This window comes from Leifsonia sp. LS1 (assembly GCF_020521355.1).
In the GTDB taxonomy this organism is placed as follows: domain Bacteria; phylum Actinomycetota; class Actinomycetes; order Actinomycetales; family Microbacteriaceae; genus Leifsonia.
This window is the reverse complement of the sequence record NZ_BPER01000008.1, coordinates 1-57,088: the sequence shown is the minus strand read 5'-3', so window position 1 is coordinate 57,088 and position 57,088 is coordinate 1. Positions and strand designations below refer to the sequence as shown.

Annotated in this window: 50 protein-coding genes and 1 pseudogene (1 of these 51 cut by a window edge); 30 read left to right on the top strand and 21 right to left on the bottom strand. The window is 72.0% G+C overall.

The window, feature by feature from the left end; genetic code table 11:
* The 7 genes from LLS1_RS14705 to LLS1_RS14675 form a co-directional block, all read left to right on the top strand.
* On the top strand, positions 1–938 hold the 3' portion of the coding sequence (locus tag LLS1_RS14705) for an ABC transporter substrate-binding protein (protein ID WP_226656657.1). The gene continues 706 nt to the left of window position 1, outside the view; only the last 938 of its 1,644 coding nucleotides appear in the window; its start codon lies off the left edge, out of view; the stop codon is at positions 936–938.
* Positions 938–2,440, top strand: coding sequence for a M17 family metallopeptidase (locus LLS1_RS14700; RefSeq protein ID WP_226656655.1), 1,503 nt, complete (start codon positions 938–940; stop codon positions 2,438–2,440). Before LLS1_RS14705 ends, LLS1_RS14700 begins: the two co-directional genes overlap by 1 nt.
* 77 nt (positions 2,441–2,517) lie before the next feature.
* A complete protein-coding gene (locus LLS1_RS14695; protein ID WP_226656653.1) occupies positions 2,518–3,864 on the top strand; it encodes an aspartate aminotransferase family protein in 1,347 nt (448 codons plus the stop codon).
* A 37-nt stretch (positions 3,865–3,901) separates the two neighbouring features.
* Positions 3,902–5,365 (top strand): FGGY-family carbohydrate kinase, encoded by a 1,464-nt coding sequence (locus LLS1_RS14690; protein WP_226656651.1) that lies wholly within the window; start codon positions 3,902–3,904, stop codon positions 5,363–5,365.
* 16 nt (positions 5,366–5,381) lie between these two features.
* Positions 5,382–6,665, top strand: a complete 1,284-nt coding sequence (lysA, locus tag LLS1_RS14685; protein ID WP_226656649.1) for a diaminopimelate decarboxylase — start codon at positions 5,382–5,384, stop codon at positions 6,663–6,665.
* The gene (locus tag LLS1_RS14680) at positions 6,662–8,404 is read left to right on the top strand and encodes a serine hydrolase (protein ID WP_226656648.1); all 1,743 of its coding nucleotides are present in this window, start codon (positions 6,662–6,664) and stop codon (positions 8,402–8,404) included. Before lysA ends, LLS1_RS14680 begins: the two co-directional genes overlap by 4 nt.
* 293 nt (positions 8,405–8,697) lie before the next feature.
* Complete coding sequence (locus LLS1_RS14675) at positions 8,698–12,189, top strand: fibronectin type III domain-containing protein (protein ID WP_226656647.1); 3,492 nt, start codon at positions 8,698–8,700, stop codon at positions 12,187–12,189.
* A gap of 77 nt (positions 12,190–12,266) precedes the next feature.
* On the opposite strand, the gene LLS1_RS14670 is transcribed toward LLS1_RS14675, so the two are convergent.
* Positions 12,267–12,845 (bottom strand): GNAT family N-acetyltransferase, encoded by a 579-nt coding sequence (locus tag LLS1_RS14670; protein ID WP_226656646.1) that lies wholly within the window; start codon positions 12,843–12,845, stop codon positions 12,267–12,269.
* A 60-nt stretch (positions 12,846–12,905) separates the two neighbouring features.
* Here LLS1_RS14670 and LLS1_RS14665 point away from each other — a divergent pair, with 60 nt between their 5' ends.
* On the top strand, positions 12,906–13,598 hold the full coding sequence (locus LLS1_RS14665) for a VIT1/CCC1 transporter family protein (RefSeq protein ID WP_226656645.1): 693 nt from the start codon (positions 12,906–12,908) through the stop codon (positions 13,596–13,598).
* Here LLS1_RS14665 and LLS1_RS14660 read toward each other — a convergent pair.
* Complete coding sequence (locus tag LLS1_RS14660) at positions 13,567–14,919, bottom strand: MFS transporter (protein ID WP_226656644.1); 1,353 nt, start codon at positions 14,917–14,919, stop codon at positions 13,567–13,569. The two genes, LLS1_RS14665 and LLS1_RS14660, sit on opposite strands and share 32 nt — an antisense overlap.
* Positions 14,920–14,994: 75 nt before the next feature.
* Positions 14,995–16,020, bottom strand: a complete 1,026-nt coding sequence (locus LLS1_RS14655) for an aldo/keto reductase (RefSeq protein ID WP_223359093.1) — start codon at positions 16,018–16,020, stop codon at positions 14,995–14,997.
* A gap of 171 nt (positions 16,021–16,191) precedes the next feature.
* Here LLS1_RS14655 and LLS1_RS14650 point away from each other — a divergent pair, with 171 nt between their 5' ends.
* A complete protein-coding gene (locus tag LLS1_RS14650; RefSeq protein WP_226656643.1) occupies positions 16,192–16,794 on the top strand; it encodes a TetR/AcrR family transcriptional regulator in 603 nt (200 codons plus the stop codon).
* 18 nt (positions 16,795–16,812) lie between these two features.
* On the opposite strand, the gene LLS1_RS14645 is transcribed toward LLS1_RS14650, so the two are convergent.
* Positions 16,813–17,454 carry a TetR/AcrR family transcriptional regulator gene (locus LLS1_RS14645; protein WP_226656642.1) on the bottom strand — a complete coding sequence of 214 codons (642 nt, stop codon included), beginning with the start codon at positions 17,452–17,454 and terminating at the stop codon, positions 16,813–16,815.
* A gap of 82 nt (positions 17,455–17,536) precedes the next feature.
* Between LLS1_RS14645 and LLS1_RS14640 the strand changes: the two genes are divergently transcribed.
* Complete coding sequence (locus LLS1_RS14640) at positions 17,537–18,967, top strand: cytosine permease (protein WP_226656641.1); 1,431 nt, start codon at positions 17,537–17,539, stop codon at positions 18,965–18,967.
* The gene (locus LLS1_RS14635) at positions 18,964–20,613 is read left to right on the top strand and encodes an amidohydrolase (RefSeq protein WP_226656640.1); all 1,650 of its coding nucleotides are present in this window, start codon (positions 18,964–18,966) and stop codon (positions 20,611–20,613) included. Before LLS1_RS14640 ends, LLS1_RS14635 begins: the two co-directional genes overlap by 4 nt.
* 33 nt (positions 20,614–20,646) lie before the next feature.
* Here the strand turns inward: LLS1_RS14635 and LLS1_RS14630 are convergent, their stop codons facing one another.
* Together LLS1_RS14630 and LLS1_RS19555 are read right to left on the bottom strand one after the other, a co-directional pair.
* A complete protein-coding gene (locus LLS1_RS14630) occupies positions 20,647–21,780 on the bottom strand; it encodes a DUF1524 domain-containing protein (protein ID WP_226656894.1) in 1,134 nt (377 codons plus the stop codon).
* 138 nt (positions 21,781–21,918) lie between these two features.
* A pseudogene (locus LLS1_RS19555) lies at positions 21,919–22,035 on the bottom strand (DUF2510 domain-containing protein); the annotation flags it as partial.
* Between the two features lie 152 nt (positions 22,036–22,187).
* Here LLS1_RS19555 and LLS1_RS14620 point away from each other — a divergent pair.
* Positions 22,188–22,628 carry a MerR family transcriptional regulator gene (locus LLS1_RS14620; RefSeq protein ID WP_223359098.1) on the top strand — a complete coding sequence of 147 codons (441 nt, stop codon included), beginning with the start codon at positions 22,188–22,190 and terminating at the stop codon, positions 22,626–22,628.
* On the top strand, positions 22,625–23,605 hold the full coding sequence (locus LLS1_RS14615; protein ID WP_226656639.1) for an NAD-dependent epimerase/dehydratase family protein: 981 nt from the start codon (positions 22,625–22,627) through the stop codon (positions 23,603–23,605). The genes LLS1_RS14620 and LLS1_RS14615 overlap by 4 nt, the downstream gene beginning before the upstream one ends.
* Positions 23,606–23,756: 151 nt before the next feature.
* On the opposite strand, the gene LLS1_RS14610 is transcribed toward LLS1_RS14615, so the two are convergent.
* Both LLS1_RS14610 and LLS1_RS14605 read right to left on the bottom strand, forming a co-directional pair.
* Complete coding sequence (locus LLS1_RS14610) at positions 23,757–25,136, bottom strand: hypothetical protein (RefSeq protein ID WP_226656638.1); 1,380 nt, start codon at positions 25,134–25,136, stop codon at positions 23,757–23,759.
* A gap of 65 nt (positions 25,137–25,201) precedes the next feature.
* Positions 25,202–25,789, bottom strand: a complete 588-nt coding sequence (locus LLS1_RS14605; protein ID WP_308443818.1) for an RNA polymerase sigma factor — start codon at positions 25,787–25,789, stop codon at positions 25,202–25,204.
* A gap of 134 nt (positions 25,790–25,923) precedes the next feature.
* On the opposite strand from LLS1_RS14605, the gene LLS1_RS14600 reads away from it, so the two are divergent.
* The 3 genes from LLS1_RS14600 to LLS1_RS14590 all read left to right on the top strand — a co-directional run bounded on the left by LLS1_RS14600 (position 25,924) and on the right by LLS1_RS14590 (position 27,967).
* Entirely contained in the window at positions 25,924–26,358 is a 435-nt protein-coding gene (locus tag LLS1_RS14600) for a VOC family protein (protein WP_226656637.1), read from the top strand.
* 5 nt (positions 26,359–26,363) lie between these two features.
* Positions 26,364–27,005, top strand: a complete 642-nt coding sequence (locus LLS1_RS14595; protein ID WP_226656635.1) for a helix-turn-helix domain-containing protein — start codon at positions 26,364–26,366, stop codon at positions 27,003–27,005.
* 68 nt (positions 27,006–27,073) lie between these two features.
* Complete coding sequence (locus LLS1_RS14590) at positions 27,074–27,967, top strand: DUF5996 family protein (protein WP_226656633.1); 894 nt, start codon at positions 27,074–27,076, stop codon at positions 27,965–27,967.
* On the opposite strand, the gene LLS1_RS14585 is transcribed toward LLS1_RS14590, so the two are convergent.
* The 4 genes from LLS1_RS14585 to LLS1_RS14570 all read right to left on the bottom strand — a co-directional run bounded on the left by LLS1_RS14585 (position 27,911) and on the right by LLS1_RS14570 (position 34,125).
* Positions 27,911–28,876 carry an acetylxylan esterase gene (locus LLS1_RS14585; protein ID WP_226656631.1) on the bottom strand — a complete coding sequence of 322 codons (966 nt, stop codon included), beginning with the start codon at positions 28,874–28,876 and terminating at the stop codon, positions 27,911–27,913. The two genes, LLS1_RS14590 and LLS1_RS14585, sit on opposite strands and share 57 nt — an antisense overlap.
* Positions 28,873–29,127 (bottom strand): hypothetical protein, encoded by a 255-nt coding sequence (locus LLS1_RS14580; protein WP_226656629.1) that lies wholly within the window; start codon positions 29,125–29,127, stop codon positions 28,873–28,875. Before LLS1_RS14580 ends, LLS1_RS14585 begins: the two co-directional genes overlap by 4 nt.
* Before the next feature lie 25 nt (positions 29,128–29,152).
* Complete coding sequence (locus LLS1_RS14575; RefSeq protein ID WP_226656627.1) at positions 29,153–31,795, bottom strand: X2-like carbohydrate binding domain-containing protein; 2,643 nt, start codon at positions 31,793–31,795, stop codon at positions 29,153–29,155.
* A gap of 101 nt (positions 31,796–31,896) precedes the next feature.
* Positions 31,897–34,125, bottom strand: a complete 2,229-nt coding sequence (locus tag LLS1_RS14570; RefSeq protein ID WP_226656625.1) for an alpha-galactosidase — start codon at positions 34,123–34,125, stop codon at positions 31,897–31,899.
* Positions 34,126–34,210: 85 nt separating this feature from the next.
* On the opposite strand from LLS1_RS14570, the gene LLS1_RS14565 reads away from it, so the two are divergent.
* From LLS1_RS14565 to LLS1_RS14545, 5 genes are all read left to right on the top strand, one after another.
* Positions 34,211–35,176, top strand: a complete 966-nt coding sequence (locus LLS1_RS14565; protein ID WP_226656624.1) for a carbohydrate ABC transporter permease — start codon at positions 34,211–34,213, stop codon at positions 35,174–35,176.
* Positions 35,176–36,129 carry a carbohydrate ABC transporter permease gene (locus LLS1_RS14560; protein ID WP_226656622.1) on the top strand — a complete coding sequence of 318 codons (954 nt, stop codon included), beginning with the start codon at positions 35,176–35,178 and terminating at the stop codon, positions 36,127–36,129. Before LLS1_RS14565 ends, LLS1_RS14560 begins: the two co-directional genes overlap by 1 nt.
* On the top strand, positions 36,126–38,567 hold the full coding sequence (locus LLS1_RS14555) for a glycoside hydrolase N-terminal domain-containing protein (RefSeq protein WP_226656620.1): 2,442 nt from the start codon (positions 36,126–36,128) through the stop codon (positions 38,565–38,567). The genes LLS1_RS14560 and LLS1_RS14555 overlap by 4 nt, the downstream gene beginning before the upstream one ends.
* Positions 38,564–39,907, top strand: a complete 1,344-nt coding sequence (locus LLS1_RS14550; RefSeq protein ID WP_226656618.1) for a sugar ABC transporter substrate-binding protein — start codon at positions 38,564–38,566, stop codon at positions 39,905–39,907. The genes LLS1_RS14555 and LLS1_RS14550 overlap by 4 nt, the downstream gene beginning before the upstream one ends.
* An 82-nt stretch (positions 39,908–39,989) precedes the next feature.
* The gene (locus tag LLS1_RS14545) at positions 39,990–41,156 is read left to right on the top strand and encodes an ROK family protein (protein WP_226656616.1); all 1,167 of its coding nucleotides are present in this window, start codon (positions 39,990–39,992) and stop codon (positions 41,154–41,156) included.
* 46 nt (positions 41,157–41,202) lie between these two features.
* Here the strand turns inward: LLS1_RS14545 and LLS1_RS14540 are convergent, their stop codons facing one another.
* From LLS1_RS14540 to LLS1_RS14515, 6 genes are all read right to left on the bottom strand, one after another.
* Positions 41,203–42,045 (bottom strand): alpha/beta hydrolase, encoded by an 843-nt coding sequence (locus LLS1_RS14540; RefSeq protein ID WP_226656614.1) that lies wholly within the window; start codon positions 42,043–42,045, stop codon positions 41,203–41,205.
* Positions 42,046–42,430: 385 nt separating this feature from the next.
* On the bottom strand, positions 42,431–43,234 hold the full coding sequence (locus tag LLS1_RS14535) for a tyrosine-protein phosphatase (protein WP_226656612.1): 804 nt from the start codon (positions 43,232–43,234) through the stop codon (positions 42,431–42,433).
* 284 nt (positions 43,235–43,518) lie between these two features.
* Positions 43,519–44,127 carry a response regulator transcription factor gene (locus LLS1_RS14530; protein WP_223359121.1) on the bottom strand — a complete coding sequence of 203 codons (609 nt, stop codon included), beginning with the start codon at positions 44,125–44,127 and terminating at the stop codon, positions 43,519–43,521.
* Entirely contained in the window at positions 44,124–45,158 is a 1,035-nt protein-coding gene (locus LLS1_RS14525) for a sensor histidine kinase (RefSeq protein ID WP_223359122.1), read from the bottom strand. Before LLS1_RS14525 ends, LLS1_RS14530 begins: the two co-directional genes overlap by 4 nt.
* A 5-nt stretch (positions 45,159–45,163) precedes the next feature.
* Entirely contained in the window at positions 45,164–46,060 is an 897-nt protein-coding gene (locus tag LLS1_RS14520) for a UbiA family prenyltransferase (protein WP_223359123.1), read from the bottom strand.
* Between the two features lie 97 nt (positions 46,061–46,157).
* Positions 46,158–46,937: a methyltransferase domain-containing protein gene (locus LLS1_RS14515; protein WP_226656610.1), complete on the bottom strand. Its 780-nt coding sequence runs from the start codon at positions 46,935–46,937 to the stop codon at positions 46,158–46,160.
* Between the two features lie 356 nt (positions 46,938–47,293).
* Here LLS1_RS14515 and LLS1_RS14510 point away from each other — a divergent pair, with 356 nt between their 5' ends.
* The 6 genes from LLS1_RS14510 (at position 47,294) to LLS1_RS14485 (ending at position 52,800) form a co-directional block, all read left to right on the top strand.
* Positions 47,294–48,004 (top strand): triacylglycerol lipase, encoded by a 711-nt coding sequence (locus tag LLS1_RS14510; RefSeq protein WP_226656608.1) that lies wholly within the window; start codon positions 47,294–47,296, stop codon positions 48,002–48,004.
* 127 nt (positions 48,005–48,131) lie between these two features.
* Positions 48,132–48,947 (top strand): C40 family peptidase, encoded by an 816-nt coding sequence (locus LLS1_RS14505; protein WP_226656601.1) that lies wholly within the window; start codon positions 48,132–48,134, stop codon positions 48,945–48,947.
* A 50-nt stretch (positions 48,948–48,997) separates the two neighbouring features.
* Positions 48,998–49,276: a hypothetical protein gene (locus LLS1_RS14500; RefSeq protein ID WP_226656600.1), complete on the top strand. Its 279-nt coding sequence runs from the start codon at positions 48,998–49,000 to the stop codon at positions 49,274–49,276.
* 129 nt (positions 49,277–49,405) lie between these two features.
* Entirely contained in the window at positions 49,406–50,554 is a 1,149-nt protein-coding gene (locus LLS1_RS14495) for an AI-2E family transporter (RefSeq protein ID WP_226656598.1), read from the top strand.
* 156 nt (positions 50,555–50,710) lie between these two features.
* On the top strand, positions 50,711–51,472 hold the full coding sequence (locus tag LLS1_RS14490; protein ID WP_226656596.1) for a FadR/GntR family transcriptional regulator: 762 nt from the start codon (positions 50,711–50,713) through the stop codon (positions 51,470–51,472).
* Positions 51,469–52,800: an MFS transporter gene (locus LLS1_RS14485; RefSeq protein WP_226656594.1), complete on the top strand. Its 1,332-nt coding sequence runs from the start codon at positions 51,469–51,471 to the stop codon at positions 52,798–52,800. The genes LLS1_RS14490 and LLS1_RS14485 overlap by 4 nt, the downstream gene beginning before the upstream one ends.
* Positions 52,801–52,808: 8 nt before the next feature.
* Here LLS1_RS14485 and LLS1_RS14480 read toward each other — a convergent pair whose 3' ends face one another.
* Both LLS1_RS14480 and LLS1_RS14475 read right to left on the bottom strand, forming a co-directional pair.
* The gene (locus LLS1_RS14480; protein ID WP_226656592.1) at positions 52,809–53,324 is read right to left on the bottom strand and encodes an SRPBCC domain-containing protein; all 516 of its coding nucleotides are present in this window, start codon (positions 53,322–53,324) and stop codon (positions 52,809–52,811) included.
* Positions 53,314–53,658: a helix-turn-helix transcriptional regulator gene (locus LLS1_RS14475; protein ID WP_223359133.1), complete on the bottom strand. Its 345-nt coding sequence runs from the start codon at positions 53,656–53,658 to the stop codon at positions 53,314–53,316. Before LLS1_RS14475 ends, LLS1_RS14480 begins: the two co-directional genes overlap by 11 nt.
* Positions 53,659–53,776: 118 nt before the next feature.
* On the opposite strand from LLS1_RS14475, the gene LLS1_RS14470 reads away from it, so the two are divergent.
* Both LLS1_RS14470 and LLS1_RS14465 read left to right on the top strand, forming a co-directional pair.
* Positions 53,777–54,139, top strand: coding sequence for a hypothetical protein (locus LLS1_RS14470; RefSeq protein ID WP_226656590.1), 363 nt, complete (start codon positions 53,777–53,779; stop codon positions 54,137–54,139).
* Complete coding sequence (locus LLS1_RS14465; RefSeq protein ID WP_226656589.1) at positions 54,136–55,011, top strand: AraC family transcriptional regulator; 876 nt, start codon at positions 54,136–54,138, stop codon at positions 55,009–55,011. Before LLS1_RS14470 ends, LLS1_RS14465 begins: the two co-directional genes overlap by 4 nt.
* Positions 55,012–55,074: 63 nt before the next feature.
* Here the strand turns inward: LLS1_RS14465 and LLS1_RS14460 are convergent, their stop codons facing one another.
* On the bottom strand, positions 55,075–55,965 hold the full coding sequence (locus LLS1_RS14460) for an NAD(P)-dependent oxidoreductase (RefSeq protein ID WP_226656587.1): 891 nt from the start codon (positions 55,963–55,965) through the stop codon (positions 55,075–55,077).
* 115 nt (positions 55,966–56,080) lie between these two features.
* On the opposite strand from LLS1_RS14460, the gene LLS1_RS14455 reads away from it, so the two are divergent.
* Positions 56,081–56,974, top strand: coding sequence for a LysR family transcriptional regulator (locus tag LLS1_RS14455; RefSeq protein ID WP_226656585.1), 894 nt, complete (start codon positions 56,081–56,083; stop codon positions 56,972–56,974).
* Positions 56,975–57,088 lie beyond the last annotated feature (114 nt).

Here is a 57,088-nt window from a genome sequence, read left to right as displayed (position 1 = left end):
TCGCCAACGACGACGCCATGGTCACCGCCCTCAAGACGGGGCAGGTCGACATGATCGGGGAGTCCACGCCGGCGACGGCGGTCGCGTCGCTGAAGAAGGCCGGCATGGTCGTCGACACGGCGCCGTCGGTCGGGTTCTACGACTTCATCATCAACACGAACCCGAAGAAGAAGAACCACCCCGAGCTGCTCGACCCGAAGGTGCGGGAGGCGTTCGAGTACGCGATGGACCGGGAGTCGATGGTCAAGACCGCCTGGCTCGGCCTGGCCACACCGGGGTCGACGATCGTCTCGCCGGCCAGCGGCTGGCACGACGACTCCATCCACGGGCTTCCGTTCGACCTCACCAAGGCCAACGCCATCCTCGACTCGCTCGGCTACACCAAGGGATCGGACGGGATCCGCGTCGCCGACGGCCACCCGATGGCCTACGACGTCATCTTCCCGACCGAGATCAACGGGGCGGGGGACCGCATGTTCCAGATCATCCAGAACGACCTCCAGCAGGCCGGGGTCAAGCTGACCATGCGCAAGATGGACACCGATGCGGCCACCACCGCGATCAACGGTCCCGGCAACACCTACGACGAGTTCGACCTCGCGATGTGGGACTGGATCCCGCCGGTCGACCCCGACTTCCAGCTGAGCGTGCTGACGTGCGCGCAATGGGGGAACAACAACGACAGCGGCTACTGCAACCCCGCCTACGACGCCCTCTACGCCCAGCAGGCGGTCGCCCCCGACCGGGAGGCCCGGCAGGCGATCATCGACCAGATGCAGAAGATCGCGTTCGACGACCGGCCCTACATCGCGCTCGTCAATCAGAACGTCGTCGAGGCGCACTCCCCGAAGTGGACGGGCTTCCTGCTCTCGCCGCTGGTCGGCTCCGTCAACAACCTGTCGACGCAGACGCTCCTCGGCGTCCACCGGGTCAAGTGATGGCGACGACGATCGCAGCGATCGACGTCGATGGCATCGCCGCGACGCTCGCCGCCCGGCCGGAGGCTGCTCTCGCGGTCGCGGTGCGCCGCTCGGAAGGGGGGCTCGCGGGAGGGGCGGGTGCGGCGGCCGCCGCGCGCCTGCTCGGCGTCGACGTGGTCGCGCTCGCCGGGGCGGCGCTTCCGCGGGAGCATTCGACCTTCACGACGGGCGTGGTCGCCGTGCCGTCGGCGGGCGCCGTGCGCCGGGTCGTGGTCGTCGACATCGGCGAGCTCCCGCCCGGGCGGGTCCTGTCCGGCGACGCCCTGTTCGGGGCGGCGCTCGCCGCGTCCCGCGCGGCCGACGGCGCGATCGTCTCGCTGCTCGGCCTCGAGGTGCCGGACGCCGCCGGCCTCCGGCTCGTCGCCGAGGGGCACGCTGCGGGGGCCTGGCGCTATCGGCGGGAGGGCGCGCCCCTCGTCGCGCGTGCTGAGGCGGAGTGCGTGATCGCGACCACGGGGATCGCCGACGCCGCACGCATCCTCCACCGGGCACGGATCGCGGCCGACGCCGTCGCCTGGGTGCGCACGGTGGTGGAGACGCCGCCCAACCTCCTGGGGCCCCGGGCGTTCGCCGACGCCGTCGCGTCCTTCGCGGCCGACTGCGCGGGGGACGCGGTCTCGATCTCCGTGTGGGACGAGGCGACGCTCGCCGAGCGCGGGTTCGGCGGGACCCTGGGTGTGGGGAGCGGGAGCGTGGAACCGCCGCTCGTGATCGAGCTGCGCGTTGACGGCTCCGGCCTCGTCACCGCTCTCGCCGGCAAGGGGATCACGTTCGATTCCGGCGGTCTCAACCTGAAGCGCGATCTCGGCGAGATCTCGTGGATGAAGACCGACATGGCCGCCGCTGCCGCGGTCGCCGCCGCGGTCATCGCCGCAGCCGCGCTCGGCGGATCCGGCCCTCTGCACGCCGTGCTCCCGGTGGCGGAGAACATGCCGGGCGGCCGGGCGCAGCGCCCGGGAGACGTCGTGCGGCACCCGGACGGGCGCACGACCGAGGTGGTCGACACCGACTGCGAGGGGCGGCTGGTGCTCGCCGACGCTCTGGCCTGGCTCGTCGCCGCACGGCCCGCGCGCGTGATCGATGTCGGGACGCTGACCGACTCGGGGGCGGTCGGCACGGCCTTCTGGGGGTGCTGGGGGACGTCGGCGGTCCTCGCGGAGGAGGTGCTCGCTGCGGGGAGGGCGGCCGCCGACCCCGGTTGGTCGCTTCCGCTCCACGAGTCGTATGCCGAGCTGCTGACATCCCGGGTGGCGGACATCGCCAACACGTCGGTCGAGGGGCCGGACACGGGTCAGCTGGCCGCGACCTACCTGCGCGCATTCGTCGGGGACGTGCCGTGGGTGCACATCGACAACGGCTCCTCCGCGTGGCTCGAGCGGGACGCCGCGCCGTGGCCGGCCGGCCCGACGGCGACTCCCGTGCGTGCCTTGATCGAGCTGCTCGTCTCCCAGGGGGAGTGACCCCGAGGCGGGTGGCTATTCTCCGAGGCATGTCTATATACTCTGTATAACAAGTAGCTTCCAGAGGAAGGTCGGAGATGACGTTCACCACTGCGTTCGCCGAGCGCACCACCGCGACGAAGGCGCTCTTCGAGCGGGCCAAGGTCACCATCCCGGGAGGCGCGGGCAGCACCGCCCGCCTCCCGCGCAACGGCTGGAAGCCGTACCCGCTCTTCATGGCGGAGGGGCAGGGGTCGCGCCTGCGCGATGTCGACGGCAACGAGTACATCGACTACCTGCTCGGCCTCGGCCCGATGATCCTCGGCCACCGCCACCCGCAGGTCACCCAGGCGGTGACCGACGCGATCGCCGAGCTCGGAACGTGCTTCGGCCTGCCGTACGAGCTCGAGATCGAAGCGGCGGAGAAGGTCGTCGCCGCCGTTCCGGGGATCGACCAGGTGCGCTTCACCAACTCCGGCTCGGAGGCGGTGGGGACGGCGGTGCGCCTGGCCCGCGCCACCACCGGTCGGCGGCTCATCGTCCGTTTCGAGGGCCACTACCACGGCTGGCAGGACACGGTGTACTGGTCCAACCACGTCGACCCCGCGCTCGCCGGCCCGATCGACCACCCCCGCCCGGTCGCGATGGGCGGCGGCGTGCCCGCCGAACTGCAGGACACGCTCGTCGTGCTCAGCTGGAACGACCCGGAGAGCTTCATCGCCCTGATGGAGACCCGCGGGCACGAAGTCGCCGCCGTGCTCACGGAGCCCGCCGTCTTCAACACCGGCTGCATCCTCCCGGAGCCGGGCTACCTCGAACTCCTGCGCGAGCAGACGAAGAAGCACGGCGCATTGCTCATCTTCGACGAGGTCATCACCGGATTCCGGTTCGCCCGAGGCGGCGCCCAGGAGTGGTTCGGCGTCAACGCCGACCTGGTCACCTTCGCCAAAGGCATCGGCGGCGGGTTCCCGGTCGCGGCGATCGGGGGGACCACCGAGGCGATGCGCCTCATCGCCGACGGCACCTACTCGCACTCCGGAACCTACAACGCCAACGTCGTCCAGTGCGCCGCCGTCTCGGCGACGATGGACGTGCTCTCCGAGCCGGGCCTCTATGAGCGCCAGCGCGCCCTCGGCAACCGCCTGGCCCGGGGGCTGGAGACCATCGCCACGGCGAAGGGCGTTGACGCCTACGTCGAGGGAATCGGGACCGTCTTCCAGCTCTGGTTCGCCGATCGGCCCATCCGCAACTGGCGTGACGCGGCAGCGCACGCGCGCGAAGACATCTTCACCCGCTGGTACGAGGAGATGGTGGTGCGAGGCGTGCTGTTCCACCCGCTCCAGTTCGAGAACCTGTTCGTCTCGCTGGTGCACACGGACGAGGACATCGACGCGACGCTGAACGCCGCGGAGGACGCCCTGAGCGTGGTCGCGCGCGAGTTCTAGAGTGGGCGCACCGGGAGACGACGGCGAAAGGACACGAGTGACGGACCAGGGCGAGCTGTCCATCGGACTCGACTTCGGCACGAGCGGCGCCAAAGCGCTGGCCGTCTCCCGCGATGGCGGAGTGGTCGCCCGCTCCGCCATGCCCTACCCGACCCGCCGCCCCGAGCCGGACGCCGCCGAGCAGGATCCCGGCGACTGGATCCGCGCCCGCGACGGCGTGCTGGCGGACCTCGCGGCACAGACCGACCCGACCCGGTGGGGGGCACTCGCCCTCTCGGCGATGCTCCCCACCCTGGTCGAGCTCGACCCGGCGGGCCGGCCGATCGCCCCCGCCATCACCTGGGAGGACGGCCGGGCCGATCCGGACGGTCGACGCATCGCGGCGGCAGCGGGGGAGGCCGCCGTCTACCGGACGACGGGACAGCGTCTCGACGGCCGGTACCTGCTGCCGATGCACGCCCGACTCGCGCGCGGGGGCGTTCACGAGGACACGACGATCGCGGGGGCCAAGGACTTCCTGTTCTCGTCACTCACCGGGCGCCTCCTCACCGATCCCAGCACCGCGGCGGGTACGGGCGGCTGGGCGCTCCGCGGTGGCTGGAACGCCGCCGTGCTCGCTGCCGCCGGCGTCGCCGCCGATCGGCTCCCAGAGGTCGCCGCGGCGATCAGCGCGGTGCCGCTTCGACCCGAGCTCGCCGCGCTCTGGGGCTGCCGGCCCGGACTCCCGGTCGTGCTGGGAGCCGCCGACTCGGTCCTCGGCGCCTACGGGCTCGGCGTGCGCTCGCCGGGGACCGTCGCCTACATCGCCGGGACGAGCACGGTGATCCTGGGCTGGTCGGCCTCCGCCGATCCCGACCCCGAGGGGCGGTATCTCGTCACGCCGATGGCCGACGACGGCTACGGTCTCGAGATGGATCTGATGGCCACGGGCTCCGCGTTGTCCTGGCTGGCGGGGCTGCTCGGGGTCAGCGGCGGCGCACCCGCCGTCATGGCCCTCGCCGACGAGGGTTCCCTGCTCGACGCGCCGCTGGTGCTCCCGTACCTGTCGCCCGGAGAGCAGGGCGCCCTCTGGGATCCCACGCTGTTCGGCGCCGTGGAGGGCCTCACCCTGCGGACCACCGGCGCCGATATCGCCCGCGGCCTGATCGCCGGGATCGTCGCCGAGTCCCGGCGCTGTCTGGCGGCCCTCGCCGAGACGGAGGGCGCCGGCGCCGGGCCCGTCGTCGTCAGCGGACGGGGCGGCTCCTCCCGCGCGTTTCGCCAGGCGCTCGCCGACGCGAGCGGCCGCACGGTGCTCCACGACCCCGGAGAGCAGGACCACTCCGCACTCGGGGCGGCTCTGCTGGCCGGGCGCTCCGCGCTCGGCTGGACGGACGAATCCGCCGTGCGCCGTGACGCCTTCGTCGCCGTGCGCCCGGAGCCGTCCGGCGTGGCCGCCTGGACCGAACGCTACGAACGCCACGAACGCGCGCGACTCGCCCAGCGCGCCCGCCTCGCCTGACTCTGCGGAGGAGACCATGAACGACACCCTCACCCCGGCCGACATCGACCTGACCCTGTACCCGGAGGGCACCCGACTCGACGACGACGGGCGGCTCCTCATCGGCGGGTGCGCCGTCGCGGATCTCGCGGACCGGTACGGCACACCCGCCTACCTCATCGACGAAGGCGCATTGCGGCGGCGTGCCCGAGCGTACGTGCAGGCGTTCCGTGACCGGCACCCCGCATCCCTGGTGCTGTTCGCCTCGAAGAGCTTCCCCTCCGCCTCGGTCATCGGGGTCGTCGCCGAAGAAGGCTGCGGCACCGACACCGCGGCCGCCGGGGAGCTGCGGCTCGCGCTCGCCGCCGGCGCCGACCCGGCTCTCGCGGTCTTCCACGGCAACGCCAAGACCGACGACGACATCCGCACGGCCGTGGACGCCCGCGTGCGCTACATCGTGATCGACAACCTGGACGACGTGGAGCGCATCGCGCGCATCGCCACCGAGCCGGTGCCGGTCCTGCTGCGGGTCAGCCCGTCGCTGGAGGCGCACACCCATGCGGCGATGATGACCGGGCACGACACATCCAAATTCGGGGTTCCGCCGGCGCAGGTCGCCGACACGATCGCCGCGATCCGTCGCGAGCCGATGCTCGATCTGCGCGGCCTGCACGCCCACGTGGGCTCCCAGCTGCTCGACCTCGACCAGTTCGAGGCCGAGGTGCAGGCACTGGCCGCGTTCGAACGGTTCGGCGTGTACGACCTCGGCGGCGGGCTCGGCGTGCGTTACGTGTCGGACGACGTCGCGCCGTCGGTGGAGGAGTACGCCGACCGTGTGGTGGCAGCGGTGCACCGGCACCTGGGCCGGGACGTCGAGCTGCTCGTCGAGCCCGGCCGGTCGATGGTGGCCCGCAGCGGGGTGACGGCGTATCGCATCGTCACGGTCAAGCACGGTGGACGGGTGCACGCCGCCGTCGACGGCGGGATGGGCGACAACCTCGAGGTCTCGCTCTACGGCCAGGCGTTCACCCCCTCCGTCATCGACCGCTCCGGACCCGCCGAGACGGTGGATGTCGTCGGACGGCACTGCGAGTCGGGCGACTATCTCGCCAACGGCGTCCGCGTGGTGAGCCCCCGGGTCGGCGACCTCCTCACCGTCCCGGTCACGGGGGCGTACTGCTACACGATGTCCAACAACTACAACGCCGCGCTGCGACCGCCGGTCGTGTTCTGCGACGACGGACGATCGCGGCTGGCGGTCCGCCGCGAGACGTTCGACGACCTGCTGCGGCGCGAGCAACTGCTCGGGGCCGGCGAGTGACCGGGCGGCGCGGAGGCCGGCCGGCTCCCGCAGCTGCGGCAGCCGGCGCCGTCGTCGAGCGCATCGCGCGCGAGTGGGCGGTTCCCGGGGTGGCCATCGCCGTCACGGACCGCAAGCGCGTCGTGTGGCAGCACGTCACCGGCTACGCCGACCTCGCGCGCGGCGTCCCGCTGCGGAGCGACCATCTGCTCGAGATCGGGTCGATCAGCAAGATCGCGACCGCCATGGTCGTGCTCCAGACCATCGCCGCGGGAGGACTCCGGCTCGAGCAGCCGATCGGGGAGGCGCTGCCCTGGGTGCCTGCGCCGCTGCGCGACCCGGCGATCACGCTGCGCACCCTGCTCACTCATACGGCCGGCCTGGTGGGCAGCGTCGACGCGCTGCCCGACGAGCGCGCACAGATCGCGGCATACGCGGAGGCGTCCCCGGTGCCGCCGGGCGCTCCCGGTTCGCGCTTCCACTATTCGAACGTCGGCTATCTCCTCCTCGGCCTGGCGGCGTCCTCCGCGGCCGGCCGCCCGTTGCCCGAGCTGGTGCGGGAGCAGGTCTTCCGGCCGGCGGGGATGGTCGACGCTGTTCCGGTCATCACCTCCGCCGATGCCGGCCGGCTCGCCTCCGGTCACCAGCCGCTCGCCGAGGACCTGCCGTGGCGTCCGGGCGATCCGCTGGTGGCCGCACCCCTGATCGAGACCGCGGGAAGCGACGGCAGCATCGCCGCCACGGTCGCGGATCTCGCGGCGCTGGCCCGCGTCCTCCTCCGCGAGGGCGCGGGCGACGCGGGCGTCGTCCTCGAGCGGTCGTCGTTCGCCGCCATGACCGGCACGCTCGCTCCCGAGGGCGAGGAGGTGCTCGTCCTCCCTGGAACGGCTGCTCCGGAGTGGAGCCGCTACGGTCTCGGGATCAATGTCGAGCAGACGCCCCGCGGTCCCGTGCTCAGCCACGGCGGAGGGATGGTGGGCTTCGCGTCGTTCCTGCTCGCCGACCCCGCCGCGGGCAGGGCCGTCGTCGTCCTGACCAACGCCGACGGGGACAGCCCGGTCGCGGAGGCCCTCGCGCGCTCGGTCGACGCGGTGTTCGAGCGCGGTGGCCCGGGAGCGGAGCAGCAGGGGCTCTCAGGAGTGCGGTGGGCGCGTCCGTCGAGCGCCCGCGGTCCCGGCCCCCACGTGACCGTGCGGCCGCCCGCTCTCCCCGCCGCGGCCCTCGGGGTGTTCCACGGCACCGACGGGCGGCGGCTCGAGGTCCTGGCGGCCGGCGACGGCCACGACGTCGTCCTCGACGGCCGTTCGGCAGCGCTGCGGTGGACGTGGGGCGCCCGGTGTCTCACGACCCTGCCGGAGCTGCGACGCTTCGCGCTGGTGTTCGACGGCACGGCGTGGACCTGGGGTGCGGAGGAGTTCCGGCCGGAGCACGGGGCCGGGGGCGCACCCGACCCCGCGGCTGGTCCGGCGCTCCCCAGCGGGCATGACATCGCAGCGGTGCCCGGTCACTACCGCTCGTACACCCCCTGGTACCCCCACCTGAGGATCGTGCGGCGCCGATCCGGGCTCGTCCTCATCGCTCCGAGAGGCGTGGAGGCTCCCGCGGAGGACCACGCGCTCGTCCCGCTGGGCGGCGGGGCGTTCCGCATCGGCGAAGACCCGGCCGCACCCGAGATCCTGCGTGTCGGACCGGTGATCGACGGCGGCTGCGCCTGGGTCGACCGCGACGGATGCCGGTACTCCCGGTCGTTCACCGCCTGAGAGATCTCTCAGGTCCCCCGAACCGGGGCCACTCCAACTGGGGCATACTCCGCGCACCGCCGGTATCGATAACGTCGGAGCAGGGAATCGCACACACCGTCACGTCCGGCGCATCTCGCGCGTCGTGGTGACCCGCGCATTCCCTCCTGCCCGCACCCGACACGGCTGAGATCGAGATGACACCAGACATTTCCGTACCCGAACCTGCCCGAATCCCCACCCGTTCGTCCTCCCGCCCGAGACACGCCCGCATCGGCCGGCGCCTGCTCGCGGGTCTCGGCGCGGCAGCGCTGATGGCGTCCGCATGGCCGCTCGCCGCCGCGGCCGCCCCGGTCGTGGGCGGCTCCGGCACGCCCATCTCCTACACCGAGCAGGGGGCACCCGTCCCGATCGGCCAGAACGTGACGATCACGAGCGACTCGGGAAGCCCCTCCACATACGGCGGCGGATACATCGACTTCCAGATCAACGGCGACCCGGCGTCGGCGCTCCTCTCGCTGCAGAGCGATGCGTCGCCCAGCACGGTGGACGGCGCGATCTCGATCGTGGACGGCATCGCCTATCGGGGCAACGGCACCACCGCCGACATCATCGGCTCGGTCGACGAGAAGCTCGATGGGACGAACGGTCACCTCCGGGTGAACTTCACGAGCCCGTTCTCCAACTCGAGCTTCGAGGACGGCATCACCGGCTGGACGCCCGTCACTCAGCAGGTCGACCTCGGCGTCACCCCGATCGCGGGCTATCCGTCGCTCGAGACGGGCACCTACCCGTCCGGCAGCGTCGCCGCACCGCAGGGGCCGCCGACGAACCAGGACAACAACGTGCCGTCCCGGCTCGGCACGCTCACGGTGAAGCGCGACACCACCCAGTTCACCGATGGGAAGTCGAGCCTCTCGCTGTCGTCGGTGGGAATGACGACCCTGGCCGGCTGCGACGTCGTGCACGGGCCGGCGGTCTACAGCGACCCGTTCCCCGCCTCGAAGGGCGACCAGATCTACTTCGACTGGCGCGCGTTCCACGGCGACGACGCCTATGACGTCCTGGGCTACATCCTGAACTCCGACACCGGCGCCACGACGCCGGTGCTCGACGCGACCGGTGTCGGCACCGGCGACACCGCGTGGGCGACCGTGAACGCCTCCATCCCTGCGGACGGCGACTACCGTTTCGTGTTCGTCGCGGGCACCTTCGACTTCACGTGCGGCAAGGCCGCCGGCGCGTCGCTGTTCATCGACAACGTGCGGGTCTACGGCAAGAAGGCGACCGATGCCGCCGCTCAGGAGATCGCGCACCGGTTGCTCTACAAGAACACGTCCACGAACCCGCCGACGACTCCGCAGACCCTCACGGTGACGGTCAAGGACACCACCGGGACCACCGCGACCGACACGCAGCCCGGCGTCCAGATCCAGCCGGTCGACGATCCGCCGACGCTCGCCTCCCCGACCGCCGTCGCCTACACCAACACCGCAGCTGCGCCGGAGACCTTCGCGGTGCAGAACGGAACCCTCACCGGCACCGACCCCGACAGCACCGGCCTCGTCTACGGCATCGCCGGCGGCGTGGCGAACTCCGCCGTGGCGGGCTTCGACACCGCACGCGCCGGTGCCTTCGGCACGCTGTACCTGAACTCGGCCACCGGCGCTTACCGCTTCGTCCCGGACGCGACCGCGATCGACTCGACGATGGTGAGCGCGGCCGACGCGTTCACCCTGACGGTGACCGCGGACGGCAAGTCCGACACGAAGCAGCTCGCCGTCGACATCACCGTCCCGGTGTCCGGTGTCGCTCACGCGCCCACCGGGCTGCAGGCGGAGCCGGGCGCCGCATCCGCCGTCCTCACCTGGACCGCACCTGACTGGACGGGCGGGACCGCCCTCACCGGCTACCGGATCGAGTGGTCGCTCGACGGCGGCCTCACCTGGACGAGCGCGGACACCGGGTCGACAGACACCGCCTATACAGTGACCGGCCTGGCCAACGGCGTGGACACCCGCTTCCGGGTCAGCGCGATCACCGGCGCCGGTGCCGGAGCGGCGAGCTCGCCGTCGTCCGCGACCCCGCGCACCGCGCCCGGGGCGCCGACCGGTCTCGCCGCCCAGCCGGGTGACACTCAGGTGGCGCTGTCGTGGCAGGCTCCCGCCGACGACGGCGGTGCACCGGTCACGGGGTACCGCATCGAGATGCTTGCGACCGGCGGATGGACGACCCTCGTCGCCGACACCGCATCGACCGCGACGACCTACACGGCCACCGGGCTCACGAACGGCACGCGCTCCTCGTTCCGGGTCACCGCGATCAATGTCGGCGGCGCCAGCGTGGCGAGCGATGTCGCCGTCGCGACGCCGCGGACCGTCCCGGGGGCGCCGACCGGCCTCGCCGTCCAGCCCGGCGACGGGCAGGCGGTGCTCTCCTGGACCGCCCCGTCGGACGACGGCGGTGCACCGGTCACCGGCTACGGCATCGAGATGTCGTCGGACGGCACGACGTGGACCGGTGTCGTCGCCGACACCGGCAGCACCGCCACCACCTTCACGGTCGGCTCGCTCGTCAACGGCACCACGACGCGGTTCCGCGTGAGCGCGGTCAACGTGGCAGGCGCGGGTGCGCCGGGTGCGGTCGTCTCCACCACGCCGCGGACCGTACCCGGTCTCCCCACCGGCCTGACCGCGGCGCCCGGCGACCACCAGGTCGTCCTGGCGTGGACCGCGCCCGCCGCCGACGGCGGGGCGCCGATCAGCGGATACCGCATCGAGAAGTCCACGGACGGCGGAAAGACCTGGACGGTCCAGGTCGCCGACACGGGCTCGACCGCGACCGGTTACATCGCCGACGACGTGGTGAACGGCACGGAGACGGCGTTCCGCGTGAGCGCGATCAACGCGGCCGGCGCCGGAGCTCCCGGCGACCCGGCGTCCACGACGCCGCGGACCACGGCCACGGGGCTCGCCATCACCTCGATCACGCCGGGCAACCACACCCTCACCGTCGCGTTCACTCCTCCGTCGGACGACGGCGGCGCCCCGGTGACCGGCTACGAGTACTCGCTGGACGGCGGCACGACGTGGGTGCCGTTCGATGCGAGCGTGAGCCCGCTGGTGATCGGCGGTCTCGACAACGGCGTGGACTATGCCTTCACGATGCGGGCGGTGAACGCGGCCGGGCCCGGGCCGTCCACCGCTGTCCGATCGGTGCGCGCCGAGGTCTCCCCGGTGGCGGTCCCCGGGGGCACGGGAACGGCCCTCCCCGAGCTGAACCCGGGCGAGACCCGGATGTACATCGACGGGAAGGAGGTCACCGTGACCGTCACACGCGCCGACGGCGTCCTGACCTTCCAGGGCGACGGCTACACCATCCGGATCAGCGCGGACGACAAGGGCGCCGTGCAGCTCGACGCCCAGGGCCGCATCGTGATCACCCACGGCGGCACCGTCCACGTCTCCGGCACCGGCTTCAAGCCGGGCTCGACCGCCGATGTGTGGCTCTTCAGCGCACCGGTCCTCCTCGGCCAGCCGGTCGTCGACGGCACGGGCGACTTCGCGGCCTCGTACCAGATCCCGGCGAGCACCCCCGCCGGGGTGCACACCCTCCAGATCAACGGCCTCTCGGCGGACGGGAAGCTCCGCACCGCCGTCACCGGTGTGATCCTGGAGGCGGAGACGGGTCTGGCGTCCACGGGATCGAGTGCGGGCGGCGCGATGGTCGCGGGAGGCTTCGCGGTCGCCCTCGTCCTCGCCGGCGCCCTGCTCGGAGCCCGCAACCGCCGCCGTCGGACGGCCTGATCGGCGTCGGCCCGGATGCGCTCCGCACTCGCGAGCGCATCCGGGCCCGCTCGATCCCCTGATCGATCGCCCGTCGGCTACGCGGCCGGCGTTCCTGCTCCCCGCGCCTGCCGGTCGCACTCCGCGCGGAGCAGCGCCCACCTGTCGACGCTCGTCCACTCATCCTTGAACCAGTCGGCCTCCACCGCGCGTCCCTCGTGGCGGAATCCGAGCCGGGTGAACAGGCGGGCGGCCGCTGTGTTGCGTGCGTCTGTCGTCGCGCACACGCGGTGCGCGCCGAGCGCGCCGAAGAGGGCTGCGATGAGGCCGCGGAGCGCTTCTGCGGCCGCTCCCGTCCCCTGCATCGCGGGGGCGATGGTGACGCCCAGCTCGTACGAGTCCGGCTGGTCGGGCAGGGCGTGCACCGCGACGTCGCCGACGAGCGCACCCGTCGAGCGGTCGCGGACCGCCACCTGGAGCCAGAGACCCGACTGCGGGACGATCGCATCGGGCTGGGAGGCGAGCAGTTCGTCGGCGTCGTCGGTCGAATAGGTCGGCGTCCACGACTGCCACCGGGCCACATCCGGCACCCGGCGGTAGTCGACGAAGGCGTCGCGATCCTGCTGCGCCAGCGGGCTCAGCGCGAACCGCTCCGTCGTGATCGGGAACATCGGCATGAGGATCACGCTAGCCGAGCGTCCACGTGGCAGGCATCCGTGCCCATGCCACAATGTCCCATGCCCACCGTCCTCGCCCGCCTCCGCTCCGCGGTCACCGACGCGGCCTCTCTGCGCTCCTGGACCGTCGACGCGAACGACGGGATCATCGCGACCGCGGGTGTGCTGGAGGGTTTCGCGGGTGCCGGAGCGAGCGATGCGACCCTGCTGACGGCTGCGGTGGTCGCGACCATCGCGGGTGGCCTCAGCCTGGGCGGGGCGAAGTGGTCGGAGGAGGCTGCGGAGCGGGAGGCGCAGCTGCGGGTGGCGCGGGAGGAGGCTGCGCAGCTGGAGCTGAGCCCGGAGGAGGAGGTCGTCGAGCTGGCCGGGTACTACGAGCGCAAGGGAGTGAGCGCCGCGGTGGCGCGGCAGGTGGCCGAGGAGCTGACGGCGGCGGACGCGCTGGGCGCGCAGCTCGAGGCGGAGCACGGGATCCGGGAGGTCATGGCGCGCACGGCGCCGGTCTGGGCCGGGGTGAGCGCGAGCGCCGCGTTCGTGCTGGGGGCGCTCGTCCCGCTGCTGATCACCGTCCTCGTGCCGGGCAAGCTGGAGGCGTGGGCGGTGCTGGTCGCGGTGATCGCATCGCTGGTGCTGACGTCCGTCGTCAGCGCGCGCAGCGGGCGCACCGGTGTGCTGCGGACGATGACGCGGTCTCTCACGGTGGGCGTGGGGACGCTGGGGATCAGCTTCCTCGCGGGGCTGCTGATCTTCTGAGGGACCGTCCGGGCGCGGCCGGCCGGCGCACCTCCTCGCCCAGCCGGTCGAGCGGCACGAACGCGTTCAGCGTCACCAGAGCGATGCCGCCGGCCGCGGCGATCGCCCCCGGGATCCAGAACAGGTGGGGCAGGCCCAGCCAGGCCGTCCCGATGCTGCCGACGAATCCTCCGACGGCCGCGTTGATCGCGTACGAGCTGAGGAAGACGCTGGAGGCCATCCCGACCCGCGCGGGCTGGAACCGCTGCGCGACCGTGACGCCGAGCACGCCGAACGTCGCGATCACGCCGGCCATCAGCACCTGTCCGGCGATGAGGGGCAGCAGGTGGGGCTCGATCGCGTCGGCGGACGCGTAGCAGGCGTGCGCGCCGACGGCCATCACCGCACCAGCGAGGAGCACGCGGGCGATGCCCACCCGGTCGGCGATCAGCGCCGCGAGCGGCATGAGCGCGACCTCGACGAGCGGCTGGAAGCCGATGATCGCACCGCGCACGGCCGCACTGACATGCAGGTCGCCGTCCATGTAGAGGGGGAGGTAGGCGAGCTTCACGGTCTCGCCGCACATGATGAGCACGTAGATGCCGGTGAAGAGCAGCAGCGGGACCATCGAGTGGGTCCGTGGCGCGCCGGTCGGAATGGGCGCGGTGCGCGTGAGCGCCGGGGCGGGAGGCAGACCGGCATCGGGCTCCGGCTCGGCCGCCGCCACCAGGGCGGCGCCCGGGACCGGCGCCGCCCGGCCCGCGCCGATCAGCGGGACGATCGACAGGAGGAGGCTGACGCCGGTCGCGAGCAGCAGCGGCCGCAGTCCGAGCACGGCGCCGAGCGTCGCGCCGATCACCGGCCCGATGATCCACCCGAAGGCCATCGCCATGCGCGTCAGCGCGACGACCTGGTTGTCGACCGGGGTGGGATGCCGGTCCAGCTCGTCGCGTACGGCCGCCTGGAGCTGCGCCGCACCCGCGCCCGCCACGCTGAGCAGCAGGATGTTGATGGCGAACGGCATCCACGTCTGGGTGGCGAACGCCATCAGCACCCAGCCCGCGAAGCCGGCGAGAGCCGACAACCGGAACACCAGCAGCCGCGACCCCGCCCGGTCGGACAGCGAGCCCACCACGTAGCCGGCGATCGGCGCGGCGAGGTTGGTCAGGTAGTACAGGCCGGCCAGGGCATCCGTGAGGTGCAGCTCCCGCACCAGGAACAGTGTCATCTGCGGCGCGGTGACCGAGATGCCGATGCCCGAGATGACAAGGCTGATGAACGCGCCGCGGAGGAGGCGCGAGCGGAGGATGTAGCGCGCGGCTGCGGCGCGGGTGGGCGGCACCGACCGATGGTATCAGAGTGGTCGCATAGTGGACTGCTTGGTCGTCGTCGTCGTCGCCGGCTTCCGCATCGCCCGCTACTGCGCCGACCGCTCCGCAGCCGGTCGCCGACGCAGGGTCGCGTCGCCGACCTCCGGCCCGCGGTAGACCATGTCCATCGCGCCGATGCTCTCGCCGGGCGGCACGATCGCGTCGATCCGGTCGAGGATCTCGTCCGAGAGGGCGACGTCGACGCCGGCCAGTGTGTCCTCGAGCTGCTCCATCGTGCGTGGGCCGGCGATGGCGGAGGTGACACCCGGATGGGCGATGACGAAGGCCATCGCGAGGTGGGTCAGTTTCACGCCGGCGTCTTCGGAGAGCGCGACGAGCTCCTCCACCGCCGCGAGACGGCGCTCGTCGCGGAAGTGGCGCATGCCGGTGCGGGCGGAGCGGAAATTGTCGTTCTCCTGGCCCGCGCGATAGCGGCCGGTGAGGGTGCCGCCGGCGAGCGGGCTGTAGACGAGGGTGCCCATCCCGTACCGCTGCGCGACCGGAAGGATCTCGCGCTCGATCTCCCGGTCGAGGAGGGAGTAGTTCGGCTGCTCGGTGCGGAAGCGCTCGAAGCCGCGCCGCTCCGACATCCACTGCGCCTCGACGATCTCGGAGCCGCGCATCGACGAGCTGCCGATCGCGCGCACCTTGCCCTGACGCACGAGGTCGGTGAGCGCGGAGAGCGTCTCGTCGATGTCCGTCGCCGGATCGGGGCGGTGCAGCTGGTAGAGGTCGATGTGGTCGGTCTGCAGGCGGCGCAGCGAGCGCTCGACGGCCTGCACGATCCACCGACGGGAGGCACCGCGGTGGTTGACGTCGTCGTCGACCGGGCCCCAGAACTTGGTGGCGAGCACGACGTCGTCGCGGCGGCCTTTGAGCGCCTCGCCCACCACCTCCTCCGAGTCGCCGTAGCGGTCGGCCGTGTCGACGAAGTTGATGCCGGCGTCGAGCGCGCGATGGATGATGCGGACGCCTTCCGCGCGGTCGGGGTTGCCCAGTGACCCGAGCATCATCGCGCCGAGCGCGTACGGGGTGACCTGGATGCCGGTGCGGCCGAGGGTTCGATACTGCATGCTGTCCTGCTCCTGACGGTTCGAGATCGCGGCACCGGGCGAGGCCGGGGTGTCGTAGGATCGGAGAATCGGAACGGCGCTCCGGTTGAGCTCACGCTCTAACCGGAACAATGTTCCGCTTACATGACGACTGTACACGGGCTGCGTCCCGTCCGCCAGAGGGAGCCCGCCATGACCGACTCGGCCGTCCGCCCGCAGCGGTCCGACGCGCGCCAGAACGTCGCGTCCCTGGTGGAGGCGGCGAAGTCCGTGTTCGCCGAGTCGGGGGTGGATGCGCCCGTCCGCACGATCGCGGCGAAGGCCGGCGTGGGCGTGGGGACGCTCTACCGCCACTTCCCGTCGCGCTCCGATCTGATCTCCGCCGTCTTCCGGCACGAGATCGATGCGTGCGTGGACGCCGCCCCCGCGATCGAGGCCGCCTACGCTCCCGGCGAGGCGCTGGATCGCTGGATCATGCGCTACACGCAGTTCGTCGCCGCCAAGCGCGGGCTGGCCGCCGCCCTCCACTCCGGCGACCCGGCCTACGAACCGCTCGCTGACTACTTCGCCACCCACCTCGCCCCGACGCTCGAGCGGCTCCTCGCCGCCGCAGCCGCATCGGGTGACGTGGTGCAGGCGGTCGATGCCGGTGAATTCCTCGGCGCGGTGGCGAACCTCTGCCACGGCGGGGAGGCCGGAGGGCCGGGCGGGCCGAACGGCGCCGGCACGTCACCGCGTGCTGAGCGGATGGTGCGCTTGCTGCTGGCGGGATTGCGGGCGCCCGGTCCGGCGTGAGGCCCCCGGTTCTTCTGGTCAGAGCGGTCTCGAAGACCCCACCCCGCCCGCGACCGTCCCCGGCGCCAGGCCCAGTGTCCACTCTGTGACATCGGCGACGAAGCTCGCCTGCGCGGGGGTGCTGAGATCGGCGGTGCTGTTGACGTAGGAGCCGCTCCCGTCGACGGCGATGAGGATGCGGATGCTGGCGGCCTCGGGGTCGACGTCGGCGAAGTCGCCGGTGGCGATGCCGGCGGCGATGATCTCGCGGAGGCGGGCGCGGTCGAGGGCGTCCTGCTCCCGCAGGGTCGCCTCGAGCGTGGGAGTGAAGCGGGAGAGGTGGCGGGCGTTGAGCCAGAGGCGGGCCAGCGGCGTGGAGGTGCCGGTCTGGATGTGGGTGATGAAGTGCGAGAGGCGGGCCAGCGGGGTGCCCTCGGTGGGGAAGAAGCGTTCGCGCTCGATCTCGGCGGCGCGGGCGAAGGCCTCGTCGACGAGGTCCTCGGCGGCGGGGAAGTAGTGCGAGATGAGGCCGGGCCGCACGCCGAGACGCGTCGCGACGGCACGCAGGGTGATGCGTTCCAGGCCCTCGTCGATGGCGATCTCGGCAGCCGCGGAGAGGATCTCTTCGCGCCGCTCCTCCGGTCGCTTCCGCACCCGGGGAGTTCCTGCTCTTGACTCCATGCGTCCCATGCTATTGAATGACTGACCAACAGTCTATTGGGCACATGACCAACAGCGAGGGAGCTGGGTCGGGAAGGAACGCATGTCCGGAGAGCGGATCAGCGCCGAAGAGTTCGTGGATGTCTCCACCCAGCCCGAGACGCGGGGCATCGAGGTCATCTCGGACGCCGAGCGGCACGGTCGTGCGCGGGACCTCTTCTTCGTGTGGGCGGCGCCCGGCGTCAGCATCCTCAACTTCACGGTGGGGGCGACCCTCATCCTCCTCGGCCTGGAGATCTGGCAGGCGGTCCTGGTGATCCTGGCGGCGGCACTCCTGTGGGTGTTCCCGGGGATGATCGCGATCAGCGGGCCGGCCTCCGGCACCTCCGGCTCGGTCGTCACGCGCGCGATGTACGGAGTCATCGGCAACAAGCTGTTCGTCGCGTTCGTCGGCTGGTTCATCGGGGCCGTGTTCCTGTCGCTGACCTGGCTCGCGTCGTCGTTCATGGGCGCCGATCTGCTGCGCCGCGTCGGCCTGACGGACCCGGTGTGGGTGCCGATCGGCGTGACGATCGTCGTGTCGGCGATCACGATCGCGGTCGCGATCTTCGGGCACGCGCTGATCCTGCGGATCTTCCCCGTGATGGCCGTCGCGCTGTTCGTCATCTTCGTCGCGGTGTCGCTCTTCATCCTCCCGACGGTCGACTGGGGCTACACCGCCGCGAACCCCCTGAGCGGCGTGCACCTGTGGTCGGCCATCTCGGTCGGGTTCACCATCCTCGCCTCCACCCCGCTGTCGTTCATCAACAGCCCGGACCTCGCCCGGTACCTGCCGCGCTCCACGAAGCCCACGCACATCGCCGCCGCGACCGCGCTCGGCGGCGCGCTGCCCTTCATCGTCTTCACGAGCATGGGCGTGCTGCTGGCGACCGGGCTGAAGGCCGGGGCGTTCGAGGCCGGGATCGACGTCGCGCTGTTCGACCTGCTGCCGGGCTGGATGGGCCCGTTGCTCGTCGTCGGCGTGATCATCAACACCATCGCGCTCAACGCGATGACCGCCTACTCGTCGAGCATGTCGCTGCAGGCCATCGGCTTCAAACTCAAGCGCATCCCGGCGGCGATCATCGTCGGACTGGTCGGCACCGCGCTCACCATCTACCTGGTGCTGTCGTCGAGCCTGCTGGAGGCCGCCAACCTGCTGCTGCAGTTCCTCGTGGTGGTGTCCGGCCCGGCGATGGCGATCTTCGCCGTCGACATCGTGCGCCGCCGCAACGTCTACGACGGCACCGACCTCTTCGACGACAGCCGGACCAGCCGCTTCTGGTACACCGGAGGCTGGAGCATCCCGGGCGTCGCGGCCCTGCTGGTCGGCGGTCTCACCACCGCGCTCTGCCTCTCGACCGATGTCTGGGCCGGGCCGATCGCCCAGGCCCTCGGCCACGTGGACCTCTCCGTGCCGCTCGGGATGATCGTCAGCGCCGCCGTCTACGCACTGTTGGGCCGCACCCGGCTCGGAAAGGAGGGCCGGCTGTGACCGCCGACGCCCCGCGCACGCCCGCGCAGAACACCACCACCCTCTACCGGAACGCCCGCGTCTTCACCGCCGCCGCCGACGAGGCAGACCGCTGGGCCGACGCCTTCGCCGTCGCCGGCGACACGATCGTGTGGGTCGGGAGGGCGGGCGAGGAGCCGCCCGCCGCCGACGCCACGGTCGACCTCGAGGGGCGTCTGGTGCTCCCCGGCTTCACCGACGCGCACACCCATGTGCTGATGATGGGCGCCGCGCTCGGCCAGGTGTACCTGACGGAGGCGCGCGACCTCCACGACATCCGCAGCCTCCTGCTCGCCGCTCGGGAGGCCGACCCGTCGGCGACCGTGCTGCGCGGTCGCGGCTGGCTCTTCGACGCGGTGCCCGGCGGCGCGCCCACGGCGGCCATGATCGACGAGGCGATCGCCGACATCCCTGTCTACCTCGACGCGAACGACTACCACTCGTGCTGGGTGAACACGGTCGCGCTCGCCGAGCTCGGCATCACCCGCGACACCCCCGACCCCATCGGCGGCGAGATCGTGCGCGACGCGTCGGGCGAGCCGACCGGGATGCTGCTGGAGACGGCAGCGACCCAGTACGCCTGGGCGCAACGCGACGAGGCCACGACCGACGCCGATCGCGACGAGCAGGTGCAGCGCACCCTCGACGCCTACCTCGCGACCGGTGTGACCGGTGTCGTCGACATGGCGATGGACGAGTTCGGTCTCGCCGCTCTGCAGCGCGCGCAGGAGCGCCACGGCGGCGAACTGCCCCTCCGGGTGGCGGTGCACTGGCTCGTCACCAACACCGGCGACGACGCCCGCAATCTCGCCCAGGTCGAGCACGCCGCGCGCCTGGCCGCCGCACCCGCGACACCGTGGCTGCGCGTGGTCGGCATCAAGCTCATCCTCGACGGCGTGATCGACGCCTGCACCGCGGCGATGCGCCACCCCTATGCGGACGGCAGCAACGCCGACCCGATCTGGCCGCTCGAGCGCCTCGCTCCGGTGGTGCGCGCCGCCGACGCCGCCGGCCTGCAGATCGCCCAGCACGCCATCGGCGACTACGCCAGCCAGATCGCGCTCGACGCCCTCGAGCAGGCCGTCGCCGCCAACGGCGACCGCCCCCGTCGCCACCGCATCGAGCACCTCGAGTACGCGGCTCCCGGCACCGCCGAGCGCATGGCCTCCCTCGGTGTGACCGCCTCCATGCAGCCGGTCCACTCGGACCCGGCCATCTTCGACAACTGGATGGCGATGCTCGGCGACGACCGGGTGGAGCGCGCCTTCCCGTGGCCGGAGTACGAGGAGGCCGGCGCCCTGCTCGCGTTCTCCACCGACTCGCCGACGGCGCCCCACCAGGCCCTCGCCAACATGTACGTCGCCTCCACCCGCGCCTCCGCCCTCGAGCCCGCGATCGCGGCCGTGCAGCCGCAGCACGCGCTGCCGCTGCAGAACGCGGTGGCGCACGCGACCCGCGACGCCGCAGCCTCCGTCGGCGACGGAGAGTGGCGCGGACGCATCGCCGAAGGCTGTGCGGCGGACTTCGTGGTGCTGGACACCGACGTGTTCGCGGAAGACCCGCGCGCGCTGCTGCGGGCCGAGATCGTACGGACGGTGGTCGCAGGGCGAGTGCGGTTCGAGCGGTAGATCTGCGGGAGCGGCCGCTGCGACTGCCGGTCCTTACTTGTAGAACTCTGCGACGCCACCGTGATGCGAGCATGCGCCCTGGTGGTGGGCCGCGTACGAGTAAGTGCCGTCGTTACAGCGTGCGGTCGCACCGTTTCCGGGAGTGGAGGGCTCTTCGGGTGCCGGCGCCGGCGCGGGCTGCGCCGGGGCCGGGGCCGGGGCAGGTGCCGGTGCAGGCTGCGCGGGAACGGGATCTATCGTCGGCGTCGGTTCCGGAGCCGCCGGGACGAACGGCGACGACTCGGCGCGCTGCTCGGCGCATCCGCCCAAGATGCTTGCCATCGCGTCGTGCTCGGCGCTGGTGACCCAGAGACCGTAGGTGGCCTTCACCGAAATCTGCCGAGCGACGTACTCGCAGCGGAAAGCTGCGCTCTTCGGCAGCCACGTGGCCGCGTCACCGGAAGCCTTCTTCTCATTCGAGGCTGCGTCCACTGCGATGAGGTTCAGCGGGTCGTTCGCGAAGCTGATCCTTTGGGCCTGTGTGAGCCCCTGGGCCCCGGTGACCCATGCGTTCTGCAGCGGCACGATGTGATCGATCTGGACAAGTGGGGACGTCTTGTCGCCGCGCACGAAATCGACCGTTGTGCCGGTGTATTGGTCGACCAGTGTGCCGGAGAGCACTCGGCATGCACCTTGTCGCACCGGATTCGTGAGATCGCGGGCGAGGATGTCGTTTCGCGTGTCGCAGTTGTTGCCGTCGACGTCGATCCAGGCAGGTCCAAAATCGGCTGTCCGCGCATATCCGGTGGACGCCGCTTTTCCCTTGACCGGGAGGGTCGCGAGAAGGTCGAGTGCCGTCGTCGACGTGGTGCTGTTGTCGGCGATGGCCACCGAGGGGCCGTCGCTGGTGATTACCGTTGCGGGATCGAGTGGCTCGGGCGTGAATGTCGGCGTCGGAGATGCGAACGGCGACGCCGTTCGCGCCGTGATAGTCGGCTGGGCGGCAGAGATCCCCTTCGCCGATGACGAAGGGTGCGTGGCCGAGAACACGCTGGTGCCGATGATCAGGAGGACCAGGGATGCCGCTGCGATCCCGCCCGCGATCGGGCGCGACTTCGGCAGCCGAGCCCAGCTCCGGCGCATTGTGATGAGAGTGTAGACCGCCGTGATCCCGGCGACGAACGCCACGAAGACCAGGAACGTACCGACGCCGGCGGATGCCGCGGAGAGCCCGAAAACCACAACGAGGGCGCCACCCACCCAGGTGCTCGGCGGGGTCTTCCGTCCCGACGCGGAGATCGAGTCGATCGGGCAAGGTGCCCCGGTCCGGGGCGCGGTGTGAGTGGACCAGGCGGTCCCGTCCCACCACCGCAGCTCTGCCGCGTTATCGGGGTTCGGGTACCACCCGGCGGGCGGCAGGGGAGGCGAAGACGGGGTGATCATGAAGGACTCTCTGGTTCGGGTGGGAGCAGGCTATCGACGCCGGGATTCCCTGGACACGGCTTCGCCCCCGTACTGGGGGCCGTCCGGATCGGGAATGTGACCTTGGTTGTAGCGCTTGACCTCAAGCGCTTGAGGTCTGTTCTGATGGGGACATGATCACGTTGGCCATCCAGGACGTCTCCCGGCAGAGCGGGCTCAGCGAGCCCACGCTGCGCTACTACGAGGAGGTCGGCCTGCTCGGGCCGATCGCCCGGGACGCGAGCAGCGGGCACCGGCGCTACAGCGAGAGCGATCTCGACGAGGCGCAGGTGCTCGCCTGCCTGCGGGCGATGGGCATCGGCATCGACGACATGCGTACGTACCAGCTGAACCGGCGGCGGGGGCGAGAGGCGGCGGGGCAGCAGCGCGACATCCTGCTCCGTCATGCCGACCGGGTCGAGGAGCAGATCGCGACCCTCCGCGTTCACCTCGACTACCTGCGGGTGAAGGCGTCGCTCTGGGATGCCCGTGATCGTGACGACGTCGCCGCGGAGGCGGAGGCGCACGTCGAACTGGAATCCATTCTTCCCCGACTCGAGGAGACCCTCCGATGACCGATTCGCCCACCATCCTCGTCACCGGCGGCACCGGCTACCTCGCCACCCGCCTGCTCGCCGATCTGCTCGCGGGCGGCGCCGACGTGCGCACGACCGTGCGCTCCGCCGACCGGGCGGACGAGGTCCGTGCGGCCGTCCGTCGGGCCGGCGCCGACGACGCCGGACTGTCGTTCGCGACGGCCTCCCTCACCGACGACGACGGGTGGGCGGCGGCTCTCGCGGGAATCTCCGATGTCTACCACGTGGCGTCGCCGATGATCCAGACGGCGGACCCGGCCGAGGTGGTCGTGCCCGCCCGCGACGGAGCCCTCCGCGCGCTGCGGGCGGCCCGCGATGCCGGTGCCCGCCGGGTCGTGCTGACCTCGTCCTTCGCGGCGGTGGGGTACTCGCCCAAGCCGGTGCGCGACTACGACGAGCGCGACTGGACCGACCCTGCCACACCGGGCCTCCCGGCCTATCCGCTGTCCAAGGCGGTGGCGGAGCGCGCCGCCTGGGATTTCGTCGAGCAGGAGGGCGGCGGTCTCGAACTGGCCGTGGTCAACCCGACCTGGATCGCCGGCCCGACGCTGACCGCCTCCGCACGCTCGTCGTTGGCGCTCTTCACCGGGATGCTCGACGGCACGATCCCGGCCGTTCCCCGCCAGCGCTTCGGGATCGCGGACGTGCGGGACGTCTCGGCGGCGCACCGCGCGGCGATGGACACGCCGGCCGCCGCGGGCAAGCGCTACCTGGTGCTCGCCGACGGCCCGACGATGACCTTCCTCGACGTGGCGAACGTGCTCCGCGCCGAACTCGGCGACCTCGCCTCACGTGTGCCGACCACCGAACTGCCGGGCGACGAACCGGCGCCCCTCACCATCCGCAACGACCGCGCGAAGGCCGAACTCGGCCTCCACCCGCGACCGGCCGTCGAGACGATCGTGGAGACGGCGACCAGCCTGCGGGACCTGGGGTTGCTGGGGCGGACGGGCTAGAAGCGCAGCCGACCCCCGGTCCGCCCAGGGGCCGCGGCGATGCGCTAGCGCCGGAGACCTGTGTCGACACGCCGCTCAACTCGCCGCTCGAACGGAGATCCGGGCGGATGCCGGCAAGATCTCCGGAATTGTCGGGTTGGGGACGCGCCGCTCACTCGCCGGAGAAGTCGAGCGCGTCGTCGGCGACGGCGATGACGGACCAGGTTCCGCCGTCCGCATCGGTCAGCTCGTAGGCGGGGACCAGGAGCACGCTCCCGTCGGGCTGCCACTGGCTGGCGAGGCCGAGGCGGGCGCTGACGATGTGAACGCGGTGCACCGGCCACGCGAGCGGGGTGCCGGCCGAGGGGGCCGCGGGCGGCTGTGTGGCCGGAGCGGTCGCGCCGTCGGTCGCGCCGTCCGCCGGGACCGGTGACATGGCGGGCGCGCCGTCCTGTACGGCGCGCGCGGCGAGCGGCATCGCGGTCTGCGTCGGGCCGAACCGCGGGTCGGAGAGTCGCTCGAACGCCTTCTGGGCGCTGACGACCGGGTAGTCGCCGGCGCTGACGACCGGGGCGAGGAAGCCCGAGGCGCTGACGATCCCGCTCTCGGCGAGCTCGAGCGACCAGGACTGGTCCACCCGCTGGCCGTCGACCACGAGCCACGCCTGGGCCGTGCGGGTGACGGCACCGTCGTAGGTCTCGGAGGTGAACTCGAACGAGCCGGGGTCGCGCCCCGCCGACGTGATGAGCGAGCGCAGGGCGGAGATCGCCGCGTCGGCCGAGGGGAGGGGTGCGGTGGGCGTGCAGGAGGGGGAAGGGGTGCTGCTGCCGTCGCCGCCGACGCGGGGTTCGGTCGTGCACGCTGCAGGGGAGAGCGCCCAGTCCGAGTAGAAGAAGCTCAGGGTGCCGTCGAGGCCGACGCTCAGAGCGGGCGCGGTGCCGTCCTGCGGGCCCGTCGTCCAGGATCCGCCTTTCAACTCGGGGGTCGCGCTGAGGCCGAGCGCGCCGGCGAGGGCGGCGACGGTCTTCGTGTCGGAGGCGGATCGGGGGTCGAACCCGTACGATTTCGCCGTGCCTCCCGAGCCGGAGAGCCCCGACGCGGTGAAGCTGTTGCGGCCGAAGCCGAAGCGGTACGCCAGGTCGGAGGCCGACCCCGAAGCGGAACGCGGCGCGAGTCCGCCCTCGGTGGCGGTGGCTCCCGCCGACCCGCCCACCGCCCCGCCGCCCGGACCGCCCAACGAGATCGGGGCGGCCGCACCGCCCGCGAGTGTCGCGCCCGTCGTCGTGGTGCCGATGGCGAAGCCGGCGCCGCCGATGATCGCGATGGACGCGGCGACCGCGGCGATCGGGCGCCACAGCGAGCGGCGACGGGAGCGGGCCGCCCCGAGGTCGGCAACGGGGGCGGCCGTTCCGTCTGCGCCGTCGGTGCCATCCGGTTCCGCGGTCGCCCGCGCGATCACGTCGGCCACGAAACCGTCCGAGGGCTCTACGCCCGCCGCCGGGTCGGTGGCGCGCAGTCGCGCCAGCGGGTCGAGCTCGTTGTCGTCGGTCATGTCGATCACCCTCCGTGGGAAGCCTTCATCCCTGTCTCTGTCCGCGCGGGCGCGGATCTTGCACGTCAGAAGGCGTGCCTCTCCCCCCACGCCTCGCGCCGGCGCTTGCGGGCGCGGGAGAGCGCCGAGTCCGCTCCCGACCGCGAGACTCCGAGGACCGCGGCCAGCTCGGCGCCGTCGAGACCCTCCCAGGCGTGCAGCAGCAGGATGCGACGGTCGCGGTCGCCGACGCTCATGAGCGCCCCGCGCAGTTCCGCGTCGACGAGGGCGCTCAGCTCAGGATCCTCTCCGACACGGGCCTCGCCGGCCTCGGGTACCTCCGCCACCGGAAGGTCGACGGCTTTGCGGCGATGGTTGGCGAGGGTGAACCCCGCCGTGCGGTAGAGCCAGGGGAGCACAGCCGCGTCGGGCACGTCGTCGCGGCGCCGCCACGTGGTCGCGAACACGTCGGCGGCGAGATCCTCGGCATCCTGACGCGGGCCGCGCCGCGCGAAGTACCGGACGAGCGCGCCCGAATGCTCGCGCACCACGGCGGTGAACCAGTCGGCGTCGTGCGCGGGTGCGCGGGAATCGTCGTCGGGCATCGCCACCCCCTCGATGGTGTCGGTGTCACGGTCGGTGTCGTCGTCGGCTGCGGTCCTGGCGATCCTCACACTCCGGTTGTGTCGAGTATCCCGTGGATCTTGCAGGCGGGGAGGTCATCGGTTCCCGTTCCCTCTTGACGCTTCACTTGCTTTTTGCAAGTATGACTTCCGTCAGGAGTTCAGAACCGTCGAAGGAGACCACGATGACCGCGATGTTCGTCAACCTGCCCGTCACCGACCTGGAGCGCGCGAAGGCGTTCTACACGGCGATCGGCTTCCGCATCAATCCGCTGTTCACCGATCACAATGCGGCGTGCGTCGTGGTGGAGGAGGACCACAGCTACTTCATGATCCTGGTGCGGGAGTTCTTCCAGACCTTCACCGACCTCCCCATCGGCGATCCCGCGACGAACCCCTCGGTGTCGACGGCGATCTTCCTCGACAGCCGCGAAGCGGTGGACAAGGCCACCGCAGACGGGCTGGCGGCGGGCGGCTCGGAGGCGCGACCCGCCGCCGACTACGGTTTCATGTACCAGCGCCAGCTGACCGACCCGGACGGCAACATCCTCGAGTTCGGGTGGATGGACCCGGTCGCCGCCCAGCAGGGGCCCGAGGCCGTGGCGAATCAGCAGGCCTGAGGTCGATGGCCGTACGCGACTACGGGCAGTACTGCGGGGTCACCCGGGCTCTCGAGCTGGTGGGAGAACGCTGGGCGCTGCTCATCATCCGCGACCTGCTCGTCGGGCCGCGCCGCTATGGGGAGCTCGCCGCGGGTCTGCCGCGCATCCCGAGCAACATCCTGGCGGCGCGGCTCAAGGAGCTGCAGGAGGCGGGCATCATCCGCCGCGCTCCGCGCTCCCGCATCATCGTCTACGAGCTGACCCCGTACGGTCGGGAGCTCGAACCGGTGGTGCTCGCGCTCGGCGCGTGGGGCTTCAAAGCCATGGGGGATCCGCGCGAGGAGCAGATCGTCACCCCCGACTCGATGACGATGGCGTTGCGCACGGCGTTCCGCTCCGAGGTCGCCGCGGAGTTGCCCGCCACGGTCTACGGCGCGCACGTCGGGGCGGCCGAGCTGCTCATCCGGGTCGATGGGGCCGCGCTCGACGTGGCGCGCGGCGACGGTCCGGCCGACCTGGCCTTCGCCGCCGGGCCCGGCATCCGCCGGCTGATCTCGGGTGAACTCGCCCCCGGCGCGGCGATCGCGTCCGGAGTGGTCGAGGTGCTGCACGGGCGTGGCGAACTGCTCGACCGGTTCGCCGACACGTTCCACCTGGCGGCCTGAGGGCGCGGGCCGCAACTGCGCCGACCTCTGTTCACCCGCATCCGGCACACTGGACGCGGGAGGTCGTCATGGAGAACCGTGGAACGTCGTGGGCGTCGCTCGAGGTCGAGGCCTGGGGGCCGACCCGCGAGACGCTGCACATGTGGCTGCAGATCGTCGGCAAGCTGCGGATGGTGGGTTCGCCGTTCGTCAACCACTGGTGGCATGTGACGTTCTCGCTGAGCGCCCGAGGGCTGACGACCGGTGCGATCCCCGTCGACGGCGGGGTGCTCGACATCGAGTTCGACCTGCTCGACCACCGCCTGGTGCTGCGCACGAGCGACGGCGGCCGCGAAGAGCTCGCGTTGACGGCGATGACCGTCGCCGAGTTCTACCGCCGCACCTTCGACGCCCTCGGCCGTCTCGGCATCGCGCTGGAGATCGTCCCGACGCCGAACGAGGTCGTCCCGGCGATCCCGTTCGCCATCGACGAGGAGCACTGCACGTACGACTCCGGGCAGGTCCACGCGTTCTGGCAGCAGCTCATCCGCGCGGACGGGGTTCTGCGACGCCTGCGCGCGGAGTTCCGGGGCAAGGCGAGCCCCGTCCACTTCTTCTGGGGCGCCCTCGACCTCGCGACCACGCGCTTCTCCGGCCGCCCGGCTCCCGTGCATCCCGGCGGCGTGCCGAACTGCCCCGATCGTGTGATGGTCGAGGGGTACAGCGATGAGATCAGCAGCTCGGGGTTCTGGCCCGGAGGAGGCCGTGAGGGCGCCTTCTACTCCTACGCGTACCCGGAGCCGGCCGGCTACGCGGAGACGCAGGTGCCGAAGGGCGCGTACTACGACCCGGCGCTGGGCGAGTTCCTTCTGCCGTACGAGGTCGTTCGCCAGGCGGGGGACCCGGAGGCCCTGGCGCTGGAGTTCCTACGGGTCACGTCGGCCGCGGCAGCGCGGCTGGGGGAGTGGCCGGCGATCGGCTGACCTGCCGAATCGCTCCGCCAGCACCCGCACCGCCGTCTCCCGATCGGCCGTGCCGCCGGCTTCGTGCCCGGCGCCCGGCCACTCGCGGAAGACGACCGGCGCCGCGTAGGCCGTCGCCGCGGCCCGCGCGGTCGCCGGCGGGCAGATGTCGTCGGCGAGCCCGTCGGAGATCCAGCCGGGTGCGATGGCATGGCGGGCGGAGGTGACGCCGTCCACGTATGCGAGGGTGCGAGCGACGGCGGCGGCTCGGGCGGGATGCTCGGTCAGATAGGCGCGCAGCTCCGTCCACGGGCCCGCTGCCGCCTGCTGCAGCGCGAGCGGTGCCGCCGTCAGGAACGGGGCCTGCGCGAGCACCGCGACCAGGTCGGGCACGAGCGCGCCCGCGCCGAGCGCGATGCCGCCGCCCTGACTGTTGCCGATCATCGCGACCCGGGAGGGGTCGACCTCGTCGAGTGCGCGCACCGCTTCCACGGCGCGGACGGCGTCGACGAAGACTCCTCGGTAGTACGACCGGCGGGGGTCGTCGATGCCGTCGAGGAGGTGGCCGGTGCTGCCTCCCCCCTGCGCGTGCGTGCCGACGGTGAGGTGGGCGTGCCCCGCGGCGGACCAGGTGAGATCGTCGATCGGCGAGAGCCGTCCGGCCCCGTAGCCGTTGGCGTGCACCACGGCCGCCAGGGGACCGCTGCGCTGGCGCGGGACCCGCAGCCACGCGCTGACGGGCCGGCCACCGGCGCCGCGGAACGAGAGGTCGAAGACGTCGACCGTGGTCAGGCCCGTGTCGACTGGGGTTCGGCGGAGGTCGAGGGGGTGGCGATGCGCGGACTCCAGGGCCTCGTCCCAGTACGCGCGGTAGTCAGCGGGCGTCGGCAGGAGTTCGTGGCCCAGAGGAGCGGGGAACGGGGATGTCACGAGGCGCAGGCCTCCAGCCGGGCTCCGGCGGCGAGCGCGTCCTCGTTCCAGCGCGCCGCCAGATCGAGGGCGCGATCGCCGGAGACGCCGGCATCGAGCACGCAGACGCCGTCGGGAGCACCGGGCCGCCCGGCGAGGGCCTCCGCCGGCAGGCGGACGTACCCCTCGCCGAGCGACGCAGGGTCGCTCCGATCGCGGTCGCCGTCGGTGATCGAGTCTCCGACGAACACGGATCGGGCGGGGTGGGACATGGTGCTCCTCCTGGCGGATGCGGTGCTACGGCTTCTTCACGGTGTACTGGAAGATGTCGTGCCGCAGCACGTCGCCGGACACCTTCACGACCGTGATGCGGTGATCGCCGTCGCGCAGCCCGTCCACGCTGAAGAGCGTCCGGCCTGTGCGTCGAGCATCCGACCGCGTGTCGACGGTCTTCGCAAGCCGTCCGTCGATGTAGACGGCGGCCTTCCCCTGGTCGGGTCCGGTGTCGCCGATCCAGGAGACGCCGGTGCCGCGGAAGGCGAGGTCCACACGGTCACCGTCCTTCGTGGTGGCGTGGACGTCGTCGTGCGCGTCGCCGCGGAACTGGAACCCGAGCGCGGCGGTGCCGTCCGGCAGACCCGCGAGGTACTGCGCCCGCAGCGTGACGGTGCTGCCGGAGACGGTGTAGTCGGCCCCCTTCTTCAGCGCACTGCCGTCGCGGACGATCCCGGCGAGCTCGCCGCCGTCGCGGAGCAGCGTGACCGGCACGTCCGCCGGGGACGCCTTGTCGAAGACCGCCACGTCGGGCTGCAGGAGGCTCTCCAGCGTGACATCGAGCTTGTCGAGCAGCATGAACGCGCCCGATTTCTTGACGACCCGGAGGGTGTGCGAGCCGTTCGGGAGGCCGCCGACGCTCCACGCGACCTGTTGCGCCAGGCGGGGCTGGCCCGCGTCGCGCCCTGTGCTCACCGTCTTCTGGAACTGACCGTCGAGGTACACGTCGACGTCGCCCTGCGACGGGTCGAGCTCGGTCACGTAGTCGATGCCGGTGCCGGTGAAGGTGTACTGGAACGACGAGCCGTCGGCCTCGACGTAGTGCACGTCGTCCCGGAAGTCACCGAACCCGCGACCCCCGCTCTGGCCCCAGGAGCCCGAGTAGACGATCCCGGCGTCACCGTCGTTCACCGCGACGACGCGGCTCGACGCGGGAGGCGTCGGCACCTGCCCGGCCGCCGAGTCGCCCACGGCGACCGGGAGCTGCTGCGTGGTCGCCGGGACCTCGAGGCCGCCGTTGCGCGTCCACGCGCCGGTGTACTGGACGCGCTGCGCGTCGTCGTTCAGGGCGACGGCGGTGCCCTTCTTCGGAGTGACCTTCAGCAGGCGCGCGCCGTGGATCGGGACGGTCTGCCCGGTGAACGTCGTGTCGAACGTTCCGAGGTCCTTGCCCGCCCAGAGATCGCGGACGCTCGCGGCGCCGGTCAGCCCCAGGTCGGACCAGTTCGCCGTGACGTCGGCGTCGGTGCGGCCGAGGTTGAACAGGGCCACGGTGTAGCTGCCGTCGGCGTTCGGGGCGTACCAGACCTGCTTGTCCGTGGCGGTCGAGACCGGCTGCGCGGGCGTGCCGGTCTGATTCACGCCCACGACCTCCTTGTTCGTCAGGAGGTCGACGCCGTACTGGTCGAGCTTCGTCAGGTCGTTGCCGACATACATCGGCGCGGCGGAGATCGCCCACAGGGTGGTCGCGGTGCGGCGCTCGTCCTTCGTCAGGCCGTCCATCGTCCCGTTGCCGACGTCGAGCGAGTCGAAGTCGTTCCATCCGCCGGGCCCGGCGTGCCGCCACCAGTCGGCGGCACGCGGGAAGAGGCGCGCGATGTTGTCCCATTGCGTGAGAGCGACTCCCGCGCAGTAGCACTCGACGTCCCACTCCACGCGCCAGCCGTTCGCGTACTGCTTCCACGTGTCCGCGTAGTCGATGTCCAGCGCCCACGACAGCTCGAACCAGATGCTCTTCGCCTTCAGCGCCTTCGACCAGGCGGCGACGTCGTCGCGGGCGTCCAGCGACAGGTCGCTGACACCCGATCCCGGGGTCACGCTGTCGAACTTGACGAAGTTCACGCCCCACGCCGCGAGCTGGTCGACGATCGAGTCCACGTACTTCTGAGCGCACGGGTTCGCGAAGTCGATGCGGTAGCCGATCTTCCAGTAGTCGGCCTGCTGCAGCGGCTGCTTCACGATGTCGTGCGTGGTGCAGCCGGGGGCGTTCGCGATCGGGTACGCCTTCTCGTACACGTCCGGCGAGATGCCCGGGATGAAGTACAGCCCGAACTTCTGGCCGTTCGCGTGTACGTGGTCGATCACCTTCTTCAGCCCCCGCGGGTAGAGGGTCGCGCTCGGCGTCGGCCGTCCGTTGGCGTCGACGCCGTCGTTCCATCCGGAGTCGACGTTGATGCGGTCGTAGCCCGCCTTGCCCAGCTTCGTCTTCATGGCGTCGGACTGGGCGATGATCTGGTCCGCCGTGATCCACTTCGAGTCGCCGCTGTAGACCTGCATGCTGTAGCTGCTCCAGCCCAGGTAGGGCTTCGTGGCCCAGCTGTCGACCGCGGGCGCGGTCGGCGCCGCGATCGTGGGCGCGGGGGAGGACCCGCGAGCGGTGGAGGGGGCGGTGGTCGGAGCCGGGGTGGGAGCGGTCGAGGGGTCTGCCGTCGCCGACGCCTCCGGGCCGGGGGCCGACGTGCTGGTCGCGGACGGCGTGGGCTGCGATGCGGACGGCTGCGGCGTGGACGGATCGGTCGGGGCCGGCGCGCTCGTCGACGGCGAGCCCGTCGGTGACCCCGTCGGTGCGGCGCCGGCCGGAACGGCGGCCGTGGCCACCAGTCCCAGGGCCGCGATCGACACGACGAGGGCCTGCAGGCTCCGTCGCGCGCGTGTCTGGCGTGTCATGCGGTCTTCCTCTCTGAAGCGCTCGGACGCGTCGGTGCGCCCGGGCGGTTATTGCGGTGGGCCGTCTGGGGGGCGGTGCCGCTCCCCGGTGCGCGGCGGCATCACGCCACCCGCTCCAGGTCGAACAGCATCGCCTGCTGAGGGTTGAGGGTCGGCAGCGGGACGCCCGCGACGCCGAGCACGGCGCTCGGGAGGACGATCCCGTCGGCGGCGAGCGCGGCCGTCACCCACGAGGGGTCGACGGCCTCGTGCCGGCTCGCGAGCCCGAAATCGTCGCGCACCCGCACGCGGTAGCGTGCGCCGTCGTCGAGTCCCGGGAATCGGACGCGTCCGGACTGGCCGGGCTCCGAGGTCGCGAGCCGCGCCCAGGTGAAGAGCGCGCGGCTTCCGTCGTGGGCGACGATCCCGGTCAGGGCGGCGGTCGTGTCGGACAGGTCCGCGTTGACGATGCGGCCGCTGTGGATCAGCCCGCGCAGCTCGCGGTAGGCCGCACCCCAGCGCGCGATCCGCTCGAGGTCGTCGTCGTCGGCCTCCTGGAGGTCCCACTCGATGCCGGCGTGCGCGGTGAGGGCGACGACCAGTCGGAACGACAGGTCGGTGCGGCGGGAGGTCGTGTGGGAGCGCTCGGCGCCGAGGTGCGAGCCGATCAGCTCCGGCGGTACCAGCATGCGGGTCCAGCGCTCGATCTGCAGGCGCTCCACGGGGTCGTTGCAATCGGAGGCCCAGACACGGTCCGTGCGGTCGAGGATGCCGAGGTCGACGCGGCCGCCGCCGCCCGAGCAGGTCTCGATCTCGAGGCCGGGGTGCCGTTCGCGGAGTGTGTCGAGCATCCGGTAGAGGGCGAGGGTCTGAGCGTGCACGGCGGGACGGTCGCTGCCCGACCGGCCGCTGACGGCCTCCGAGAGGTCGCGGTTGTGGTCCCACTTGATGTAGTCGACCGCGTACTCGTCGACGATCGCGCTGATCCGGTCGAGCACCAGCTCGTAGGCGTCGGGTCGGGTCAGGTCGAGCACGTACTGGTTGCGCGCCGTCGCGCCGAGCCCCTGGCGCGGGCCGAGCACCCAGTCGGGGTGCTCGCGCGCGAGGTCGGAGTCGAGGTTGATCATCTCGGGCTCGAACCAGATGCCGAACTGCATGCCGTGCGAGCGGACCAGGTCGACCAGCGGGGCGAGCCCGTCGCGCCACACGGCACGGTCGACCACCCAGTCGCCGAGCCCGGCGTTCGCCTCCCGGCGCCCGTCGAACCAGCCGTCGTCGAGCACGAAGCGCTCCACGCCGACACGCGCGCCGCGCTCGACGAGAGCGGAGAGCCGCTCGACATCGTGGTCGAAGTAGACGGCCTCCCACGAATTGAGCGTGAGTGGACGGGGAGACGACGGATGCGTCGCCCGGGCGCGCAGCCGACGGTGGAGGCGGTCGGCGACGCCGTCGAGGCCGGCGCCCGACCAGACGAACAGCGCGGTCGGCGCGTCGTAGCGCTCGCCGTCGGCGAGCAGGATCTCGCCCGGCCGCAGTCCTTCGCCCGCGCCGAGGACGGCGGCGAACGGGCCGGGGCTCTCGGGCAGCTTCTCGACGACGTACTCGACGTCGCCGCTCCACGCGAGGTGCGCCGCCCAGGCCTCGCCGCGCCCGAACCCGAGGTCGTGCGTGCCCGCGACCACAAGGAACGGGGAGTCGTGTCCCGGCTTGCCGCGCCGGCTGCGGCGCACGTGGCTGCCGTAGAGCAGCGCGCCGCGCTGGGGGGCCCGCTCGCGGCACCACTTGCCGCTGAAATCGAGCACGTCGGTCGCGCGGTCGGGGAGGGGGAGGAGGACGCGGAGGGCGTCGAGCGCGTACGGGGCTGTGGCGCCGACGCCGTCCGCCGCGCCCAGCAGGGTGGTGTCCCGCACCACGGAGACGTCGGCGGCGAGCACGCCGAACGGGTCGAGGGCGAGCGAGACGGTCGAGCGGAGACCGGTCACCGTGTCGGCGAGCTCGACCTCGACGCGTCCGCCTGCCGGGGCGTCGGGGGTGCCGTCGGTGCGGTGCCGCACGGCGACCGTCTCGGGCCGCGGGGTCGTGGCCGACCCGGCGGCGTGCCCCTCCTGCGCCGGTGTCCCCGCCCAGCCCTCGAGCTCCGTGGGCCACAGGCTGAAGACACGGGCGACATCCGGCGAATTGTTGAGCACGGCCGGCCCGGCGGTCGCGCGGAGACCCTCCAGCGCCGCCTCGTCCAGGGGGCCGAGGTCGCGGCCCCAGTGCAGGATGCGCGGCACCCGCCCGGCGGCGTCGAGGACGAGGGAGGCGCCTGCGGCGCGCAGCGAGAACGCGCTGCCGTGGCTGTCGGGCATGGATGGGCTCCTAGCGGCTGAGTTACTTGACAGTGTCAATTAACCATGCCTACTGTGACTCCTGCAACCCCGAGAAGGAAGACCGATGTCGATCTCCACCGTCACCACCCCCGACCGGCCGAAGCCGTCGGCCGGCGCTGCGCGACGCCGGCGCCGCGGCGCGGTCAACGCCGCAGCTCCCTCCCACCGCGGCGACGCGCGGCTGGCCTGGCTGCTCATCGCTCCGGCGCTGCTCGGCTTCCTGGTCTTCGCGCTGTACCCCACCGTTCGCGGCATCTACCTCAGCTTCACGGACTTCCGCCTGCTGAGCGCCCCGACCTGGATCGGGGTGCAGAACTTCGTCGACCTGTTCCAGGACGACACCTTCTGGCAGTCGCTCGGAATCACCCTCTACTTCGTGCTCATCGCCGTGGTGCTCACGCTCGCCGTCTCGATCGTCACCGCCGCCGTGCTCCACCGGGTCACGACGTCGACGGTGCTGCGGGGGCTCATCATCCTGCCCTTCCTGATCTCGGGCGTCGTCGCGGCCACGGTCTGGTCGTGGATGCTCGATGCGCAGCTGGGCATCGTCAACCAGGTGGTGCACGCGCTCGGAGGAGAGGGCATCAAGTTCCTGACGTCGCGCGAATGGGCGATCCCGTCGCTCGCACTCATCCACGTCTGGAAGAACATGGGCTACACGTCGATCATCATCTTCGCCGGAATGCAGACGATCCCGCCGTCGATCTACGAGGCGGGGCGGATCGACGGCGCCAGCGAGCCGAAGATGTTCTTCCGCCTCACCCTGCCACTGCTGCGCCCCATCCTCGCGCTCGTCGTCGTGCTGAATGTCATCGGCGCGTTCCAGGTGTTCGACATCGTCTCCGTCGCCACCAAGGGCGGACCGGCGCACGCGTCGAACGTGCTGCAGATGTACATCTACCAGAAGGCCTTCGGGCAGTTCGACTTCGGCTACGCGTCGGCCATGTCGCTCGCGCTCTTCGCCATCCTCATCGTGATCACCTTCGTGCAGATGCGTCTGCTGCGCGCGAGCGAATCGGACAACGCCTGATGACCGCAACCACCGCACCGGCCCCCGCGCAGGCCGCCGCCCGCCCGCCCGCCACCGCACCGTCGCGTCGTCGTCGGCGCCGTCCGAGTGTCGGACGCACCGTCGCCTGGATCTATCTCGTGGCGATCGTCGTCGTGACGATCTTTCCCTTCTACTGGATGCTGCGCTCGGCGCTGTCCAACAACTACGCCATGATCGCGAACCCCTCGTCGCCGCTCCCCGTCGGCTTCACCTTCGGGCCCTTCCTGCGCGTGCTCGGCCTCGAGGACCCGCAGGAGGCGGTCGCCCAGGGCGGATCGGGCGCCACCGTCGAGATCCTGCACTACCTCCTCAACTCGGTCGTCTACGCGACCGTGTCGACGGTGCTGATCGTGTTCTTCTCGCTCATCGCCGCCTACGCGTTCGCGCGTCTGGAGTGGCGCGGCCGGGAACTCATGTTCTCCCTGTTCCTCGCGGCGCTGATGGTGCCCGGCATCCTGACCCTGCTCCCCAACTTCGTGCTGATCAAGGAGCTCGGCCTGCTGAACACGTTCGCCGGCATGATCCTGCCCGGCGCGCTGTTCTCGGCGTTCAACATCTTCTTCCTGCGGCAGTTCATGCTCGGCCTCTCGACCGAGATCGAGGAGGCCGCGCTGCTCGACGGTGCGGGCAAGCTCCGCATCCTGTTCCGGCTGACCATCCCGATGACGAGCGGGCCGATCATCACGCTGTTCATCCTCGGGTTCATCGGGATGTGGAACGACTACTTCTGGCCGCTGCTGGTGACCACCGACTCCAGCGTGCAGCCGCTGACGCTCGGCCTCGCCGTGTTCAAGCAGTCGTCGCCGCAGACGATGCCCGACTGGGCCGGCCTGATGGCCGCCACCCTGGTCGCGGCGTTGCCGATGCTCGTCCTCTTCATGGTGTTCGGCAAGCGCATCGTGAACTCGATCGGGTTCTCGGGGCTCAAGTGAGCGCGCAGACGCTCCAGCTCGCCTGGCGGGACCCGGCGGAGCACTGGGAGGAGGCCGTCCCCCTGGGCGACGGGCGTCTCGGTGCGATGGTCTTCGGCGGCGCCGACGGCCGCTACCAGGTGAACGACGCCACCGTCTGGTCGGGCACGCCGGCGCTCGCCGCAGCCGAGCTGCGACGCGTGGTCGCGGGCGGCGCAGGCCCCGAGCGGCTCGCGGAGGTGCGGGAGCTGCTGGCCGCCGGGGACCTCGACCGCGCGGAGGCCGTGCTCATGACCTTCGAGGGCCGATACTCCCAGGAGTTCCTGCCCTTCGTGGACCTGCACGTGCGCATCCCAGAGGCGGTCGTCGCGGGCGGGGAACCCGCTCGCGTGCTCGACCTCGACCGTGCGTTCGTCGAAGAGGCGCTCGAGGTCGGCGGCGCCCGCCTCACCCGGATCTCGTGTGTCGAGGAGCACGCTCTCGTCATCGAGATCGACTCCGACGAGCCGCTGCCGGAGGTGCGCGTCGAGCTCTCGTCGCCGCTGCGTGAGCTCGCCCGCGCGTCGCACGCCGCGCCCGGCGATCTGACCCTCGACGTCGCCGTCCCGGTCGACGGGGCACCGCTGCACGAGCCCTCCGTCGTCCCGCCGTTGCGTTACGCGGCGGCGGACGACGACTGGGACGGCTTCGCGACGGCGGCCCTCGCCGTGCGGAGCGACGGCACGACGGAGGCGGACGACTCCGGTCTCACGATCCGTCATGCCCGTCGGCTGCTGATCGCCCTCTCGTCGTCGACCCGCGCTGAGTCGTGGTGGGCCGGCGCGGACGACGAGGGCCGGAGCGTCTCCCGAGAGACGATCCGGGACCGCGCCCGGGCGCGTGCCGCCGAAGCACTCGGCGCGCACGCCGCCCGTCACACCGGGAGCGCCCTGACGCGCCACCCGGCGGCGGCGCGGTTCGCGATCGGCGGTCAGCGCGAGGGCCGGTGGGAGATAGACGGCGACGTGCTCCACGGCGACGACGACATGCTGCGCGCCACGGTCGCGGCCGAGTACGGCCGCTACCTCCTCACGGCGTCCTCGCGAGCCGGGGGCCCGGCGGCCAACCTCCAGGGCATCTGGAACGGGGAGCTGCGACCGGCGTGGTCGTCCAACTACACGCTCAACATCAACACCCAGATGAACTACTGGGCCGCCGGTCCGCTCGGCCTCCCGGAGGCCGCGGAGCCGCAGCTCGCGCTGGTCGAGCGGATCGCCCGCACCGGGCGCGACGTCGCCCGCGAGCTCTACGGCGCCCGCGGCTGGGTCGCCCACCACAACAGCGATCTGTGGGGGTGGAGCCTGCCCGTCGGGATGGGGCGCGGCGCTCCGAGCTGGGCGATCTGGATGATGGGCGGCGTCTGGCTGTGCCACTCCCTGTGGGACCAGTACGAGTTCGACGGTGACGTCGCGCTCCTGCGCGACCGCATCTGGCCGCTGCTGCGGGGCGCGACGGAGTTCTGCCTCGACTGGCTGCAGCTCGACGCGTCGGGGGCCGGGCACTTCTCGCCGTCGACCTCCCCCGAGAACATGTACCGGGACGCGGACGGCACTCCCCGCGCGCTCGGCCTCACCGCGACGATGGACCGGGAGCTCATCCGCGCGCTCTTCCAGCGCGCGCTCCGGGCCATCGACACCGTCGACCCCGGCGACCCGCTCCGCGGAGAGATCACGGCTGCGCTCGCCACGATTCCGCTTCCCGGCATCGGCCGGGACGGACGCCTCCTCGAATGGTCGGTGGAGGTCCCGGAGCACGAGCCGGCGCACCGCCACCTCTCGCCCCTGGTCGGACTGCATCCGCTCGATCTGGTGACGCCCCAGGCGACGCCGGAACTGGCCGAGGCGTCCCGGAGCTTTCTGGACGCCCGTGGCCCTGGCGCGATGGGATGGTCGTGGGCGTGGAAGATCGCGCTGCGCGCCCGGCTCGGCGACGGCGACGCCGCCCACGCCCTCCTCGCCGAAGCGCTCACCCCCTACAGCGGGGACGCGCGGAGGCACGGACCGGTCGACGGCTCGGAGTGGGGCGGACTCCTGCCGAACCTGTTCAGCACCCACCCGCCGTTCCAGATCGACGGCAACCTGGGCTTCCCCGCCGGCATCGCCGAACTGCTGCTGCAGAGTCACGGCGGTGTCGTCCACCTGCTCCCGGCGCTGCCCGCGGCCTGGCCGTACGGCCGCGTGGACGGCCTGCGCGCCCGCGGTGGCATCGCCGTCGACCTGGAGTGGGCGGACGGAGGCCTCGTGCGGGCGGTCCTGCACAACCTGCGACCGGAGGCCGTCGCCGTGCGCGGCCGGCACTCCGGTGCCGATTTCGACGTCGAGCTGGCTGCGAATGGTCGCTCCGTCGTCACGAACCCACCACATCCATCCCCCTCCGGCACCGACGACGGTGTCCGGGCACTCACAGTGAGGAACTCATGAAGAAGCTCCGCATCATCGCCGGCATCGTCGCCGCCGGGCTCGCCGCCGCAGGACTCGCGGCCTGCTCGACCGACGGCGGGTCGGGCGGCAAGGTCACCGTCAACTGGTGGACGTGGGACGACAAGCAGGCCGCCAACTACAAGCTCTGCATCCCGGGGTTCGAGAAGGAGAACCCCGACATCACGGTGAAGATCTCGCAGTACAACGTGAACGACTACTTCACGAAGCTCACCGCCGGGTTCGTCTCGGGCACGGCCCCGGACGCCTTCCAGAACAGCGTGCCGCTGCTCGGCCAGTATGCGGGCCAGAAGCAGATCATGCCCCTCGACGACCTCATCAAGAAATCGGACTTCGACCTGTCGAAGTTCGACATCGGCGTCGACTCGTGGAAGTACACCGACGGCAAGCAGTACGGCATCCCGCTCGACTGGGCCGGCGCCGCGATCTACTTCAACGAGGACCTGGTGAAGGCAGCCGGTCTGACCGACGACGACATCACGACGATGACGTGGAACCCCGATGACGGCGGCACCTTCGACAAGGTCGTCTCGCGTCTGACGGTCGACGTCAACGGCAAGCGCGGCGACGAGCCGGGCTTCGACAAGGACCACGTGAAGACCTACGGCATCGGGACGCTCGCCGCGAGCGACTTCAACGGCCAGACCTCGTGGAACCCGTTCGTCACCACGCTCGGCTGGAAGCTCGGCGGCGACGCCACGGCGTGGCCGAAGGTCCTCCCGTACGACGACCCGCGCATGACCAAGACGCTCGACTACATCCGCGGCCTCGGCGACCGCGGGCTGATGCCGAAGTTCGGCCAGTTCACGATCTCCGCCGCCGAGCAGATGGGCGCCGGGCAGGTCGCGATGGCGCAGGACGGCACCTGGAGCGCGACCTCCATCACGAAGGTCCCCGGCGTGAAGGTGGGCATCGCCCCGACCGTCCAGGGGCCGGACGGCACCCGCGGCATGATCAGCAACTCCAACGCGAACAACATCTTCGCCGGCACGAAGCACGTCGATCAGACGTGGAAGTGGGTGTCGTACATGGGCACCGCGGACTGCCAGACCATCGCGGGCAAGACGGCGACCTTCCTGCCGTCGATCGCGTCGGCCCTCCAGTCGACGGTGGACGCGCAGAAGGCGGACGGCGTGGACATCTCGAGCTTCATCGACGCGCTGAAGAAGAAGGAGCTCTACCCGGCTCCGCCGATCGCGAACGGTCAGGAGATCACCGATACCCTGCAGCCGATGTTCGAGGCGTTCTTCAGCGGTGAGGGCGACGCGTCGTTCCTGAAGTCCGCGCAGGAGAAGTCGAAGGCCATCCTCGCTAAGAAATAGCACGGGCGGCGCGGCGGGCGGGATCCCACGGTCCCGCCCGCCGCGCGTGTCCGGGTAGCATCCTCGAAAGGGGGAGCAGCACATGGACGACGAGACGCTGACGCGGACGGCACTGCTCCAGTCGTCGTCCGACGCGGCCACGCGCGTGTTCAGCACCATCCTGACCCGCAGCCCGATCAGCCGCATCGACGTCGCCCGCCTCACGGGGCTGTCGCAGGCCGCCGTGACGAAGGCGGTCGCACCCCTGGTCGCCGCGGGGCTCCTCGACGACTCGCTCGACCCGACCATCACCGGGCTGCCTGGCCGCCCGGTCAGTCCGGTCGCCGTCGTGCCCGACGCCGTGGTGGCGCTCGGCGTGAAGGTCAACGCGGAGGAGCTCATCGGTGTCGCCACCGACCTGACGAACCGCACCATCGCCTCCCGCCGGGTGTCACTCACCTCGCACGAGCCGGCCGCGGTCGTCGACGCCATCGTCGGCCTGTGCGGGAGCCTCCGCGACGCGATCGGCGGGCTCGGCTCCCGGCTCGCCGCGATCGGCGTGGCCGTCTCCGGCGACGTCGACACCGCGTCCGGGGTCGTCCGCGACTCCGCCCTCATGGGCTGGCGGGGCGTCCCGCTCGGCACCGAGCTCGCAGAGCGCCTCGGACAGACCGTCGTGGTGGAGAACGACGTGCGCGCCCTCACCATCGGCGAGCACTGGTTCGGTGTCGGTCTCGGCACCGGGTCCTTCGCCATCGTCACGATCGGCCGCGGCATCGGCAGCGGACTCCACCTCAACGGGGAGGTCGTCGAGGGCGCCTACGGCGTGGCCAGTGAGATCGGTCACCTGCCGCTCGCCGCACCGGATCGCGTCTGCGCCTGCGGCCGCCGCGGCTGTGTGGAGGCGGTCGCGGCGACGAGCGCGATCGTCGCCGCCGTCTCCGCCGCTCACGGCCGCGACATCCCGATCGAGGAGGCCGTCGATCTCGGCCGCGCGGGCGACCCGGCGGCCGTCCGGGCGTTCGCCGAGGCGGGGCACGTCATCGGCGCGGCGATCGCCAGCCTCGTCAACCTCGTCGGCCCCGAGCTGGTCATCATCGGCGGCGAGGGCGTGGCGAACTTCGACCTCCTCGAGACCTCCCTCCGGGCTGCCTATGCGGAGCACGTCTTCGCCTCCGCCGACCGCTGTCGCATCGCGGTGCGGCCGCACACCTTCGAGGACTGGGCGCGCGGGGCAGCTGCGTCGGCGATCCGGGCGCTGGTGGTCTAGGGGTCATCCAGCGCCCGGTCGTGGGTGGGCGGCGTCGCCTGTGCCGCTACGCCGTGTGCCGCTGCACGAACTCCAGCGCCTCGTCGGCGACCTCGCGCCAACCCGAGTCGATGATGAGCGAGTGGCCACGGCCCGGGATGACGACGAGTTCGGTGACGCCGGGATTCTTCTGCTGGATGCGGTACTCGTTCTCGACGACGGACTGCGGCACCGTGTGGTCGTCGGCGCCCGCGATCAGGAGCAGCGGGCCGCGGTCGTGGTTCTCGGTGTCGACCTTCGTCTCGGCGAACGGGTTGAAGTTCGCCGTGGCGGCCTGGAAGATCGGCACGCTGGAGGCCGGGACGTGGAACGTCTCATACAGTTCGCGTCCTTCCTCCTCCGAGAGGGCGTTCGTCCAGCCGTAGGCGAACTGCTCGTAAGTGAGCGTGACCCCGTGCTTGGTGTGGTCGAAGCGCAGCAGGGCCGGGGCGCCGGCCTTGAGCGCGGACGCCGGCAGCGCCGTCACGCCTTTGAACTGCGCGGGGTCGATCGCGACGGTCACCGCGTTCCTCGACTCCCCGGCCAGCTTCTGCGCGATCAGCCCGCCGAAGCTGTGGCCGATGACGACCGGCGCCTGGTCGAGCGCGTCGATGGCCTCCGCGTAGTGGTCGGTCACCTGCCGCACCATCTTGCCCGCGAACGCGTCGGGGTCGGCCTTGGCCTGCTCCACCGTCTCGGGGTCGTCGGGCCAGCCGGGCGCGAGCGTCGCGAACCCCTGGTCCTCGAACAGGTCCCGCCACCGCTGCCAGCTGCTCGAGAGCAGCCACAGTCCGTGGACGAAGACGACGGGCGTGCGCCCGCTGGCGTTGGCGGCGTCGACTTCGGCGCGCTCGGTCGTGGTCAAGGGCATGATGCGACTCCGTTCGTGGATGGGACAGGGGTGGGCGCCCAGTGGATCGGTGCGCCTGCGCGAACGGTATCGGGTGGGGAGGGGCTGTGGGGAGGGGTGATGTCGGCGAGCGGACGGCGACCGACCCCCACGAGCCGGCCGCCGCCGTTCGGTTCAGCCGCGCACGACGGTCCAGGCCAGGTGCGCGAGCTTCGCCATCGTCACGACGACGAGGCACACGCATCGGAGGACCTTCTCCGCGTCGACCGTGCGCTTGCCGTTCTCGGCAGACACATGGTCTCCTTCCTGCACGCGGGAGCAGGGAGGAAGCCGGCTGACCGGGAGACCCAGTCATATGCCATACGTGAACTGCTGAGGTAAACCGTTTGCCTTTCCCCGCCGATCCTTAGCCCCGCAGCGCCTCCCGCACCGCGGCGACCTCCGCCTCTGTCGCCCCGCCGGACCGCAGGTACCCTGCGGCGTCGCCGTGATTCGCCTCCACCCAATCGAGGGCTGCCGTGATGGCCGAGGCCGGGGCCTTCGTCGCGAGGGTCTCGAGGCGGGGGACGAGGGGGATGCCGAGCTGGGTGATGAGGCCGGTCAGGGCGTCGGCGAAGGCGCCGGCGAGGTTGGCCTGGGTGAGCTCGTAGTCGGCGACGATCGCGGCGCGCTCGGCGCCCGCGACGGCGAGCAGGAGGGCGGCGGCGAGCCCGGTGCGATCCTTGCCGGCGGTGCAATGGAAGAGGACGCCGGGGCGCTCCGTGCCGGTTGCGCCGGCGACGATGCGGGCGATCCGGGCGAACTGCGGGGCGCTGCTCCGGAGGATGGCGACGTACAGGTCCTCGAGGGTGGGGATCTGCTGGACGAGCGCGGCGAGCTGCTGGTCGTCGAGCGCCGCCTGGCCGTCGGAGGGCAGCAACTGCCTGACCAGCTCGTCCATCGCGCCGCCGAGGATCGGGAGCTCCACGAGCTCGACATCGTGGCCCGCCGGGAGTACATCGGGTGCGCGTCGGCGCTCGCCGTCGGTGCGCAGATCGATGACGGTGCCGATGCGGAGGTCGAGCACGCCCTGGGTGCCGGTCGGGGTCAGCGTCGCGAGAGCGTCGGAGCGGACGAGGCGACCGGGGATCACGGTCGCGCCGCTGTCGAGGTCCGTTCCGCCGAGGTCGCGCGCGTTGTGTGTGCCGTCGAGCACCGATGTCAGCTCCATGCATCCTCCAGGTCGGCTTCGATGACGAGGCTATCGGCTGCGACCCCGTGGCCGAAGCCCCCCGTCGGGGCGCTGATGTCGCCGGGATTCGATGGCTGACCAGCGATTCAGGGCCGCCGCACGTGGGATGTGACCAAAGGTGTATTCACTTCGCCATTCGATCGCGGTTAGCGTTTTGGTGCGCGCCATTGGGGGATAGCGCTGGCGGTGGCGGGCAACGGGGGTTCCTGCCACCGCCGCTCCTGTTAAGGCGGGCTGTCGCAGGGCAGGCCGAGCCGGAGGGGCTAGCTGAGCAGCCCCAGCCGTGCAGCCTTGCGCACCGCGTCGATGCGGGAGGTCGCACCGAGCTTCTCGTACATGTTCGTGGTGTGCCGTTTGACCGTGCCCTCGGCGATCGAAAGCATCGTCGCGATGTCGCGGTTGGAGTACGCCTGCGCGATCATCCGGAGCACCTCCTGCTCGCGGACGGTGAGGATGGTCGCACCGATCTCGTCGTCCGCCGTGATGTCGCCGGGCACGCCGAGCGGCGGCGTGGCGCGGGCGATGACCGCGATCAGCTGCTCGCTGTCGACATTCTTGGTGACGAACTCCGCCGCTCCTGCCCGGAGCAGCTGGCGTTCGAGCACGGCGTCGCTGTGCATCGTCAGGATCACGATGGCCGTCTCCGGATGGTGGCGGCGCAGGCGCGAGACAGTCTGCTCGGCGGCCACGCCCGGGATCTCGACGTCGAGGAGCAGCACGTCGGGTGCGTGGACCGCGACGAGCTGCCAGGCGTCGTCGCTGGTACCGCCCTCCCCGACGATGTCGAAGCGGCCTTCGATGAGGGCACGGATGCCCTGGCGGAACACGCTGTGGTCGTCGATGAGGACGACGGTTCGCGACGTGTCGGTCATGGATTCGGTGTGCCTCTCGGAATCGTCAGGCTGAGGGTGGTCCCGGTGCCCAGGCCCGGGACGATGTCGAGGTCGGCGCCGATCAGCTCGGCCCGTTCCTGTGCGATGACCAGGCCGAGCGCCCCGGAGCGCACGGTCTCGTGCGCGAAGCCGCGCCCGTTGTCGATCACGGCGATGGTGAGGCTGCGGCGGTCCCAGTGCGAGTGGACGCGGATCTTCTCGGCGTGCGAGTGCCGGCGCGCGTTGTGGACGGCCTCCCGGATGATGATGAACGCTTCCTCCTGCACACCCGTCGACAGCCGGTATGGCGTGCCGACGACGGTGGTGACGACCGGCGGCCCGGAGTCGTCGAGGTCGTCGACATAGTCGCGGATGGCCTCGTCGAGCATCTTCTCCCCGACGGCGTGCCGCAGGTCGAGGGCGATGGCGCGGGTCTCGTCGAGCGCGGCTCCGAAGAGGTCGAGGCCCTCGCGCAGCTGCGGGTTCGCGTCGATGGCCATGCCGCCGAGCTCCACCCGCTGCAGTCCGGCGGCGATGCTGTGGGCGACACGGTCGTGCAGCTCGCGGGAGATGCTGAGCCGTTCCTCGCTGTGCGCGACCGCGAGCCGCTCGAGCAGCACATTGACGTAGCCGACGGAGGCCGGCACCACGGCGCTCATGATCGACGCGTTGAGGGCGCGGGCGAGCTCGCCGACGTCGACGTCGATGTCCGGATCCGCGCTGATGCAGGAGAGGGCGACGTCGAAGAGTTCGGTGGCGGCGATGAGGCTGTCGACGGGGTGGATGTTCTGCCGTGCCCGGGTCTCGCCGACACCGGAGCCGTGGCGCGGGGGTGCGGAGAAGCGGGCCATGCCGTCCGGCCGTCCGAGACGGTCGACGGTGCGGTCGAGGATCCAGTCGACCTGGGCCGCGAGCTGCTCGCTCACCTCCGGGTCGGCGGTCAGCGAGCTCTCCGAGGCGCGGAGGCGGTCCAGCAGGATCCGCAGGATGCGGTCGCGCAGCGCGGTGCCCTGGTCATCGCCTATCGTCATCGAGCTCATCCCCCCGTCGCGACCACGATCGCCGCGATGTTCAGAGCGTACTGGCCGACCATGAAGGTCCGGTAGGGACGCTTCTGCCGGCGCCGGTCGCCGCCACGAGCCTGGACGATCGCGAGGATCACGAGCGGGCCGGCGATCCCGAGCGCGAGCAGGGTCCGGAGGTTGTCGACCACGACGGCGCACACGAGCGCCGCGACCGAGACCACGCCGGTCCCGGCGGCGACCAGCAGCCGGGCGCGACCCTCGCCGAGAGCGACGGGCAGCGTGCGGCGTCCGGCGGAGGCGTCTCCGGCGACGTCTCCGAAGTCCTTGGTGTGGCCGACGACGGCGATCCACGCCGCGCCGAACAGGGCGAAGACGTATGTCGACGGCGGCACCGACCCCGTGGCCACGTGCGCGGCGGCGACGTAGGTGAGGAACGTGCCGGCGGCGGCCACACCGAGCGCGGCGGCCCCGATGTTCTTGGCCGCCCACGGGCCGAGGGAGTACAGCAGCCCGAGCGCGATGAACGCCACGACGGCGGCCAGGAACGGAATGTCGATCAGCGTCCCGATCAGCAGAGACACCGTGAGCAGCGTCACGACGAAGCCCACGGCGAAGCGCATGCTCAGCCGGCCCGTCGCGAGCGGGCGGGCGGACCCGTTGAGCCGGTCGCCCTCCACGTCGCTGATCCCGTTGACGAGGTAGACGCCCCACACGGCCAGCAGCCAGGAGACGCCCGCGGCCCACAGCAGCGGCTCCGACCAGTCGGCCCCCGCGATCAGCGCGCTCCCGACGATGAACCGCAGCGCGAAGACGCCGATGACGACCGGTCGGCCCTCCTGGAACGCCAATCGGACCTGCGTCGCGCTGTTCGGGTGCGCGCGCCGGCGTGGTCGCGCCACACTGGTCATGCCCCGATTGTCGAGGCCGCCTCACCATTTGGCAGCGCTGCGGGACTACAACGAAAGTCACATCTCTGAGAGCGCGATCATCCGTGCCCCCGCGCGGTCAGGGCCTCGCGGTCCCGACGACGAACAGCCTCCGGAACGGGAACAGCGTCGCTCCGGAGACGGTCGGATACGCCGCACTCAACCGGGGGCGCAGCTCCTCGACGAACTCGTCCGCTCGCGCACCGAGAGCGGCCAGGTAGGGCCGCAGGCGTGTGCCGGAGAGCCAGCCCAGTACCGCGTCCTCGCCGTGCAGGACGTGCTGGTAGGTGGTCTCCCAGGCTTCCACACGGTGTCCGCCGTCGAGGAACACGTCGACGTAGTCGCGCATCGTGCCCACGCGGAGGATCGCGGAGCCGGCGCCGGCGAGGGCGTCCGCCCAGCGCGGTTCCGCGGCGAGCTCGCGCACCAGCACCTGCGAGGCGGAGTCCTCGTTGCCGGGAACCTGCACGGCGATCGTCGCGCCGGGTCGCAGCCGGGTGAGCCACCCGCGTATCAGCTCGCGGTGGGTCGGGACCCACTGGAGCGCGGCATTGCTCACGACGAGGTCCACGTCCGGATCGGGCTCCCAGCCCTCGATCGCCTGCTCCTGGAAGGCGAGGCGGGGATGCTCTGCCGCGAGCGGGCCGGTCGCGGCCAGCATGTCGGGGGAGGAGTCGATCCCCAGCACGTCGGCGTCCGGCCAGCGGTCGGCGAGGGTCGCGGTGAGCTCTCCGGTGCCGCACCCGAGGTCGACGATCCGGCTGGGCGTGAGCCCGTCCAGCCGCGAGGTCAGGTCGAGGAACGGGCGCGCCCGCTCCTCGGCGAACGCCCGATACCGTTCAGGATCCCAGCGCACCACATGTGCATCGTACGTCGGCCCGTCCACGGAATCGAGCGCGATCGCTTCCTCACGAACCGCGCCGCACGCTTCATCGCCGTCGGCACGGAGCGGCCACTGCATCCACACGCCGTTCCTGCCGTTCGCAGCTGCCGGGCGAGCACTACCCGCCTCGCACCCCGTCGGAGCGGACAGCTCGGGAGACGGCGCGATTCCTGAGCGAAACCCGCTGATCGGCACGTCGGGTCTCGCCCGGAGCCGCTCAGCGCGGTAGCGTGGCCCGACACGAGGGGGACTCGCCTATCGGGGCGACTCGTCTGGTTCGATTTCCAGAGTCCTCCACTCAGACCCGCACCGACATCGCGGGAGGCGACCGCATGGGCATCGCGACGGCCGCGCGCAAAGCAGGCGTCGTGCTCGTCGATTACGCCTATGCGGCCGGAGAACAGCTCCGCGGGATGCTCGACCGCCGCCGGCCTCGCCGAGCGCTCGCGACACCCGGAGGGCCAGACCGCCTGCCGGTGCTGCTCCTGCCCGGTGTCTACGAGACCTGGCGGTTCCTGCGGCCGCTGGCCCGCCACCTGGCCGGCCGGGGACACGACGTGCATGTCGTCGACGGCCTGCGCTGGAACATCGCGTCGGTCGAGGACGGCGCGCGCGAGGTCGCCCGCTTCCTCGTCGCGAGCGGGATCCCGCGCGTCGCCATCGTCGCCCACAGCAAAGGCGGCCTCATCGCGAAGCGCGTGCTCGAGCTGGAGAGCGAGCGGATCGCGGTCGTGCTCGCCATCGCGACACCGTTCGCCGGGTCGCCGCTGGCGCGCCTCCTCCCGCTGGCGGGCGTCCGGGCGCTCGGACCGGCGGGAGCGGACATCGTCGGACTGGCCGCGCGCCCCGCCGCGAACGATCGCATCGTCTCGATCGCGCCCTGGTTCGACCCGCACATCCCCGGGGGCAGCGAGCTCGCCGGCGCCCGGTCCGTCCGGCTGCGGACCGGAGGCCACTTCCGCATCCTCTCGAGCCGCGAGCTGTTCCTGGTCGTCGACGAGGAGCTCGCGCGCACGTCCCGGCGGCCTCCGGCCGCGACCTGAGAGAACCCGAACACCCTACGGCGCGGTTCGCCGGTCGCGTCCAGAGACGCACGCCTAAGCTCGATCGGGTCGGGGGCCGGTCAGCGCCGGGTGAACGCACCAACGGGGTGGACGCGGAAGGAGCGGGATGGCCACGGGCAGACCAGCGCGCCATCGAGTCGACGCCGGCACGGAGCGATCGCCGGAGCGCGTCTCCGGCAGGCGGCGAGCAGAGCCGGTCCGATCCGGGCGCCGGGTCGAGCGGGCAGCGGAGCGTCGTGCCCTCCGCCGGGTCGCCGGCCGGCAGACCGGCCGGGCCGCCGCGTTCACCGCGTCGGCCGCCGCGCTCGCGCTCATCGGCGTGGTCGCCGTCGTCCCGCCGGCGGACGCCGCCTCCTCGGGCACCGCCCTGCTCGACGCGGCACTGCGCGCGGACTCCTCCAGCGCCAACGCGTCGTCGGGCGGCCAGCATCTCGCGCTCGCCCGCTTCGCGGCCTCCACCGTCAGCCGCGACACCCCCGTCGCCTCGGCTCTGGCCGGGGTGGTGCAGTCCGAGGGCGGCGCGGCGGGTGATCTGGCCGCCTCGGCGATCATGGATGCGCTGGCCGCCGGAGGCGCCCGTGCCGCCATCGTGAACACCGCGCTCTCCTACCTCGGCACGCCGTACGTCCTGGGCGGTGCATCCCACTCCGGCATCGACTGCTCGGGGCTCGTGATGGTCGCGTATGCCGCTGCCGGAATATCCCTCGGGCACCTCGTCCACCTGCAGGACGACGCCGGGACCGTCATCCCCGAATCGGAGGCCGAGCCGGGCGACCTGGTCGTGTTCGACGACGAAGAGCACATCGGCATCTACCTCGGACACGGCACCCTCATCCACGCCCCCGACGTCGGCCGTGACGTGTCCATCACGACCGTCTGGCAGGGCGTCCCGCACCACTTCACCCGCATCCTGCCCGGCTGATCCGACCTGATCCCGCGGCGTCGACGCGTCGCGACACGAACGGAGGAACGATGTCCGCCCGCACCGTCCGCGCCCTCTGGGCGGTCGTCCCCTTCGCGCTCGTCGTCGCGGTCGTCGCCTTCGCGCTGGTGGGCGCGCCGGGCATCGACCACGGCCTCGCCACCACGAAGGTCCCCACCCACTCCGTGCTGACGCGTCGCGACTGGGTCGACATCGCCGTCGGATCCCTCTTCGTGATCGTCGCCGTCGGCATCGCCGGTCGGCTCCTGCTGAGGCGCAGGGCCACCTCGGCCGGGGCGACGACCGCCGCTCCTCCCGGTCTCGACTGAGACGCGCACCGTGATCCCGTGCGGCGGATCACCCCGCGACGGCGCGGGATCCCGGTGGTAGGTTCGTGATCCGGTGATCTGTGCGGGAGGTCGCCGGGATCGCACGACGCCCGCGCGGAGGTAGGGGACATGAAGCGCAGGGGAGAATCGGACGGCGGCGCGATGGCGACCCCGGGGCCGGGCGCAGCGGAAGGCGGCACGCGGTGGGGCGCGCTGGGCCGCATCAACCCATTCACCTTCGGACTGGTCGGCGCCCTGGGCGTGCTGCTCGCCCTGTTGATCGGCGCGATGATCGGCCAGCTCTCGACCGTGCTCGTCTACATCGGGCTGGCGCTCTTCCTGGCCCTCGGGCTCGACCCGATCGTCTCGTTCATCGAGCGCAAGCTGCCGCGCGGCGCGGCGATCAGCATCGTGGTGGCCGTCGTGATCATCGTCTTCGCGGGCATCATCCTGGCGATCGTGCCCGTGCTCGTGCAGCAGATCTCGCACCTCGTCCAGACCCTGCCGACCACGATCGACGACATCACCAAGAGCGGCTGGTACAAAGACGTCACCCGCCAGTACGGCGACAGCATCCAGCAGGGCCTCGACGGCGTGCTGAAGTTCTTCAAGGACCCGGGCAACCTCGCGACGATCGGCGGCGGCCTCATCGCGGTCGGTGCCGGGATCGCCGGCGGACTCACCGGCGTGACGATCGTGCTGATCCTGACGCTCTACTTCATGGCGTCGCTGCGTTCGATCAAGCGCATCGCCGCCCGCTTCGTGCCCGAGTACCGCCGCGAGCGGTTCTCCGAGCTCGTGGACGACGTCTCCGGAGCCGTCGGCCGCTATGTCATCGGCCAGGCGAGTCTGGCGCTCATCAACGGAATCCTGAGCCTCATCTTCCTGACGATCATCGGAGCGCCGATGCCGGCGCTGCTCGCCCTCATCGCCTTCCTCGGCTCGCTCATCCCACTCGTCGGAACCCTCATCGGCGCGATCGTCAACTCGTTGATCTGCCTGCTCGCCTCGCCGCTCACCGCGCTCGTCGCGTTCATCTACTACCTCGTGTACATGCAGGTGGAGGCGTACATCATCAGCCCGCGCATCATGAACAAGGCCGTCGCCGTCCCGGGCGCCATCGTCGTGATCGCGGCCGTCGGAGGCGGCACCATCGGCGGGATCCTCGGAGCGCTCGTGGCCATCCCGGTCGCGGCAAGCGCGATCATCATCATCCAGAAGGTCGTCTTCCCGGCGCAGGACCGCAAGACCGTGCCGCCGAAGGTGCCCGCCGCGTAGCCCCGTCCGCCTGGACGCCGCCGACCCGCCTGCACAGGGGTCGCGAACCGCCGGAATAGGCGCGGCAGAACGGCAGAATGCGACCCCGCTGTGCGCGCTGTTTGCCGTTTCGGCAACTTTGTCCGACATTTGGACATTTGCGTTAGCGTTGTCGGCATGCCCCGCCTCGCACCCAGCGTCCCGCTCTCCGAACGCATCGCCCTGCAGCTCCGGCAACGGATAGCGGTCGGCGAGTTCCCGGTCGGAAGCCGCCTGCCCACCGAGGTCGAGCTGGCCGAGGAGTTCGACGTCAGCCGCGGCTGCGTGCGGGAGGCCGTGCGGTCGCTCGTGCACGCCGGGATGCTCGGTGCCCGCGCGGGTTACGGCACGTTCGTCGTCGCGACCAGCGACCTTGCGCCCGCCCTCGCCCGCCGCCTCGAGCACGACCGGCTCGCCGACGTGCTGGAGGTGCGCCTTCTGCTCGAGCGCGAGGGCGCCCGGCTCGCCGCGCTCCGTGCCACTCCGGGGCAGCGCGAGGTGCTCGCGGCCGCGCTCGCCGGCCGTGCGGCCGCACTCGCCACCGGGGACGCGCCGGCGTACGCCGAGGCCGATCGCCGGTTCCACCGCGCGGTCTTCGAGGCCTCCGGAAACGTGCTCCTCGCCGAGCTCTACCGCGGCGCAGGGGGCAACGACCAGGCGCTCCTCCACCTGGACTCGCCCGACGTCGACCTGGCGGCGCTCGCCGACGACATCGCCCGCATCGACGAGACGCACGCCGAACTGGTCGCGGCGATCGACGCACGCGACCCGGAGGCCGCGGCGCTGGCCGCCGAGCGGATGGTGCACGCCGCCCACGAGCAGGCCGGGTTCGAACCCGCGGCCCCGGAACACGACACCGAGCCGGTCGCGCCCGGCCACGCACAGGAGAACGCCCGATGAGCACAGAGACCCGACCCACGCCGGCCCAGGCCGCGCCCGCGACACCCGCCCGCCGCACGTCGGCCGCCGGCACCGACGGCCTCCGCCCCCTCCGCCCGGCCCTCGTGATCGCCGGGCTGCTGCTGGTCGCGGGCAACCTCCGTGCGGGCATCACGACCGTCGGCCCCGTGCTCGCCGAGCTGCAGCACGACCTCGGGCTGTCGTCGCTGACCGCGTCCATCCTGATCAGCCTGCCGTTGCTCGCCTTCGCGTTCGTGTCGCCCGTCGCGCCTGCTTTCGCCCGTCGGCTCGGCCTGGAGCGCGCGTTGGGCGCCGCCCTGGCCGGCCTGGCGGTCGGACTGGTGGTGCGGTCGCTGCCCGGCCTGCCGCTGCTGTGGATCGGGACCGCCCTCCTCGGCATCGCCATCGCCGTCCTGAACGTCGTGCTCCCGGCCCTGGTCAAGCGCGACTTCCCGACGCGCATCGGCCAGGTCACGGGCGCGTACTCGGCCGTTCAGGCGTCGTTCGCCGCTCTCGCCGCCGGCGCCGCCGTGCCCGTCGCCGCGCTGACGGCGTGGGGCTGGCGCCTCCCGCTCGGGATGTGGGCGGGTCTCGCGCTCATCGCGCTCGCGGTGATGCTGCCCCAGTTCCGTCGCCGCACGGTCGTGCCGCCCGCGGAAGACGACCTGACCCTCGACGACCTGCGTCACCCGCACACGGGCGCGACGGCGGCGGTGCCCGTCGCAGCGACCGCCGCCCCCACTCCGGCCACGGGCCGGTCTCCGTGGGGCACGGCGCTGGGCTGGCAGGTCACCGCGTTCATGGGCCTGCAGTCCGTCGGCTTCTACGTCTTCATCACGTGGCTGCCGTCCATCGAGGGCTCGGCCGGGGTGGACGCGGCGGCGGCCGGGGTGCATCAGCTGCTCCTCAATGCCTTCGGCATCGGCGGGAGTCTGCTCGCATCCACGCTCATCCCGCGGTTCCGCGACCAGCGTCTTCTCGCGGTCGCCGGTCCCTCCCTCTTCGCCCTCGCCGCGCTCGGTGTGCTGCTTGCGCCGCAGCTCGGCGGGGTGTGGGCGAGCATGGCCGGCCTGGCGGGAGGCTCGAGCATCGTCCTCGCGCTGTCGTTCTTCGGGCTCCGCACCGGCAACCACCACCAGGCCGCCGCACTGTCCGGGATGGCCCAGTCGGTCGGCTACGTGCTCGCCGCCGCGGGGCCGGTCGCCGCCGGAGCGCTGCACGACGCGACCGGGTCATGGACGCCGGCGCTCGCCGTCCTGGTGGGGCTGCTCGCCGTGCTCGCCGTGTTCGGCTACCTCGCCGGGCGGGCGCGTGTGATCGGCGAGTGACCGGAGCGTCAGGCCGGCGGGGCCGCCGCAGCCTCCAGTTCGCGCAGCGTCCCGGAGGTGAGCTTGTCGAGCGACTGATGCATGCCCGCGTAGGCGAAGACCGACATCAGGCTCCTGCGCCAGCCGTGCTCGGTGATCGTGAGCTCGGTGAGGCCGCGGACGTCGCGGAACTCCACGACCGTGCGGATGCCCTGGGTGAAGCCGTCGGGGAGCTGGTCGTCGGGGAGCGGTGTGCCGTCCTCATCCGTGATGCTCTGCGTGAACTCGAGCCGCTCGTGCGGAACGATCGCTGAGTAGACGCCGCCGGTGAAGCTCACGGCCCCGCCCTGATACTCGGGCGCTCGCATCCCGAAGACATACGCACCGCCCACGCGGAGGTCGATCGTCGCCGACTCGGAGGTGTAGTCCTCCGGGCCCCACCACTCGGTCACCAGCTCGGGGTCCGTCCACAGTCGCCACACGGTCGCCACGGGAGCGTCGAGGATTCGGCGCACCACCACGTTCGTGGTCTCGTCATTCGTCATCTGCTGTCTTCCTGTCTCGTGTCGTGTCGAGGTAGGCGGCCATCCGGTCGAGGCGCGCGTTCCACTGACGGCTCCGCTCGGCGAGCCAGGCCTCGACGTCGCCGATGGCCCGGGCGTCGAGGCGGTAGATGCGTTGCTGCGCGCGCTTCTCCACCAGCACCAGCCCGGACTCGCGGAGCACCTTGAGGTGCTGCGAGATCGCGGAGGCGCTGCTCGGGAAGGCGCCCGAGATGTCGCCGGCCGCGAGCTCGCCCCGGCGTGCCAGCAGGTCGACGATGGTCGATCGGGTCGGATCGGCCAGGGCGGCGAAGGCGGCGGTCGGAGCGGGGTTCACGGTCCTCAAATTACAGCAATCGCTTAATTAACACAATACTGAATTACAAGTGCCGGAGTGCGCGCGTCGGTTCGCGGGCTTCCGCGTCATGATCCCCGGTCCGCCGGGTCTCTCGGGCATGACAGCGTCCGTGCACCATCTCCGTTCCTTCCGGCCGCCGACCGGCGTCGCCGCCGTCGCGGCTGTGCTCGACGAGCTAGTCCGGATGCTCGAGCACCACGGCCTCACGGTGTGGGCCGACGAGCTCGGCGACGCCACGCGCGCGTTGCGGGCGGGGCGGGCCGAAGGCCGATCCCGCGTCCGGGCCCTGCTGGACGACCCGGACGGGCCGCGCATCGTCGGCCTCGGCTTCGGCTCGCCGGCCGCCATCACACGGTGGGTGTCGCTCTGCGACCGGCTGAACGAGCTGCTCGACCCCGACGACGTCGCCGCGCGAGGGGCCCCCGCGGGAGCGGAATCCCGTAGGCTCTGCTCACCATGAGCGAGGGCCCGTCCATCCAGGAGCCGGCGCCGGCGGGCTTCGGCTTCCGTCGCCGGTCGGCCGGTGACGCCGTGGAGACGTGGGATGTCACGCTCGACGGCGTCGGGTTCGCCCGCCACCGCCACGAGACCTACGGCATCGGAGTGACACTCTCCGGCGTCCAGCGCTTCTTCTATCGGGGCGAGCATCACGCGGGTCTGGCCGGGGAGTGGCACATCCTCCACCCCGGCGAGCTGCACGACGGCATGCCGGGGGACGCCGCCGGGATCGCCTACCGAATCTTCTACGTCGACCCGGCCGCGATCCGCGAGGCGGGCGGGGTGCGCGCGCTGCCCTTCGTCCGCGACCCGATCGCCCGGCCCGGGATGTTGCCCCTCCCGAGCCCCGCCGCCGTCGCCCGCTGGTCGTCGCCGGACGACGACCTCCAGGAGGCGGAGATCGTCGGAGCGCTCGCTCGGATGCTCGTCACCGCCTCGGACGGCCCGTCGCCGACACGCCCGCGGCATGTGGACCTCCCGGCCGTGCTGCGGGTCGCCCATGCTCTGCGCGACGCTCCCGCCGGCGACTGGGACGCGGCCCGGCTCGAAGCCCTCTCCGGACTCAGCCGGTGGGAGCTCGCCCGCCAGTTCTCCGCCGCACTCGGCACCTCGCCGAGCCGCTACCGCTCGGCCAGCCGGGTGCGCGCCGCCCGCCGTCTGCTCGCCGACGGGCGCTCGCTCGCCGACACCGCCACGGCCGCCGGCTTCAGCGACCAGGCCCACCTCACCCGCGTGTTCCGCGAGACCCACGGCGTCACCCCGGGCCGCTGGCGCTCCGCGCAGCACGCGCCCCGGAACCCGGTGATTCCGGAGCGCTCCCGCGCTCGGGCGTAGATCTCCGGTTCTGTCCTGAACGGGCGGCGTGTCGGTGCGGAACTCCGTACCGACGGCGGCCCGTCAGCGACCCGGCGCGCGCGCCGTCAGCGCGGTGACCACCGCGGCCATATCGTCGGAGGCGCGACCCGAGGCGGCGGTCTCCGCGAACAGCTCCCGGCAGACCGCGATCAGGGGATGGGCGGAGCCCGCATCCAGGGCGGCGTCCTCGATGAGAGTCGCGTTCTTGAGGACGTCGCCGATGGCGGCCTGGGGTGAGAAGTCGCCGTCGACCAGCTTCGCGGACTTGACCCGGGAGACCGCGGAGGCCATCGGGCCGGCATCCAGCACCTCCCGGAGCACGCGGGTGTCGGCGCCGACGACGTCGGCGAAGTGGAACGCCTCGGCGAGGCCGGTGACCATCGTGATGAGGAAGGTGTTGACCGCGAGCTTCATCGTGAGGGCGGCGGGCACGGGACCGCAGGCGAAGCGCTGGGCGCACATCGCGTCGACGAGGGGCGCGATCTCGGCGAGGGCGTCGTCCGGGCCGGCGAGCATGGCGACGAGCGTGCCCTCGACCGCCGGCCCCCGCGAGCCGGAGACCGGCGCCTCCACATAGCTGCCGCCCGCCGCGGCGATGTCGGCGGACAGCGCGCGGGAGTAGGCCGGCGTGACCGTGCCCATCTGCACGACGACATGGCCGGCCACCCGCTCCGGGAACACGTCCCCGTTCCGGTCCAGGGTGGCGTCGATGGCGGCCTCCGTGGCCAGCATGAGGATGACGACACGGCAGCGGGCGAAGAGGTCGCCGGGGTCGCGGGCGACGGCCGCGCCGAGGGCGGCCAGCTCGGCTGCAGGGCCGTCCGAGCGGTTCCAGACGACGAGGTCCGTGCCGGCGGCGCGCAGATTGGCGGCCATCGGTCGGCCCATGATGCCGAGCCCGGCGAATCCGACGGGGGAGGGCGAAGGATGCATCCCCCCAGCATCGCCGGTGCCGCGTCGAAGCGTCTTGAACGGATGTGCGCGGAGGGCGATGGCCGGGTGGGGCTATCGTGGAGGCGCCACAACCCCGTCTTGTGTCTGGAGTCCGATGCGCGCACCCGATCCGGAGAGTCTCCGCCTGCTCGTCGGCGTCGCCGCGACCGGGAGCGTTTCCGGGGCGGCGCGTGCGGCAGGCCTGTCGCAGCAGGCGGCCTCCGCGCGCATGGCGGCACTCGAGCGCGACCTCGGCGTCCCGCTCCTGACCCGCACGTCCCACGGCACCGAGCCGACCGAGGCGGGCGCGCTCGTGGTCGAATGGGCGGGCGAACTGCTCGCCGCCGTCGACCGGTTCACGTCGGCGGCCTCCGCGCTGCGCCCGCCCGGCCGGGGGAGCGTGCGCGTCGCCGCCAGCATGACGATCGCCGAACAGCTCGCACCCGGCTGGATCACGGGCCTGCGCGCCGCCGAGCCCGGAGTCCGGATCGAGCTCACCGCCGCCAACAGCGTCGCCGTGGTGGAGGCGGTGCGCAGCGGCGCGGCCGACCTCGGCTTCGTCGAGACCCCCGATCTCCCCTCCGGGCTCGAGCACCGCACGATCGCGACCGACGAGCTCGTCGTCGTGGTCGGGCAGGGGCACCCGTGGGCGCGCCGCCGCACGGGGGTGACGGCGGCGGAGCTGGCGGCCGCGCCGCTCGTCGCCCGCGAGAGCGGTTCGGGAACGCGGCTCGCCCTCGAGCGCGCGCTCGCCGACGCCGGTCTCGCGCCCGCCGAACCCGCCCTGGAGCTGTCGACGACTACCGCCATCCGCTCCACGGTCGCTGCCGGAGCGGGGCCGGCGGCGTTGAGCATCCTCGCGGTCCGCGAGCAGCTGGCCGACGGCTCGCTCGTGCAGGTGCGGGTGCGCGACCTGCGCGTGCTCCGCCCGCTCACCGCGATCTGGCGCGGTGGGGCGGAGCCGTCGAGCGCTGCCGCCGCTCGCCTCCTCCGCCTCGCGTCCCGCTGAGCGCGCCTCGAGGTTCACGTCGTCGCGCTCATTCCGCGCGAATGACGGCAACGACGTGAACCTCGCCAGACCCGAAACGTGCAGGGGCGCCGCATCCCGCCCGAGGGATGCGGC

Coding starts and splice junctions, on each gene's coding strand:
- LLS1_RS14570 (WP_226656625.1), bottom strand. CDS start 34,125: ATGCCCGACAGCCACGGCAGCGCGTTCTCGCTGCGCGCCGCAGGCGCC.
- LLS1_RS14695 (WP_226656653.1), top strand. CDS start 2,518: ATGACGTTCACCACTGCGTTCGCCGAGCGCACCACCGCGACGAAGGCG.
- LLS1_RS14510 (WP_226656608.1), top strand. CDS start 47,294: ATGGGCATCGCGACGGCCGCGCGCAAAGCAGGCGTCGTGCTCGTCGAT.
- LLS1_RS14650 (WP_226656643.1), top strand. CDS start 16,192: ATGACCGACTCGGCCGTCCGCCCGCAGCGGTCCGACGCGCGCCAGAAC.
- LLS1_RS14535 (WP_226656612.1), bottom strand. CDS start 43,234: ATGGAGCTGACATCGGTGCTCGACGGCACACACAACGCGCGCGACCTC.
- LLS1_RS14485 (WP_226656594.1), top strand. CDS start 51,469: ATGAGCACAGAGACCCGACCCACGCCGGCCCAGGCCGCGCCCGCGACA.
- LLS1_RS14665 (WP_226656645.1), top strand. CDS start 12,906: ATGCCCACCGTCCTCGCCCGCCTCCGCTCCGCGGTCACCGACGCGGCC.
- LLS1_RS14675 (WP_226656647.1), top strand. CDS start 8,698: ATGGCGTCCGCATGGCCGCTCGCCGCCGCGGCCGCCCCGGTCGTGGGC.
- LLS1_RS14525 (WP_223359122.1), bottom strand. CDS start 45,158: ATGACGATAGGCGATGACCAGGGCACCGCGCTGCGCGACCGCATCCTG.
- LLS1_RS14565 (WP_226656624.1), top strand. CDS start 34,211: ATGTCGATCTCCACCGTCACCACCCCCGACCGGCCGAAGCCGTCGGCC.
- LLS1_RS14575 (WP_226656627.1), bottom strand. CDS start 31,795: ATGACACGCCAGACACGCGCGCGACGGAGCCTGCAGGCCCTCGTCGTG.
- LLS1_RS14530 (WP_223359121.1), bottom strand. CDS start 44,127: ATGACCGACACGTCGCGAACCGTCGTCCTCATCGACGACCACAGCGTG.
- LLS1_RS14590 (WP_226656633.1), top strand. CDS start 27,074: ATGGAGAACCGTGGAACGTCGTGGGCGTCGCTCGAGGTCGAGGCCTGG.
- LLS1_RS14545 (WP_226656616.1), top strand. CDS start 39,990: ATGGACGACGAGACGCTGACGCGGACGGCACTGCTCCAGTCGTCGTCC.
- LLS1_RS14460 (WP_226656587.1), bottom strand. CDS start 55,965: ATGCATCCTTCGCCCTCCCCCGTCGGATTCGCCGGGCTCGGCATCATG.
- LLS1_RS14470 (WP_226656590.1), top strand. CDS start 53,777: ATGACAGCGTCCGTGCACCATCTCCGTTCCTTCCGGCCGCCGACCGGC.
- LLS1_RS14670 (WP_226656646.1), bottom strand. CDS start 12,845: ATGCCGATGTTCCCGATCACGACGGAGCGGTTCGCGCTGAGCCCGCTG.
- LLS1_RS14610 (WP_226656638.1), bottom strand. CDS start 25,136: ATGACCGACGACAACGAGCTCGACCCGCTGGCGCGACTGCGCGCCACC.
- LLS1_RS14550 (WP_226656618.1), top strand. CDS start 38,564: ATGAAGAAGCTCCGCATCATCGCCGGCATCGTCGCCGCCGGGCTCGCC.
- LLS1_RS14645 (WP_226656642.1), bottom strand. CDS start 17,454: ATGGAGTCAAGAGCAGGAACTCCCCGGGTGCGGAAGCGACCGGAGGAG.
- LLS1_RS14640 (WP_226656641.1), top strand. CDS start 17,537: ATGTCCGGAGAGCGGATCAGCGCCGAAGAGTTCGTGGATGTCTCCACC.
- LLS1_RS14490 (WP_226656596.1), top strand. CDS start 50,711: ATGCCCCGCCTCGCACCCAGCGTCCCGCTCTCCGAACGCATCGCCCTG.
- LLS1_RS14580 (WP_226656629.1), bottom strand. CDS start 29,127: ATGTCCCACCCCGCCCGATCCGTGTTCGTCGGAGACTCGATCACCGAC.
- LLS1_RS14480 (WP_226656592.1), bottom strand. CDS start 53,324: ATGACGAATGACGAGACCACGAACGTGGTGGTGCGCCGAATCCTCGAC.
- LLS1_RS14505 (WP_226656601.1), top strand. CDS start 48,132: ATGGCCACGGGCAGACCAGCGCGCCATCGAGTCGACGCCGGCACGGAG.
- LLS1_RS14620 (WP_223359098.1), top strand. CDS start 22,188: ATGATCACGTTGGCCATCCAGGACGTCTCCCGGCAGAGCGGGCTCAGC.
- LLS1_RS14495 (WP_226656598.1), top strand. CDS start 49,406: ATGAAGCGCAGGGGAGAATCGGACGGCGGCGCGATGGCGACCCCGGGG.
- LLS1_RS14540 (WP_226656614.1), bottom strand. CDS start 42,045: ATGCCCTTGACCACGACCGAGCGCGCCGAAGTCGACGCCGCCAACGCC.
- LLS1_RS14600 (WP_226656637.1), top strand. CDS start 25,924: ATGACCGCGATGTTCGTCAACCTGCCCGTCACCGACCTGGAGCGCGCG.
- LLS1_RS14655 (WP_223359093.1), bottom strand. CDS start 16,020: ATGCAGTATCGAACCCTCGGCCGCACCGGCATCCAGGTCACCCCGTAC.
- LLS1_RS14500 (WP_226656600.1), top strand. CDS start 48,998: ATGTCCGCCCGCACCGTCCGCGCCCTCTGGGCGGTCGTCCCCTTCGCG.
- LLS1_RS14700 (WP_226656655.1), top strand. CDS start 938: ATGGCGACGACGATCGCAGCGATCGACGTCGATGGCATCGCCGCGACG.
- LLS1_RS14465 (WP_226656589.1), top strand. CDS start 54,136: ATGAGCGAGGGCCCGTCCATCCAGGAGCCGGCGCCGGCGGGCTTCGGC.
- LLS1_RS14560 (WP_226656622.1), top strand. CDS start 35,176: ATGACCGCAACCACCGCACCGGCCCCCGCGCAGGCCGCCGCCCGCCCG.
- LLS1_RS14595 (WP_226656635.1), top strand. CDS start 26,364: ATGGCCGTACGCGACTACGGGCAGTACTGCGGGGTCACCCGGGCTCTC.
- lysA (WP_226656649.1), top strand. CDS start 5,382: ATGAACGACACCCTCACCCCGGCCGACATCGACCTGACCCTGTACCCG.
- LLS1_RS14520 (WP_223359123.1), bottom strand. CDS start 46,060: ATGACCAGTGTGGCGCGACCACGCCGGCGCGCGCACCCGAACAGCGCG.
- LLS1_RS14615 (WP_226656639.1), top strand. CDS start 22,625: ATGACCGATTCGCCCACCATCCTCGTCACCGGCGGCACCGGCTACCTC.
- LLS1_RS14455 (WP_226656585.1), top strand. CDS start 56,081: ATGCGCGCACCCGATCCGGAGAGTCTCCGCCTGCTCGTCGGCGTCGCC.